We start from the raw sequence: 55,155 nt of genomic DNA on the forward strand, positions 1-55,155 counted from the left end.
CTGACGCCAGCAAGCATGAGAAGGAACAGATAAGCCGTACTGTTCAGGAAATGTTTGAAGAGTCTGATATGTGGCTGGTTTCAGATTAAACGCCTTGAACCGTCATATTGCTTAAGTACAATCCGCCGTGACTGGCAATCATTCAATACTCGCACTATCGAACGTTCGCCAGTTGGCCGCAATCATGCTCCTGCATACGGCGTGGTTGCGGCAACTACCCATTTTTATGGATGAGTATCCTGCTGATTTTGCTCGCGCTCGCGTTCAGCTTTTTCAATCGCCTCCCGAGTTTCTTTCTTCTTCTGGTTCCAGATGCTGTCTTCCGGCATTTCCACACGTACTGACACAAAAGAATCTGCAGGAATGTCGACTGGTTCACCATCCACAACGGTCTCAGTAAACACACCATTGGTATCGGTATTTCCTATTCTGTTCTGAGCAAACTCCGGTGCAGAGGGATGAACCCGGTGATATGTCCTGACCAGCACCGAACCATCAGCATTGACTTTATAGTCCAGCCAGATACGGGGTTGCTTGTTTCTGTCGACGGGAATTTCAAAACCGCCATCCGTCCCGCCCCACGAAGCATCAGCGTTTAGTCCCGTGCACCCGTCAATGAGATAGACACCCTGACCCTGTCTGGCCACAGTGCATCCCTCAGATTCCGCATTCACCTCAAATCTGCCGTCGCCATAGAGCTGGATTACAGGCGACGCTTTTTTGATAAAACCGTTCGAGTCGGTAGTGGTTGTTACATTATCCAGAATTCGTCGGCCAGTCAGCCAGCCTCGCCCGTCTGCACCACCAAACACTCGAATGGGTCCCGAGTTTTCAAACGGAGCACACCATAGTGTGTAGGTGTCTCCGGCACGCATAAATAACGCAGGAGAGTAATTGTGTATATACCAGGGGTCGGGTATTTGATTGTCATTTCGAAGTACGGACAGGCCATAACCCGCCATCCCACTGAGGATTGCATCAATGCTTGTAGCATTAAAACGAAACACGCCACCCGGTCTGCCGATGCCAAACATCCCCGGCTGCATCACATCCGATGTTGCTGTCCCTGTGTTTTTACCTGCGGCAGTGCCAAGACTGGTTTTGTCAGCTTTCTCATCCAGGCTTGTTTTGTCAGCCTTCAGGTTCAGTGTTTCAGTAATTCCACCCCATGCAGGGCCTGAATATGAGCTGTCATCCGGTAATTTGACCGTAACAGTTCCGGTTCCGCTGAAGATGCTTTGCCAGTTTTGTTTGTCGTAATTCAGTCCGCGCAGCGCTTCCGCGCTCTGAGCAACCAACGCAGCAGTAACCAGATTCATGGCCAGGCGGGGTACGGCATACCATGAAAGATTTGAGGTTGTTGGTCCGGTATACGGAGATACCAGCCAGGCTGTTGTGTTGTTTTCTACATTTGCCACTGGCAGGGTGTAAGTTACACCGCCGACAACCGCTACAATAAAATCTCCTGATTTCAGGTCTGATGTAAAAGAGGTCCCTGAGCCCACAACCCCTGTTTTATTATTCGTTAAACCAATAACACCTGCTGACATAGATATCTCCTGAATTCAGATAATAAAAAACCCGCCGGAGCGGGTTATTTTTGGTATTTCATTGAGGGCAATTCGAACTGGTGAAATTATTTTTATTCACCCATCGCCAGTTAAAGGGATAACCGGCCCTGTACTCAGTCTGATTAACCACTTTTCGCACACCGTAAATTTGCACTGACTGGGGCTGTCCACCAAGCACTAACTCAGCCTGACAAACCGGTTTCTGTTTCTCCAGAACAGGTCCTGAACAGGCTGAAAGCACCAGGCAGACAATAAATGGAATAATTATATTTTTCATTTCGACACCAGAGTTAATTATTTAAACAAAAAATAACCAATGGCATTGAATAATAAAAATAGTTTTAATAGATCAATATTCTAAAATTGATCGTTCAAATCGATCAGTTTAATCATATGCAGCTGTGTTTATCGCCGTTATCACAATTCCGCTATTCGTTGTTCCGACAGAGGAACCACTTGCAGTGGTTGAACTTTGCCCCCTGATTCTTGTACCACCAGTGTCGTCATGGCAACCCGTCCCCACATCAACAGACTGAAATATTGGCTGCCCACCTGGTGCAGAACCAGCGTGGAGGATGACAGATCCCAGCCCCATCGGATTTACAGCCCATTTCCCCGGCATTGTGACATCGATATTAATTCCACCCGTAGCCGCCCCGGGCGTCCCGATAGTTGTCAGATCTGTCAATACCCTTGATTCGTTTGTAAGAACCAGTGTTCCTTCGGCATCCCATATAGCCACACCCCAGGCCGGAAGGGTAAGCGGATATATGGCAAAAAAATAGGCCTCAAGGACAAAAGCCGATCCCCTGTAATTAGACGCATCAACACTGAACGTATTGCCACTTTTTGAAGCAGATATCTTCGCCGGGGCGCTGGTTCTTGCAAATGCAATCCCTCCCTTCTGACCGTCGATAGTAACAGACGCCGAAGCACTGTTAAAATTCCCCCCAAAAGTCGAGTTTACAGTGACTTTCCGGTAAAGCGTCATTGGTGTGGAATCAGGCGTGATAAAAGGGTTCCCGTTAGGTAATGAAATCAATGCGCCATATTTAGCCATCTACGCAGTCTCCGCAAAAACGATTAACTGCACTTTGACTGCCGGGTAATCATTAATCCCATCACTACCTGAAGGCTGTATTGTTATGGTGTTTCCAGATGCAATAATATTTCTTTTATCTATGTAACTTATTGTCCCTTTATCCTCCAGAGTACCAACCGCAAAACCGACCTTTAAACCGGGCTCGAGGTTGAACTGGTAGCTTCCCGTTTTCTGACCTAAAGCAAGATCGATGATACCCACCACAGTTACAGGTTTAATGCCATAGTTATTCGGGACACCGTTAGCGTCCCATGTCTGAATTCCCCATGTCATCAGAATACCCCTGTTAATTTGCCAATCTGCACGCGAAGAACGCCATTGCCATCTTTAACGCTGTAATTCAGATTGGTCATTTTCGTTGCACCCTCGCCGGCAACAGCCCCATTCATTTCAAACGTTCCGTCTGATTTCATGATGGTGCCGGTTTGTCCCTGTACATAATTAGCGGATCGCAGCTCGCCAATTTTTGCCAGTGTGATTTGACTATACTGAATAAACGCATCGCTGATAAAGACCTGACCATTGACCGCCGCAAACGGTGAATATTGCGTATCATCGCTGCCACTCATCAGGACGAACTGATTGGCGTTAAATCCGACACGAGTGACTACCGGCTTACCCGCTTCGGCCAGCACCGCAATCGACATACCGGCGCCATAAAAAATATCGTTGATGCGTACTCCGACTTTCAGGGTATGAATGGCCGTAGCACTTGTAGCGTCAACGGTGGCAGTGAGCTTATCCTCAAGCGAGGCGGTTACATCTTTAATCTGCGCCTGTACCTGGGTGGACATTTCAGCCATCGCTTTATCAACATCAGCAATGGTCGTTTTGACCACCAGAATATCCGCGCGCACTTCGCCGTACCGCGCCCACTGATGCTCTACCGTTCCATGATTGGCCAGCGCATTCTGCAACGCAGCTTCCAGATTAGTATCAATGTCGCCTGTCAGGCGGTCACCGTCTGCAGACGTCAGGAAGTCATCAGCAATATCGCCCAGGTAGTCGTCAGCATTCGCGTTGGATACACCACGAACCCAGTCGGTCCAGCCTGATTCATTACCCGTTCTGTCAACCAGCTGCGCGCGGTACCAGAACTCCTGTCCCGCCTTCAGTCCCAGTTGGGTGTATTCGGCTGACGGATAAGGCACATCCGACAGCAAAAGAGGATTAGAGAAATCACTGTTCGCGGTGTACTGAATTTCCGTTTTCAGCGTATCCCCGGTGTTAGCCGGGAATCCCCAGTTCAGGCGAATCCCCCAGTTGATCGGCGTTGTCGCAAAGCCGACAGGTTTCGGTGGATTTCCCACTTTGCCCGTCAGCGTTTTCTCTTCGGAGTAGCCCCAGCCAGAGGATATTTCAGCGGCATTAATGGCGCGCACACGCACGAGGTAGCGCCCGGCATAAATACCCGGAACATCGAATGACGAGGTGGAGCTGCGCGGCACGTTTACCCAGTTACCATCATTGCGGCGCCACTGTGCCTCGTAGGCGATGGCATTCTGCGCCTGGTCCCAGCTCACCCGCATGGTTTCGATGCTGATATTCTGTTGAACCACTGAAAACGAACTGATCACGATGTTGGCTGGCGGCGACTGGTTACCCGGCGGGATCACACTCACTGGCCGCTGGTCAATGATGGCTCCGGTATCAATACGGGCATATTTATCCGGATCGTGCCATGCCCCGGTAATAGAGAAAGTACCATCATTATTATCGGAGACACTGACAACACGATACTGCTGTGCGTAAAGCTCGTCCGACTCAACCACCCATACAGCTTCGGCCTGTGGCGTCTCACTGTATGCCGTGGTGACTGTGACTGATTCCCCATTCACGGCCTGAATGGTCCTGCTCTGTGACGCTCCTGAAGGAAGGTTGAGAATCAGTCGATCGCCTGCAGCTGCATCAGCAACACGGTCAAGTTTGATAACGCGCCCATTAACGGCGCTGATGCGCCCCCCCATAACTTTGCCGGACAGAAGCTCGTCTGATACGGCGATGATGTATCCCGGCTGCGGAATGTTTCCGTCCAGGCCAACATCAAACGAAACAACGCGATCCTTATTGTTGGTGAGAATACCCCAGCGCCCCTTTCGGTTCGCTTCTGATTGCCGGGTACAGCCGATGGCTGTCATTTCCAGCTGATTAAATCCGTACCGGGCCACCAGAGGCTGCTCAAATACCGGCTCCATCGCATCCGCATAGGCGTTACCCGGATCAGACCAGGAAACCAGCGCGGTGGTATACCGCGTTTTTGTCGTGCTGCTGGAATAGGTAAAGCGTCCGTCGATAACGTTAGCGCGGGTGTAAGCGTAATCCACATCTCTCGGCATATCGGCAAGCGCAACAATCTGATCACCGCCCCAGTACGTCATACCCCGGAATATAGCCGCAAAGTCACGCAGCACAGTGTAAGCGTCATTCCTGTCCTGAACATAGACGTTACAGGTATAGCGTGGCTCTGTCCCGCTTCCACCCTTTCCATCCGGTACCGGCTGATCGCAATACTGCGATACCTGGTACAACGTCCATTTATCGATGTTGGCTGCACTCAGGCGATTACCCAGACCAAAGCGATCGGTAATAACCAGATCGTAAAATATCCACGCCGGGTTATCGGTCCAGGCCCACTTAAACGCGCCCTGCCATGTACCACTATAAGTCCGCGTATCGGGGTCATAGTTATCAGGCACGCGGATCACTCGGCCACGTGGTTCACAGGATATCTGTGGAATCGAACCATTGAACTGACTTGAGTCGAATTCTATGTACAGCAGCGCGGTGTTCGGATAGCGCAGCTTGGCATCAATCACTTCCGTGAAGCTGTGCAGCGTCATCGTGTCGCCGATCTTGGCGCTGTTTGCGTCAGCGGTAATCTTACGCAGTCGGATTGTCCAGGTGCTGCCAGCCTGCGGTAAATCAATACGGTGGCTGCGCTCATAACCAGACGTCGTTTTGCCGGTTGCGCTGGTATTAAGCACGGTTTGCCAGGTCCCACCATCAGTTTGCAGGTCTATTGCATAATTGATGGAATACCCAACCAGATCGCCGTTGTCCTCCTGCTTAAACAGTGAAGGCCATTTCAGCCGCAGGCGAACGGCTGATAGTTGGGTGTTGGTAAATGTACGCGTCCAGGTTGTTGCGCTTGATACTTCAGTTCCAACGTTGATTTCGTTTTCGGTACCGGGAATGCCCTGAATGTAATTTTGTGCCTGAGTTCCCGCGCGAAACTCCCACGTCACGCCGCTAAAGTTTTGGGAGCCATCGGCGTTTTCCAGCGCCGTGCCGTCCAGGTAGATATTTTTTCCGGTTAATTGCCCTGCAAATTCCCCTTCCCCAAGCGCAACGAGGATTTTGGCCTTCGCTACAGATTGCAGATCATCAGGCTGTTCGGTAGGGGTTCGTGAACTGGAACTGCCGCCCTTGCGGCCTTTTATCGGGGTTGCTGTAGCCATATTGCGCCCATAAAAAAAGCCACCATAAGGTAGCCTGAAAGGAAGATTATTTTGTTATTGCTGGTCTTCGACGTATATACCAGCAGAGATGATCGCCCCACCAATACGCCTGCACCCGTATAGAAGTGGAACTGGATTACCCTGAGCAGCAGTGTTAGTTACACCACCGAATGCATACGATGCCCGATTTTCGGCATCCTGTTTGCTGGCAAGTCCTGCTGGCTGTGGCGAAAGCATTTGAACAACACCACCAAGCATCATTGCAGCGCCTATTTTCATAGCGGCAGGGCCCCAAGCTGCACCGCCCCATGCTTGGCCGATAGTAGCCCCCAAAGCACCAACAACAACAAGTACAGCCCCTAAAACTGTTTGAAGTAGGCCTGCCTTTTTACTGCCAATTACAACAGGGATAATTCTTATCACCTCTCCTGTAACTGGAAAACCTAAATCATCTTTTCCAATATTTCTTTTCCCTTTAAATACAGCATACGTTAGACCACGATTTTTACTCGTATTTAAATATTGTTCAAATCCACAAATTGTTTTTGATAATGCATTGATAGCCTCTGCTGTTGTTCGTATTAGTCTGTCATGGGTTCTACCAAATGTTTTACCTAACGCGCCACCTAGTTCAATCCGAGTCATTATTTCTTGCATATTTACTCCAATAAAAAAGCCACTAACGTGGCTTTGAAAAACAGAAATAAATTAAATGCATGATCGCGCTATTTTACCCCACGGGTCACCGATACCTTTATTTGCAGCATAGACTTTCACATCGGCCCCTCCCTCAGAGTCATCTTGAATAATAGCCATCGAAAGAACACCAAATAAATCATCAGCGGCTGATATTCTATATCCAGTTTCAGTTTCTATACTTGTAGCCTGTGGATGCAGTTCCTGCCACTTAGGTGACATGCATTTGTTGAGTTGTGCAGCACTCTTTGAGGTATGACCAGAATAAATAGGCTGTCCTTCCTGTAAGGAAGATGCACTACAACCAAATAAACCCAGTAGTGAAATCAATAATATGTTTTTTTTCATATCCCTATCCCCTTTTGATAATGCAAAAGATTAGCACAGAGACTTATGCCGTAGAACCTTCATCGTCCGTTCCTGCCAGTAGCCACCGTAAGGCACACGCTGACTCAAATGGCCATAAAGATGGTGGAGTAACATATTACCTTCGAGCAGGATCCCGGCATGGTTCCACTTATTAGCCTGGACCTGCATGATAACCATATCACCTGGCTGCGGTGCGCCGCTGAATTCACGGAATCCGCATTCATACCAGCAATCGTGGTAGAAGTTTTCGGGATAACTGTCTTCCCACCAGGGATAATCCACGCGGTAATCCGTCAGCTCAATGCCATGCGTTTGCCGGAAATAGCTCATCACCAGCCCCCAGCAATCGAAGTGACCGAGCACAAATGGGCGCTCCAGTAGCGGCAGCTCGCCCCGCGGCTGGATAGTACGTACATCCCCCTCCGGCCAGCTGACGATATGCCAGGGAAGTAACGTAGCGTCACACTGTGCCTTATCCAGTTCGCTCGCCTGCGTCGTGGCATCCGGGTGACTGTGGACAATGGCAATCACTGTTCCCCAGTCTTCGGCAGCGGCGTAATCTTCCGGCGACAGCTGGAAATGCTCTGTCGGATCGGTTGCCAGATTACGGCAGGGAATGTACCGCTGCACCCTGCTTTTTTGCACCACTACGCCGCAGCATTCACGCGGATATTCAGCAGCAGCATGCGCCATAATGGCGTCGATAATTTTCTGACGCATATCAGCTCCTGATCAGGGATGTGCCAGGGAAGCCACCGAACGGCAACTCGTTCCCCTCGCCATGCCTCAACTTGCACGCAGTGAGCGTACCGGGACATTCATCGAGTGACGGATCGTTAACCGGGTTGTTGTGCTTGTCGAAATAACGCGTTCCGGCATAGTCACATCCATCACCTGAGCGATATTTGTTACGGATACACCAGGTACAAAGCGAATGTAGCTGGCGCGTCGGGATCATCAACCCCTGCAGGTCCATTGGACTGGACAACGTAAACGCCACCACCTCGTTGGTTTCAGTGCTCTTGGCGTCAATGTAAAACACCTTCAGCTTTTCCTGCTGCGGATCCGCTGACGGGTTTCCCTCCGGATAGTTTTTCGCATCCAGATACTGCGCCAGCGTGTCATGAATCGTGACCTTTGCCTGCAGCAGGTCATCATAAGTAAGACACAGCGCCGTAATGGAACTATCCAGGTTAGCTACCGACAGCGTCGGCTGCGCGCTGGTCCCGTCGGTCGCCGTCTCAATACCCTCGATCTGGCAGGGCCAGGCTTTATATTCCTGCCCCTGCCACCAGATTGATTTCGCCGGTAGCTTATTTTCATCTCCACCAGCAGCGGCAATTTCATCGGGAGTGTGGGCAATGTTGTGGGCGTGGAAGCGGAGAACGTCGGAAACACCAAATGCGGTGCCATCGACATCAAAAAGCCGGACAACATTGCCCGGCTCAAGTTTCTGATAATCACTGTTTAAGCTCATGGTGCAAACGCCTGTTCAAAGGTGGCTGATACGGTTTCCACCGTTTTACTTTTGGTGACGCGCTGCAGGCTGTCTGCCTCAACACGCCACAGCGCAAGATCACCGCCTGGCGGGGTAAACGAAAAGGATTTCGTCTTATGGCGCCGCAGGAAAGCATAAATATCCCGGACGGTTTGCGGTTCGCCGGTAAATGAAAACTCATAACTGAGCGTTTCATCATTCATCCCGGCACCTGACACCTGCTTATAGCCATCACCAAACTGCGCCGTACGGACGGTATCCTTACTTTTCAGGGTCGGCTGGCTGGATGCTTTAATCCGCCATGCAAAATGCTCGATCGCCATTACTTACCTCTGTTTTGTTGCATTCCAGATGATGCCACCGGGCCGGACTTCTCTGGTGATACCTTCCCTGATTGAGCTGTTGATCACCTGCTGATAGGCTTTCCCCAGCGCATCGCCGCTTCCTTTCTGTTGACCGGAATCCCCCTGGCCTGTTGTCACCGAAACCGGCGCATACACGCTGACGCCAAAAGGAGAAGCAACGCCACCGCCACTCACGCCGACCAGACCACCAGTCGCATAACCGCGCATCATGCGATAAAGGTTGCCGACACCTATTCGGTTGGTGGCCTCCTGCGTAAAGACAAACTCGCCACGGTGCACCACACCTGCTGGCTCATACTTGCCGCCGGATCCGGTATAACCACCGCCAGCAAAACCCAGCGCTGACGTGGCAGAACTGACCAGGCCAGCCATGGCCTGCTTCATCAGGATCTGCGTCAGCATCGACAACGTGGAACGGGTGAAATCTGCCCAGTTTGCTTTCCCTGTCGTCAGCATATCGGCCATATTCTGGCTGATACCATCGAATGTGGCTGAAGCAGCGGACTTCATCGAACCATAGGCATCAGCTGCTGAATCGGCATAGTTAGCCCACGCTGATTTCGCCCCGGCCTGCCAGTTGCCGCGGAGCTCGTCCTGTGCGGCATAATATTTCTTCAGTGCATCCAGTTCGTTCTGATAACCCTGATCGGTGTCCGTACCACCGGCATTCATCCAGTCCTGCCGCAGCTGTGCCTCTTCGTTTTGCCGCTGCGCGCCGCGGCTACTCATGCTGCCACCGGCCACCAGCGCTCGGGTCTTCTCCCCAATCTGGGTAACGTACTTCTGCGAGCTGTCCTGCAGGCGGTTTAACCGTTCCTGGGCAACAATCTGATCGCCCAGCCGGGCATTCACTTCGGCCCGCGCCAGTACCTCGTCTTTGTTCGCCAGCACCGATTTTTCATCGGCGGTCAGCGCGCGCTTTTTGGCGGCCTCTTCCAGCACCGAAAAGCGGGATTGTTGTTTCCACAATTCCTGCCGCTGCTGGCTGATGGTATCCGTGATGCTCTTATGCTCCTGCAGAGTGCGTAACTGCGCCTCCAGCTCCAGCGTCTGCGCGCTGGCAGTATCGACACTTTTTACACCTGCAGGTGTTTTTACCGCTGAAGGGGCTTTGGGTTTCTTCAGCGAGTCGTCGTATTCTTTTTTCGCAGCTTCCAGATTGATGTTGTAGTCAGCCTGGAGGATCCGTCCGTCTTTAAGCGCCTTGTTCAGTTCATTCTGACGGGCCGTGTACTTCTCCAGCGCAGTCTGCGTCTTTGCATAATTCGACTGCGCCTGCGCGGCATACTTCTGGCGCTCAGATTCAATCACCGCCTCGCGGGCGGCGTTATCCTCAGTGGCCTTTGCCACGCTGGCCTGCTGCTGCGCCATTTCCAGTGCAAGGCGGGCAGACTCCCGATCGTTCCAGTAGCTGGCACGCGCATCATCATTGACATAACCATCACCTTTACGCAGATTCCAGATTTCATCCGCCCGCTTAAAGGCCGCTTCCGCTTTGGCAACCATCTCCTGCGTGGTGTCAGGCCGCCCGATATCGAGCGCCGCATCCCACATCGATTTAAAGGCGCGCTTCAGGCTGTCGGCAGCAGACTCAATCGACCCCATATTGTCGCGCAGACTCTTTGTCTGCTCACGAAAACCGTTCGTCGCCGCATCATTAGCTGCCTGCAGCGCCCCGGCTTCATCCCCGGCACGCTGCAGCTGCGCCACATAAGCAATCTGTTCCGCTGTGACGTTGTGAAACTGTTGCGCCATGGCAATCAGACCAGAGGTCGGATCGTTCGTCAGTTTGCCGAATGCCGCCGCCACCTTATCGACCGGCACACCCGACGCATCGGTAAATTTCGCTACCGCCTGACTCATCTCATCGAACCGGGCACCGGCACGCACTCCGGCTTTGACCAGCTCCGTTAGCGCGCTGCTGGTCTGGTTAAACGTGAGTCCCGCCTGCTCGCCGGATTTCGCCAGCACCAGCATGCGGTTTGAGGTCAGCCCGGCAGTGTTACCGGACAGGACCAGCGTTTTGTTGAAATCAGACAGCGTGGACGAGCCCTGATACCAGGCGTAAACCACCGCACCAGTGGCGACAGCCAGCGCGCCAACACCTACCATCACCGGCGATATGGTGCCCAGCAGCGCCCGAAAGGTCGGAATAATACCGCCGAAGGAGTCTTTCACCTGACCGCCCTGCTGCAGCAGGATGAGCCATGGACTCTGCCCACCGGCCAGCTGAGTGGCGATATCCGTAAACTGCGCCGGCAGCATACGCATCGCCGCGTTGTACTGGCCGACAGAAATACCGGCCTTCTTCGCGGCGCTCTCCTGGCGGGTAAATGACTGCTGCACCTTCAGCGCCGAGTCATTCGCTGCGTCACCCGTCTGCTTAAACTGCCTTTTTACGTACTCCATCTGCTCGTTGAACTTTGACGAATTAACGTCAAGGTTAACGACCAGGTCACCCACTGCCGTCTGGGCCATAGCGAACACCTCCTGAAATGCCCTCGGCCTTTGCCATCAGCACAGCGTCACCGGGTTCATCGTCGGCAATATCCTCCGCAGAAGGTGAAAGCAGGCTGAAGCTGGCAGGGGTTGATGTGGTTTTGGGATCAAGCGCGGTAATGACGATATGCATCAGCGAGGAAAAATGTGCATCCAGTTGCACATCATTAAAAAAATTGTCCTGGTAGAACGTTCGCCAGTCGGCGTATTCCGTTGACGACATACCAGCAAGCATGGCGCGCCAGTCCGGGCGGCGAAATTCACGCGCCAGTTTCAGGACGAATGTCAGCTCGCTGGCGAGGACTTTTCCAGACTGACCGGCTCAGTCACAGCGATATCCTCTGGATCATTCGCTTCCTGCAGCGGCACCATGCCGGATAACAGCTTCACGCTGTACTCTGCTGCGGAAACAATCTCCAGCGGCCAGGTCATCAGCACTTCATTCTGGATCTGCTCAACGTCTTCTTTCGGCGTTTTGTGCGTCCCTTTCAGGGGATGTCCATGCCATAAAGACATGGCCACCAGCAGTGCGCCGGATTTAATCGTCATATCCATCGCCGCCTGCATGTCGGCATCGGTGATACTTTCCAGCGTCTTCAGGTGTTCAAGATGCTCAATACGCTGCAGCGCCGACAGTTCGTAGAGCGTGACGGTCTTACCGTTGCGTTCGAACGGCTCACTTTTTAAAAACATGGGTTACTCCAGAAAGCGGGGCCACAAGCCCCGGAGGTCAGGAAATGGTGACTTTACAGGTCGCGACAAAAAGCCCATCGTTGGTCATCACGATAATGTCGGCGGTTCCGGTGGCAATGCCGGTTACCGTCAGCACTGTACCAGCAACAGTCACCGTGGCTTTACCTGCATCCGTGGTGGAGGCCCGGAAAGATGGATCGCTTGCGCTGGCTGGCGCCACGGTGACGTTCAGCGTGGTGGTGGCAGCAACCGCAACGGTGGTGGTCGATTTATCCAGGCTGACGCCGGTTACGTCAATCACTGTAGCAGCGCTGTCTTCAGCAAGACCTGGCTTGCCGTTGTTGCTGATTTTGACAGAACGGGTAATGGTGTCTTTTGCCGTCACCGTTTTACCCAGGCTGCTCACCCAGCCACGGAACACATCGATGGCGCCATTCGGGTATTTGATTTTGTACGCCAGCACGGTACCGTCATCAAACCAGCGAACCAGATCTTGCTGCCCGCTCTCGGCAGGTTTCCAGGCCAGCGTAAAACTGGCCTCCCCCGCCGATTTCTGGCCCTGTGAAGTGGACGTCCAGTCAGCATCCGCATCATCCAGATAGGTGTCGTCGTTTGATTCGGCAGTCAGTTCACCGGGCTGCAGGTCTTTAATCTTTGCCAGGCGCGTCCAGTCAACATCCGATAATGGGTTGGCGAAGGGGTTACCCGATCCGGAATAAATCCAGAGCGTGGTGGTGGCACCCTTTACCGGCGCCAGTGGGTTTGGTGTAGTCATTACGTCCTCACATTTCGTAAGTAATGGAATATTTCAGATCAGTCGAACTCCAGAGCCCAAGATCGTCATCGCGCTGGTAGTCATATCCCTGCTGCACCATGTTATTGATCAGGAGGGAAAGTCCTGGCACATTGCCAAGCACCGGATAAATACGTGACTCCATCCAGTCATCGAGCTCGGAATCGGGTACCTGCGCCGGTAAAAAGATCTCGATATGCAGCGTGGCCTGCCAGATATCAGCATCCAGTTCTTCGCCGGTATACCCGGCATCCGTCAGGAAGACAGCGACCGCCGGAAAATCCCCCTCCTCCAGTACCGCTGGACGTCCGTCAAAATAGAGTGCGTCTTTACCAATATGGCTCTCCAGCGCATCAATAATCGCCTTTCTAATATCAGTGTGTTTCATCGTTTCAGAATCAGCCTGAGTTGGTTTTTAAGGGATGCCCGAAGTTCTTTAGGCATATCCGATTCCATGAGCTTCGGCAGCTCATCTTTAAATGCGGTCGTCAGTGGCGCTGCCAGTGGAATGCTGACCACTTCGATCGGATAGCGGGGTCTGGATGTCCGTCGCATCACATGCCAGCGACCATTTTCCAGTTGTTGAATAAAGGCCCCGGGGAAACGAAAAGGGCCAATACGCAACACACTATTGGCCCCATTTTTGTCCCGTTTTCTGCGGGATAACCGTACGCTGGCAGTACCGAGCTTTATCGCGGGCAGGTTGCCCCGGTTCACGCGGATCATTGCCATCGGCTTTTTCGCCGTGGCGCGTTTTATCCTCGCGCGTTGTTTTACCAGCTTGCGCGGCACCCGCGTATCTTTCGAGACAACGGCAACGCTTCGGCTGACTGCCCGGGTGGCGACACGGTTAACAGCCTGCGCCGAGGCCCGCGGAACCGCCGTATTGCTGATGCTGTTCAGGTTTTCTATAGCCTGTTCAAGCCCTTTTAAAGACATAGTTTTCCCTTAACGGCGCCGGGTCGCTGCGGGAGGAGAACCCGTACCAAGCCAGATATGGCAGGAGCCACAGTCATCAGGACCAATACGATCAACCCAGAAAGGTTTTCCGTTAATATCCAGCGTGTCCAGCCGCGCCAGCTGCCCAATCGTTGCTGATTTCACAAACAACGACGGGCTGGTCCCCTCGACACGGATGCCGGGTGTGGCGTAACCGATATTTTCCGGATCATCGAAAACACCACTCAACGTGACGCCAGAAATCGCGCCGGACGTTACCGTTGCAGAAGTCCCCATAACCTGCCGAATAGTGTCATCGGCCTGTGTTATTGCAGCATCAAAAAGGTTATCGAAATCAGCCACACAGCCCCCTGCTAGTGCTCGCGGACCAGTCCGAGTGCAACCAGGCTGTCCGCATCCGCTTCTGTCACGCGGATCACGGTCCCCGCCTCCACAATAGATACCCGTTCATCGCTGGTCGCGTGCAGCGCCTCAATGTGCAGCGTGGCCAGCGTTACGACGGCCATCAGCGCGTCATCTGTTCTGCCGCTTAACACAGTATCCACTGGCGGCACGGGTCCTACGGTGCCGGTAGATGCACTACCATCACTTACGCCACCATTTTCAACACTATCGGTCTCCGTGCCGTCATTCAGTTCTTCCTCCAGCTCTGCAATGCGCATAGAGAGCTCCTGAATGGTGCCACTGGTATTCACTTCCCGACCAAGCTGCGCGCCAAGCTCATTAAGCCGCGCAATCAACTTTTCTTTTTCTGTCATAAGAACAACTCCGGAACAGGGCCCCGCAGGGCCACAGAATGGACATCAGGCGAGTTTGACAGACACGAACGCATCCGGGTCAGCCAGCAGCATCAGTGGTGCAGACTGGATCATGGTGAACTCACGCGCCGGATCGCCTGTCTGTACCCAGTTTTTCGGATAACGCGTGGAAGCGTTAATGCCTTCACGCTGGGCATCCACATCCTGAATGCAGCCGTAGGTGCGCAAGCCGCGGGCCTGGGTATTACCCAGCACCATGCTCAAATCCGGCAGGTAGTTCTTTTTGGTGTCGTCTTCAATGTATTGCCCGGAATAGACGACAATGGCCACATCACCATACATTCCCTTATAGGAGACCGCTTCACCCAGATCCTTCAGGGCCGTTTCCAGTTCAGAGTTAGAACCGCGACGGGTGTCGAGCTTCTCTTTTACCGCTTTGAATGAACGGAACAACGCCCAGCCCTTCGGATCAAAGACGATAATATTGACCACGCCGCTGGCGTTCAGCGCATAGGTTTCAATATCGTCAGTAGGGTCATAGGTTTCTTTGTCGCGATAGCTCCAGGCCGCAGCACCTGCCTGAATGATGTTATTTCCGGCACTGCGTCCCATATCCACCTCAACCGGTTCAAACGCTTCGCCGGTCATGGTGTATTTACCGTTGAGGACAGCAGCCACAGCCTGTTTCTCTTCCACCTGGGCAATCGCCAGCTCTTCATCCTTCATGTTCTGCAGGATAATGCGACGGCGGCGGTAGGCCGGGTCAGCCAGATTTTGCGGATCTTCATCCGGCAGACGACGCAGCGTCATCTGTGGGTTTACCTCGTGCTTCGGCTTGACGTAACCCGGCGTAAACTCTGATGTTGCGCCGCCGCGGGAGCGGATAACCTTGCCGGAAATAACAGGCGAGACGTACAGCGCCATGTTGACCATGCCCGGAATTTGCGACAGATACACCTTCTCGGTGCTGAAGGGGTAGCTTTCACGGAAGAAGATACGCAGGAAAAGCGGGTCGAACTTGAATTTCTTCTCATTGACCGCCAGCAGTTGGGCCGTTGTGTAAATTGACATAGATGTTTCCCGTAAAAAAAGCCGCGATGGCGGCTTCTGTGGATGATGGTTAGTATTAAGTCGGATGTCAGACGATACTAATGGCTGTACCTGCGAATGCGTTGCGTTTGATGTGTTCATCCGTCACCGCATCCGGCCAGAGCACATCTTCAATACGGAAAGAGCCGGACTTATAGAATGCCAGCTCAGTGCTGCTCTGGTCGGCAGACACCGCCAGAACGCCACAGGCAGCCCCAGCATGCTGGCCATCCCAGACGGTCAGCTTGCCAGAAGTGGCATCCAGCATCAGGGGCGTCATCGCCGGTACTGCTTTCGTCAGTTCACCAGGTGCAAAACCGGTATGCGCCGGATCACTGTTCCCGAGGGGCTGATTGTGCGTAAATTGTTCAGTGTTAGACATGTTGACCTCTTAAACAGGCGTATTTAACAAATCGTCACCCGCTTCGGCAGAAGCGCTACCTGCCGTTACGGTGCCGGGTGCGGTTTCCATCAGACGATCCAGCGCGGTATCCGTACGCGCCTGGGCACTCTGAGGAGCCGCGGCAAGGATGCGCTGGGCACTTTCCACCGTCATCCCTGGCGTTTCCGCCAGCGCGCGCGCCTGTGATTCACGCCCTTTCGCCTCTTCACAGTTCAGGATCCCCATAATGCGACCGTTTTCGGCTGCGACCGCCGCTGCCAGCTGGCTGCTGATATCAACAGTTGCACCCGCTGCAGGGTCAGTAACGACCGCAGCAGGCACGTCAACGGTGGTCACTGTCTGGTCAGCAGATGCTGCTGGTTGAGTGGTATCTGCGGATGCAGTAGTACCTTTCATGCTTCCTCCTCGGGAAATCATCGTTCGTTTGTTAATTGCATCGCGCATAACGTTCAGCGCATCCATGTTGTTGACCAGCTGCTCCGCCAGGCCGTTGTCTACTGATTCCTGGCCTGAAAACACAGCTGCTTCAGTATCAAGAACGGCCTGAACCGACATGCCGGTATAACCCGCCACCTTTTCAGCGAACATCTGCCGGGTAGCGTCGATACGCGCCTGAAAATCTGCGCGTACCTCTTTGGGTAATTTCTCGTAGGGGTTCCCGTCCACCTTGTGATCGCCGCTGTAAATCAACGTGACCTCAACGCCGCTGGTTTTAAGGGCGGCGCCGTAATTGCTGTGGGCCATCATGACCCCGATGGATCCCGTTCTGGCCGTCTGCGTCACAAGCCGACGTGATGCCGCACTGGCAATCAGCTGGCCAGCGCTGCAGTTCATATCGTTGGCTAACGCCCAGATGGGTTTGATATCCCGCATGCGGGCGATGATGTCCGCACAGTCAAAGGCACCCGCCACCATTCCACCTGGCGTATCCATATCAAGAAGAATACCGTCTACACCCGGATCGCTGATTGCCTGCTGGAGGCGGGCGATGATGCCGTTGTACCCCGTCATCCCCGAATACGGCTGGAGTGAGCGGGTTTTACTGACCAGCGTCCCGGAAACAGGCAGCACCGCGATACCATCAGTGATCTGGTAGCTACGCGCCGGCTTTGGCCCAATTTCCTCATCATCACCAAAGAGTGTCAGCGGTTCAGCCATCTGCTCTGCGCCAAGCGTAACGCCCGACACGGTGTCGGTCAGACGGGTGATACCTAACTGACCAGCGAGCGCGCAAAAGAAAACCCGCGCATAGGCGGGTTCAAGTAAAAGCGGCTCATTGAAAGCCATACTGGCAATGTGCGGGAGATTACGCAGCTCTGGCGTCATCGGTCCCCTCCTCATTCGATTTTTTCAGTCCAGACTCAAAGGCCGAAGCCGCCCACGCTGGCGGTTTAAGTCCCGCAGCGCGGCGCTCCATCGTTTCACGAACCTGCTGGGCAAAGATTTCCTGATAGTCTTCCCCGCGTTTGGCGCATTCCTTCTCATAGGTGCTCAGCCCCGCCTCAATGAGCATGACGGCCTCCTGCACCTCCTTCAGTCCGTCAATGGCCATTCGCCCGGAGCCGATCCAGTCAGCATTTCCCCAGGCGCTTCTCGCCTCCTGAAAACTGAACCGGGCTTTAGACGGTAATGTCACCACGCGGCGGACAATGGCCTCTTCCAGCCAGCATAAAAACATCTGACAGGCCTGGCGGGAGGCAACAAATTTGCGACGCCCCATAAAGTACGCCCAGGACTCGTTAGCACTGGCGCGGGCGGTGGAATAACTCATCTGCGAATAGTTGCGAGAGAGTTGCTCATACGACACCCCCAGCCCTGCAGCAATGTAGCGCAGCAGAGATTGTTCAAACGTCGAATAGCCGTTGTCAGTGTCCTGCGCTGACTGAAGATTCAGGGAGTCGCCCGGCATCAGATGCGGCACCTTCGCGCCCCCGAGACGAACCGGCGCCGCGGTATAGTACGAGGCCATCTCCCCCAGCCAGCCGGTCATCTTGCTTTGCTGCTCTTTACTGTCTGAGCCGAGAATAAAGTCCATCGCGGTTTGCGTATCCAGCTCACTTTCAATCGTGGCGGCATACATCGCCTTGACAATCGCGCTCTGGAGCTGCGTATTCTGCAGCGTATCGAGCATTTTCATTTGCTCCATGACGCTGTAAAACACGTTGGCACCGCGTGTCTGCCCATCTTCCAGAGGTTCAAACACGTGGATAAAGGAAGGCCGCCCGCCGGGCAGTTCACGCGGGATGTAGGTCCACTTCTGCGCCATCCACCCCGGATAGCCATCCTCGCTGACGTAATATCCCAGCGCGGCGCCACTGTCATTTGTTCTGACACCTGCCCGGCAGTTTCGCGTGTCTCCGGCGTTATTGGGGTTGCTGATGCGTTTTGGGCTAACCATTTTGAACTGTGTGCGGAAAAGACGCGTGGAATCACTGTCCCAGGTGGCCTGTGCACATAACTCACCGTTAAACGCATGCATGGAAACACCCTCGCGGATCATCATGGTGAATGTACGCTTACGTTCCGCATCAATGCAGCAGCAATCATCCTCCGCAAATTCTTTCCAGGCCGCCTCAACTTCACGGGAGAACGCCCGGGCCTCTTCCTCTCCAATACCCAGAAAACGCCAACTGGGGCGATAACTGAGCCGGAAAAACGATCCGACAATGTGGTCCTGATGGAGCTGTACCGCGTTTGCCGCATAACCGTTATTGCGGACCAGATCGTCAGCGCGCGCGTTACCACGGGAAAAATTAGGCAATAACGCAGCATCTGCGCTTTCACTCGGTGGATTCCAGGCGCGGAGCTGACCGCCAAAGCCACCAGCACCGCCATGATATCCGGCATAATCCCGCAGGGCGGTTTTACCGTCCGGTCCTAACAAAGCAGGTGTTTTCATGCGTAAAATCCTGCCGGTCCCCGGCGTCGTGGAGTGGTGCCAACCTGTGACTCAAGTTCGGCAATGTATTTCTTCAGGTCACTGACTGAAGTCGCAGTGAACTCAACCCGCCGGCCGTCTTTTTGCACCGTTGCCACCCGCTTTCCCATCATGAGGTCATGCAACGCAGCACGGGCGGCATCCAGATCAGTCTGTGTCACCATTATTCATCTCCAGATAATGCCCGGGCATAATCAGCCAGGGTTTTGTTATTGGTCCGCCCCCCCTCTTCCTCCAGCAGGCTCGCGAGCAGTGAATCAAGATTCAGTTGCCATCGCGAAATACTGATCCGCAGGGCCGCCAGCGCATACACGAAGCAGTCCAGCGCCTCATTTCGTCGCTTTTTGCTGTCCCAGACGATTTTCTTACGCCCGTCCACCCATTTTTCAACCTGCTCCTCAGCAGTAAGCTGCTGTGCCTCAGCCAGATCGTAAATTTCGGGGTTATTGGGGAAATGCACGGCACCGGCAAGAGGATCACTCCCTTCCGGCTGAAGTGTGAAGCGGTTATAAATCTGCTCCTTTGCGGTATCAGTACCCACTTCCGTAAGATAAACGCCGTTCTTGTTGCGTTTACGCGGCATATTCGCCACGGGCTTGCCGTAAACGGAAGCCCCTTTAATCGGGATCACGCGAAACAGGCCATGCTTTTTTGAGCGATTGTAGACAATGGTGGGGTCAATACCGCCGATATCCCAGCAGATACGGGATACCGACATTTCCACGCCATTCTTTCGGGGGTAGGTTTTGTTAATCGCCTCGTCCACCCTGACGAGGGTCGCTTCATCATCATGACGGCCCATAATGATTTGCCGGTCAATCAGCCAGCTTTCCTCTCCGGGTCCCCATCCCCAGACGCGCATTTCATATCGATCCAGCTGTGAGTCAATCCCGGCTGTCAGATAAGCAACACGATCCGGTACGGATGCCCCAAAAAACTCTTTGCGTTCGGCCATGAGCTCCGCGTCAGGCCGTTCACCAATTTTAGGCTCCCATGTTTCGCCCAGAGTGGTGTTCACGAAGGTTTTACGCTTTCCGGTATCCCCTTTCGTTTTTAGCCAGTCTTTAACGATCTGTACCCAGGTGGTAAACGGGCTGTATGCCGTCCAGATGTGAAACGTCACGCTGTCTGGCGGGTCGATTTCGGTGCCTGTTGATGAAAACCAGGATAAACCATCACGCGTCCAGATCCCGGTGGTGTCACAGATGTAACGAGCTTCACTGAAATCCAGCTCCTGCTGCTTAATGACGCAGGCATTATGTTCACACAGGTAAAAGACGCTGGAGGGATCGCCAGGTGTCCATTTGAACCCGAACGGGGTTTCTTTGTCGCCGAACTTCAGGTACTGCTCTTCACCACAGTGCGGACAGGGAACATGAAAACGCATGAAATGCCCGGATTCGCTGGCAGCACGCTCAATCTGGCAGGTCCCCTTTGTTTTTGGCGTTGAACCACGAATAGATTTAGGCCAGACAGAGCCCTCAATACGTTTATCACCCAGGAACGTCGGGGAACCCTCTTTCTCAATATCTTCATCGAATGCCGCCAGTTCATCGTAACCGGCGACATCGACCGATTTCTCACGATAGTTTTTCGCCGCTTTACCACCCAGACACCAGAACCCGCGACCGTTGGAGAAGCGTTTCATACTGAGCGTATTGTCCCGGTGCTTTTTTCCATACCAGGGGGCCAGCGCCAGAAGTGACGGAATATCGCGAATCGTCGGCTCAACATGCGACTTCATAAAGTTTTCGGCGTCACCATCAGTAGGCAGCCAGATAAGGGAATTTCGCTGCTTGTGCTGAATAAAATACGCATAAACACCCAGCAACATTTTTGAATAGCCAACACGGGCAGACTTAACAACGTTGACCTCACGTATGTAATCGTTACCCATCGCATTCATTATCGCGCGTTGAAACGGCAACGTTTCCCAGCGTCCTTCCTGGTAGGCCGACTCTTTGGGGAGATAGTAATTATCGTCTGCCCATTCAACCGCCGTTTGCGGCTCAGGTCGGTACAGCGAAAGTAGACCCGCGCGCGCAGAGTGCTGCAGCCCCTTAACCTGACTGTTCGATATATTCACTCAGCAACCCCGGTATTATTTCATCCAGCGCAGCTGCTTTGTTCATGGCTTTAATGATGTCCTTCTTGAGGAAATCAATATGTCGGTTTTCCAGCTCCGGGAAGCGCCGCTGAACCGACAGAGGAACTCCATCAAGAATGCTGGCTACTTCTCCGGCCATCCGCGACAGCACGAACGTGCAGAATGCGGTTTCCACCACCTCAGCGGAATCTTTTGCATTTTTTAGTTCCTGGGCATCTGCCTGCGCTCGGGTGAGGCGGTAACGCTCATAGTCAATCGTACCTGGCTGAAGGTCGGATTCCGATGCAAGACGAAGGTCTTCCACCTCCTTCCGTAATTTCTCATTCTCAATCGCCGCATCGCGTGCGGAATACCATTCGATAGCCGCGGAAGATTCATAGAGGACCTCATTACCTTTTCCACCGCCACGTGCTACAGGCATTCCCTGATCCTGCCAGTTCTGAATGGTTCGCACGCTGACCCCAAATATTTCAGAAAGACGCTTTTTGTTGACCTCCATAGCTCACTCCATACACAAAAACAGAGAAAGGAAACGCCCTCTGGCTATTTAGCCGTTTTTAAGGCTTATCATTTCCTTTCTTTTCAGGGGGTGTTTACAGTTAAAACAATGAATTAGCGAGAAGAAGAACGGAAACGGCAAATGCCTGAAAATTTTCATAAATAGCGAGAATCTGCGAGGTCGCCGCCCCGTAACATGTCAGATTGCCGGAAAGGACCCGCGGCCCCTGCCCTGCGGGACAGCATCAACGCGCTCTTTGTTGAACCCATATTGCGCCTATCGCAAGGCGAAACCGCCGAAAGTTAACGGTTTGCCCGGGCTCACTTCTGAAAGACTTTCCTTGATGTGCGCGTGCGATGCGAAAAAAACCACCAGTGAGTGCTGGTGGCCCTAGCATGGAGTTTGTTCAACTATGTAATCAGAATTTCAGCCCTTGTGTTCAACACGAACTATGTATGCCCGAACCTTTATTGAGCCGTAAGTCTTACAAGTTCAACCACACCATTAGTTAACACTGCTGCGCTTGAACTTGGCTACAACCAAAGAAAAATCATCTATAGGTCCATTACGAATAATTCGTTTATGCAAGCTAGCTGCAAAACTGTTTGGATTGCTCAAGGTTGTGATTGAGAACCTTGGTCTCTTATCCCAGAAGTGGTGTGCTCCATCTGAAAGAATGTAGAGAGTGGCCTCTTCGTTGTCTTCGAAAACTTCAGACGCAGGAATAAACGTTTGTTGAAATTCCAATGGGATAACTTTAGAAATCGCAGTTGTTAGGGTGTTTTTCCCCCCCATATCCTTAAGTTCTTTTTTATTGAAAATCTTCTGATCCAACAGTTTTTGATGTTGGGTATGATCTTTCGTTAGTTGTTTGAGTTTATTATCTTTTTTAATATACAAACGACAATCACCAACATGACCAATGTACAAACCTTGATTGTTTACATATGCAAACGTCAACGTCGTTGCAGCTTCTAAATAGGATTCATCAGCGTCAGATAACGCAGAAATCTTTTCTTTTATTGTAGCGAAGAGGCTATCAAGATCTTGGATAGAAGAAGCATTGATTAGGTTCGCTAAATATTTAATTGCTGTTTGTGAAGCGTGTTCTGCGCCCAAGTACGAGCCAACGCCATCAGCGACAGCAATCAAATAGCCATTATCGATGCACTGTGGAGCAAGAATAGAATCCTGATTAGTACGCGAAAAACTTTTAGCGTAAGAGAAAAGACCACTTGAAAGTAGGGTAATCATAGCCCATTCCTTATTTTTATATCAGCCAGTTCCTGCATCATATCATCAACCGATTTGTATCGGCTTGCAGCTCTCCAGGCGGTGCATTTATCGATTAACTGTCTAATACCATTAACGTTATCAAACCCCATATCATCAATAACTACTCCGAGAGCAAAAATGTCAGTTTGCTCTGAGTAATGCCCAGCTGTTGTTATTTCAGGAGCCATGTATTTGAGCGTTCCCATGGCTGTAGCGACTCTTGTTAAAAGCTCAGATTCAGGTCTTTCTTTTCCTGCATTTTTTACTAAACCAAAATCGGAAATTTTGTAAACTCCATCTTTAAAACGAAGAATATTAGATGGCTTTAAATCACGGTGTAAATATACTGGCTTACGTCCTGGATCATTAGTTTTCTCTGTATGCATGAAACGTACCCCTGAAAGGATCATTTCTGCAATATGCATTTTACTTGCATTATCGAGCGTGCCTGATGCTAAATCGGTACTTAAATCACTTTCAGCGAGATCCATAACAAACCAAGGGCTATCGACCTGAAGATTATGTAGATAAATAGGCGCTATATTGGAGTGCGTACACCTAGCTTGATAATCCACTTCCCGTTTGAATCTTCTTTTGAAGTCCTCTTTGCTAAGCCCATGATCCTGCGCCAAAATCTTTTTGGCGTAGTCACCGCATTTGTGACCGTTAACATTGAAAAGTTCAATTTTTTCAACGTAACCGAACCCACCCCTTCCTATTTCTTCAATAGTTTTAAGAACATAGCTGTGATGACGTTCTTCCATCTCGTCTACCTGAGCGCAACGTAAAGTAATAATTTACCTCTTTTAATGAGGTCGGTCTATTACCTGATGACGCAAGAAACCTATAGTGATAGGTAATTTACAGCCCAACATTATGGAAATGCTGCTGCAGATTTTCACGTTAGGATTTGCCCATACCTATTGTCGCTCCTGTTCTACTTGACGAATGCCAGCGAAGTTATTGTTGCCCTTCTCTATTACGGCCAGCAACGGCTTAATCCAGAGCACAGCCTGGCAGTACGTTATTGAGCGGGCGGCAGCGGTACTATCATCGGCTGCGTCAGTTCCGTCGGTATCGGCGTGCATTGCGCTGGAACGTAAACGGTACGCGTATTCGAGCAGCCCACCAGCAATGTCAGCAGGAACAAGCAGATCACAGGTTTTTTCACGGCGGAGAATCTCCCGATATTCGATTACGGTTTCTTCGATGGTGGTATCAATCAGGGAGTTAAGCCTGTTGGCATGTTCTGCAACCTGATTGAATCGATTGAAGTTGAATGCCTGGGTGGCGATCACCTGCCCCTGCATAGAGTTGTCACTTCGCAGAACGTCGTTATCGCTCTGAAGGCTGCTGGCGTCTGAGCAACTCTTAACGAGAGCGACCGAAAGGCCAGCAATAACGACAACGCCGATAAGACCTAGATTAATTTTCATTGGTCCAGCCCCCAGCACGCCAGCGCACTTTCCTGATCGCGCCGCTCGACCTGCCCATAACAGCCATTCTTTTGGCCTTTAGTCAGGCGGCAATCACGTCCGCCGTCCTTAATCCACCAGCGGATGGCTTCGCATGCCCCTTTATGATCACCTGCATTTATCCGCTTATAGAAGGTCGAAGGTAAACATTTACCGGGGCCAATGTTGTACGGGCAGAAAGATGCGATCCCGGATTTCTGCGGTTCGGTAAGCGGTACCGTAATATTGCGGTCAACCCACGCCAGAGCCTTATTTCGTTCAATGGCGTTCACCTTATTGCATCTGGCCTGAGTCAATTTCATGCCCTGCACAACCGGTTTACCATCAACCATCGTGGCACCGCGGCAAATAGTCCAGATGCCACTGCCATCTTTGTACGCCGTGAGGCTGTTACCCTCTTTCTCATTCAGAAACTGATCGAGAATGACCGATGCCGGCGCACCAGCCAGTACCAGCCCCAGAACTGTCACACTCAATTTTCCTCTGGTTCCCATCACTCACCTTCCTTTTGTAATGCCTCAACGACCACGCTTGCAGCTGCAGGACGCTCGTGAAGGGGTTTGTCACCAACGCCTTTCAGATAGTCATTGACCATTTTCGTTCGCTTCTCGTCTTCTCTACGCTTGCGGTGTGCATCCACCCGCCCGTTTATGTAGGAGGCAAGCGAAATGAGCAGACCGGCTGCGCCAAAGAACATGAACACCAGATCCTGAGTGGTAAATCCAACAGCAGAGGCCAGAGCAGCTACCCACGCGAAGAACTGCGTGAAGATGTTCCCTGAATCATTCATTTTCATAGTCTCTCACCTCGCAGTTAGCGGGTGCAGTCTTGAGGTAATAAAAAAGCCGCCGGAGGGCAGCCTTTGTAGGATTTTGTTCTCAAATTTGATAGTTTTAGCTTGTATTAATCAGGTCGTTCTGACGACACTATCACGTTACTAGATTTATTGCGGACCGCGAGAGTATTTTTTCATTTTTATATTCAGGATATCTAACAATATGGAAACAACATTCGACACACGCGATGAGTATCAACGAAGAGCAATTGCTGAAAAACTTGAAACTCTTCTAGATTCAAACTTAGACATATCACCTTTAGTAATTGATGGCTATTGGGGGACAGGAAAGACAGAATTTAGTTTGAAACTATGCAACCTTCTTTCTAAGAACACCGAAGAGCGAATTGTAATTTATATTGATGCCTTCAAAGAAGATCACTGTGAAGATCCGTTACTCAGTATCACGGCCGCTATAGCTAATGTCTTACCCGAAAAGGAAAAAAGAGAGCTCATTAAAAAAGCAGTCCCTGCAATTAAATTCGGTGTCAAAACTGCTCTTAAGGCTGGTGCAGGATGGATATTACGCCAGAATGCAGATGGGCTAACTGAAGAATTTCAGAAAGCAATCAAAGACACAAGTAATGCAGCTATTGATGGCACTATAGAAAATTTAATATCTGAACATATGGAATCCGAAAGTAATATCAAAGCACTAAACAACAAACTACGAGAATTATCTACTAATAAAAAAATTATACTAATTATTGATGAGTTGGATCGATGCCGTCCAACTTTTGCTGTAGAATTGCTTGAAAAAATAAAGCATATCTTCGATGCACCAAATGTTAATTTCATTCTTGTTGCAAATCTATCTCAGTTAAAAGCAGCAATCAATCATGTCTATGGTTCCTCAGTTGATTCTCAAAATTATTTAGATAAATTTATAAAATATATAGTTAGACTACCTGATACATTTAAACCCGACGGATTTCAAACATTTCATACATCACACACTCACTGGGATATCTTAGTTGAAAAAAGCACATTAACTCAACCAATAAGAATGGCTTTAAGCGAGCGTATTGAAGAAGTTATAAATGCAAGACAACTATCACTAAGGGAGATTGAATGCCTTCATAGATATCTTGAAGTTTATCAATTGCTTAGCAAAAACTCGATAAGTAATGAAAATATTTACGTATATAACCTTACTAGATTTTTAGCTGTTTATACATATTGCTTTGGTGATAAATCTAAACTCAGAAATGCAAATTCAACCGAAACATTAAATGAAATCGCTCGCGTTTTAAACATTGACAATATTGCTTTGAAAGATGAAACCAGTTACTCGATACCACATTATTTGGTTATTTTTTACGGATTAATAAGAACAAACAAACAACTTACCACGAAATATATTAATCCTGATGATGGCTCGTTGGAAATACTGAGTGATTTATGCGATAGAATATCAAGGAGTGATTTTAGTGATTTCAGTTATAACAAAACATTTCAAGTCGCATACGACAAGCTGTCATTAGCCTTTTGACATAAGAAGCCCCTTGCAGGGCTTCATAAGTCAACAATCCATATCTAATTTCACATCAAGCATAGCCAAACATCCGTCTATAAATCCTTCAGCCATCTGTATCTCGATGCGTATCAATTTCTCATCTTTTTTACGCACTTTTGCGATCTTCCTCTTGGATATTCCATACAGATAGTGAGCTACAAGCAGTGAATGCTCATATGGTTTCCGGCTTTTCAATCGCGCCAGGCAACCTTCGATGATCAGCGCATCATCGTCAGTACATGACGGTCGGGATCTACCTGTTTGCGGCAACAGCCCCTTAAATCCTGCAGCTATAGGAGAATAGTCCACGCCAGAACTATCACTGGCAGCCCACCCGCCCCATCTTTCAAGTAACATTTGAATATCACGCATCACTTTTCTCCATACACTTAAGCTTTCGCAATTACACCGATCGCCAGCGCCCGATCCATAAAACGCAGTAGCAGCTCAAGCTGCGTACCATGCTTCTGCTCGAATGCCGGTACATCGGCGTGTAACTCGTCGTGGCACTCTCTGCACAGAGGGATCACGAAGAGATCATGGGCTTTTGTTGCTGTCCCCCCCATACCGTGCCCTACGATATGGTGCGGATCATCTGCTGGCCGTCGGCAACACTCACAGGGTTGTGTTTTAACCCAGCGGGTGTACGTCTCATTTATCCAGCGGCGTCGCTTTGGCCTGAGCATGAAAGATTCCGGAGACTCCGGATCAACAGAGAGCGTGAGGATCTTCTTCGCCTTCTCCTGAACGAGGCTGGTTGCAGAAGCGGAAGGCACAATGTCGCTTTCCCTCATGACCGAGCGGATCTTCTCATCCGGAAGGCATAGCCCCTTGTGCGCAACGCTTTCCGGAATAACATCAGCCAGGTCGTTTCTGACCATCCACCAGCACAGTTCCGGAAGCGTCAGGATATGCGACTCAGGAAAACCAGAATCACGCCGAATGACTTCCAGAATCCAGGATACTAGGTTTCCGGCCGCTATACCTGCAAGCTGTTCGGTATGCTGCCCCGACAAAGTGTGATCGCAATGCCAGCACAGGCGAATGCTTCCTGGTAGGTGCCGCATTGTTGTGAAGTTCTTGTCGTGCCACGTTGAATGTGGCCACTGGCATTCAAACCGATTACTCAACCATTGCTCAAGGGAAGGAAGCCCACCGGCACGCTGAATAACCCTCTCATTCCCGAAGACCTGACGCATTACCGGATCATCAGCCAGCGGCTGAATGGCTGCCGGAACAGCCCCGGTACTGAATGACGCCATTTCTTCTGGTTCAGGCTCGAGCAGAACGCGACCACGCATGAAGAGATGCATCAGTTCCGCACCGGGACGGAACAGCACAATCCCCATACGATGGGCGATCTCGGGGGTTAGCAGAGCTCTCACGCGACCTGCCCCCTGGCAATGTGTTCTGCCCACAGTCCACCAATCCAGCGCACGCCTTTCGGCGTGAAACGTGCCTGGCTGAATGCATGGTTTGAGGTTACGGATGTGCCGGTTTTCACTTCAAAACGGCCCGCATCAATATGCTGATGCCGTGGGGTCATCGTTCCGCCAAGGCGATACATGATGTCGTTCTCAAGGAGGAATAACCGCAGATCAGGCTCTTTGGCCTTAAGCAGTTTTGCCACCTGGCGGAATGACATTGACCCACTGGCTGTACAGTACCGATCAACAAACGCTACCTTCGGCGCCGCGGCAGCCAGTTCGTTAGTCAACTGCTGTTTTTGTTCTGCAAGGTCAGCTGCAAGACGTAGGGCTTCAGAGAATGATTGAGGAATCGTCTGCTGCTGTGCCTGCTCAAGCTCCTGCCAGCGATCAACCAGACGCGCGGTAAACTCCGGCGACAGCTGCGCGACAACGATATAACTGTCCCGCTTCCCTATCAGATAAACCGATACCGACTGATTGAGATGATTTCTAACTTCCCCCATTGGGGGGAGTTCAATGACACCGCGCTCTGCCAGGCGCTCAATGGACCGTTTAACATGGTCATGTCTTGATTCCACCAGCTCAGCAATATCGCTGCTGGACATGGTTAACGCTGTTGTTGCTAACTGGCTCATACTTTTCTCCATATCAGGCGGCTGCACCCGCCGGTTCATATCTGCTGATTGTTATCTCTACCCGACCTTTCGGCACTACGGGTCCCCATTCCACCAGCATGCGCTTAATCTGGCTGTCGTCTTCCCAGACACCCGCATGCGTCAGCGCGTCAAACAGGGCTTTGTTGTAATTATCGATATCCCGGCGGCGCGCATCCGGCGGGTACAGAGTGATTTCTACCGCTGCCAGTTCAGTCGATGGCTTCGGGAGACGTCGTAATTGCTCAATGATCGCCACGCAGGCAGCGCTCTGGTATTTACGGCCATCAGCGCTAATGAGGTGACGACCGGCCAGCGGCCCCTTGTTAGGGGCGCGCCAGTAAGTGTTCACGCTCGGAGGAAAAGGCAGGATCAGTTTCACGCGGCCTCTCCCCGCATATTGCGAACAAGTTCAGAAGCTGCAGTAATGATTTCGCTGGTGGCCGTTCGTTCCAGCCAGAGTTGATTGATGGTGGCTTTCAGCTTGTTCTGCTGTGATTCATCCAGCATGTCAGCGCCATCCACCTGATCGAATACAATTCCAACCTCCAGCGGCCAGATACGGGACTCGGGATGCGGATCGGCTACTGGTTTAGCTTTCTCACGGATGTGCATGCGGATCTGGCGAATATTGGACCATATGGAAGCATCTAGGCTTCCCATGGCTGCAATGAAATCAGTGCTGTTCATGCCATATTCACCGGATGCTTCAAGGGCAACAGTGCGAATACGTTCCGACATATCCAGGCGTGTAGCGGCGTCATCGAAGTGAATCGACAAAAGCCACCCATCCACACCGAACAAAATGCTTTCGCGGATGTGCAGCTTCGCCTTGTCGATCGTTAATGGTGATACCTGTGCAAACTCAGGCGCATCGACCGAATCAGCCGCCCAGGTATGCCCAAACTTCGATTCACTGAATGTGTATTCTTCTTTATCGCCGAACGCAGCTCTAACGCATGCCCACGCCTCGACACCGCTGATATCAAAAATATCTTTCTGGGTAAGTGGCAACTCTGCTTCTGGCTTGTCAGCTACAGGTGGTGTGGCAGTTGCAGGTTGAGACTTGCTGGCAGCAAATTGCGCCAAAGTCATAAACGCCCGCCCTTTTGCCTCCAGTTCTGTACGGTTGATATAGCTGAACCGCTCACCACGCCATGACTTATCGAATACAGCTATGGCACCGGCAAAAAACGCGCTGGTGGGTTTCTGTTTTTCGTCAGCAGGTACAAACCACACTGGCAGATCGAACCCAATGCGCCCGCGAATGAATACAATATGATCGGCATCTTCTGGCCACCACGCTTCGCTAGGCGCAGCTTTTATCAGGAATACATAGCGACCACCCTTCTCACGTTGTGCTGCTGCGTAGTTCATGATGTGCGTCATACCAGTGATCGCCTGTTTCTCGTGGTACTGCGAACGGCTATACGGTGGGTTGCCATAGCCAGCGCCACCCAGTTCATCCAGACGTTCAGACCAGTTCTGTGTCAGCGCGTTATCTTCGGCGGTGTACCAGACCGGGCACTTCGCGTTATCGTCGTCAGCAAACAAGTCCAGAACTAATGGACCAAATAGCGCGTTGATCCCCCAAAAAAGCAGATCCGGCGTCCGCCACTGATCGCCAACTTCTTTCAATTCGTGGGCTGGTTGGCTACGTAGTGCCGCCAGCGCCTGGCAATATTTGTTTAACGTCATCCTCTGAACCCCACAGGAATCGTTGTATCAACCGGACCAAAAGCCATCACATCGCGCTTTTTCGCACCCCAGTCAGCGCGTTTAGGCCGTCCCTTCTGATCCCAGCGGGTAGCGCTTTGTAGATAGCTCTCGAACTTCTTCGGGCCAAACAGCGTTTCCGGCCGCATGTACTGGTACTGCTCGTCGTTCTCGTGCCAGTGCTCATGCTTCAGGTCGATAACGAGTTGCAGGTCTGCAACGCTGTATCCCTCACGCAGTCGGGCGCGGATGTTCTCCAGCGATGTTTTTGATTTCTGATACCGGGATCCGCTGATCTGGTTCAAATGGGTCAGAACCAAAATTGCCTGATCAGTAATCACGACTTCAGGGTCTGGTTGCGCCGCAACCGGACAAGAGGGTTTTGAAGTTACTTGTGGATCTTGTTTTGATTTTACTGACGGATCCCCGCCAGATTCTGACGGGTCAAAACCGCCGTTTTTGCCAGATTTCGACGGGTCAGTTTTTGAGGCGTCAAATTTTGATGCGTCAGATTTTGACGTGTCAGAATCTGACAGTTGAGAAAATGCGGCAGCCTGAAGTTTCGCCACATTCAGGCGGTACACGTTCGAAGCATTACGATTACCATTACGGCGCTGTGTACGCGTGAGCCAGCCATCTTTTTCAAGCTTTGCGATTGCCGTCCTGATAGTGCTCGGCCCTGCGCCAAGCTGGCGAGCAATAGTTTCATTGGACGGCCAGCACACACCTTCATCGCTGCTGAAATCAGCAAGGCGAGCCATGATCGCAACACTAGACAACTTCATGCCCGACGCCGCGCAACCATCCCATACGTAGCCGGTTAATTTAGTGCTCATGATCGTCCGTTATCTCCCTGAATTTTGCCTGAAATGCTCAAGTGGGCTGAAGCATTCGTGCGGGTAGCCATCACGCAGATAGATAACGCGCTGTGTTTCTGGCTCCCAGCGGATAACACGGACTGGCACTCCGCGGTGGTCTTTGAACCTTCGGTTAAGTTCACGCACAGGCGTTTTGCCCTCCGGTTGTAGACCCCCACAATTGAAACCGCCCTACTGTGGTTACACGGAACCCAGCGGTTTGATAATCTGCGTTCATACCGAAACAACGGAGTACCCGAAACCGGGATCATCCTGAGTTGCGGTAGACGGTCAAAAGCCGTTAAACTGCTCATGCGGATTATTTCTCCATACTCGAAGAGTTGTTCGCCAAGGCGCCCGGAGCTGCACACTCGCGGGCGTCACTCTTTTCAGCGACACAAAAAACTCGATAAAGAAGCGCTACGTGCTCCTGGAACTTCGCGATAACCTGATAGCTGTTTTCCTCAATCTGAGCGCGCTCATCTGCGTCAATTACCCCATCAGCCGTGGCTTTACGTACAAAATTAGAATGACGGCCTATCCATTCAATGGACTCCATCAGGCGCTGGTTGATATCGGCGTTATCCAGATCATCAACATCTGCCAGTGGTACAAATACGCCCTGAGAATGGCGCGCAACGGCATCAGCTATATGAGTTGAACCACCAGCACGTTGTAAAACCATTGCCCAGCCAAGCGGGAAGATCTGATCGCCGTCAACACGAAGGCGGTTAAACAATGCGTTCTCTGTCACGCCCAACCATTCCGCCGCCTCGGCATAACCACCATGTAGATCGGTGATCGTTTTTTTTATCGCCGCCACCAGCCAGGCTGGCTGACGTTCGACTTTCCAAATAGGTTCGTTACCCACGGTTAACCCCTTAATTCTGTGGTTACTTTCATGCCGCTGATTTTTTATGCTCCAGTTCAGGCCAAATCTTTTCCCAATCATCCGGGTGAAGATTTTTTCTACTAACTGAGCCGCCAGATTGTGTTTCGATAGAAACAGATAGAGCAGCTCCCAACTTTTGCTTTTTGCTAATGGCTTTACGCAGGTACTCAAGAGAGGTTTCGCATCGTGCTGCAAATTCTCTCTGTTTTTCGAGCGACAAAGCGTTTAGGTAATTTCTTAACGTTTCCATCACGCCTCCTATGTTTGGAAATTAAATATACCTTTAAGTAAATACATGTCAATACTCGCAGGTCATTTACCTTGAAGTAAATTTAAGTAAGATGGAATTATGAAAAATGAATCGCCTGACATCTTCGAGTTGCGACGCCTCAAACTGCAGGAGTTGGTAACTCGCTATAAAACACAGAAAGAGTTTGCTGAAAATGCAGGGCTTGATCCGACTGTTGTCTCTCGGATGCTTTACCCTGTTGGTAAACCTAATAAGCGGAATATTGGTGAACAGGCGGCTCGTCAGATCGAGGATGCGCTGAAAATCAGCAGAGGATGGTTGGATGGTCTAGGCCCAACCTCAAATATGGATATTGATGTACCCACCCGCAATATCGACACCTATCGTGTAGAAGTTCTCGATCTTACTGTGAGTGCTGGTCCAGGGTCTTTCATGATTTCTGAGTTTGTTGAGGTTCTACACGCTATTGAGTTCACCACTGAGCACGCTCGTTCACTCTTCGGGAATCGTTCTCAGGATGAAGTTAAAGTAATGACTGTAGATGGCGACAGCATGTGCCCAACCATCCAATCTGGTGACAGGTTGTTTTTCGATATTTCGATAAGAAATTTCAAGGTGGACGGTGTTTATGCGTTCGTTTTCGGACAACACTTCCATGTGAAGCGATTACAAATGCAGGGCTTGCAGCTTGCAGTCCTGTCCGATAATCCAGTGTACAAAGACTGGTATATAACTGAAGAAAATCAGGATCAACTGTATATCATGGGTAAAGCTCTGCTCCATGAATCAATAGCTTACAATAAACTGTAGTTGCTATCTTTGGATAGTTGATACAGACCTAACACTTTATGAAATAACATATAACCCGGCCACTGAGCCGGGTTTTTATTGCCCTTTTCTCACCATCGCAGCGGCGTCTCGCAGAACACCTTTGTGGATCACATTCCCCACAGCACGTCGTTTTCTTTCCAAACAATCGACAATCGCATCACGGTTAATAACTACTCCGCCGATTATCAATTCGACAACTGCGCCGCCAATCTCGCCAGCTATGAATGCCGCACGGTCTTCTTCCAGTTCGTCACGTTCCATACCAAGCCCTCTCTGGTGTTTTTTTGAGCATAACACGCATCACCTCCTTAAATAAAATTCAATTAAAAGCAATTAGTTGTCATTAAGGTAAATAAAAATATACCAAAAGGTATTTACACAAAAATTACTCATGGGTATATTCAATTCATCAACAGCGAATAGGCAGGACGCCCACGATGTTGCCGCCGGTGACGTATGAATAACCGGATGATTCGCTGACAGGTGTCTTCGGGAGGGGTAACAGAGGCGCGGTCTGATTAACCGCAACTCGTAGTCAAATTCCTATAGCTGGTGGCGATACCCATGCCAGGAATACCAAAACCAGCAGGAGTGTTAAGGGCAAGGGCTAATCCCCCCCTTAGCACCCCGCCCGAAGATACCTACCACCGCGCCTGATGTGGTTAAAAGCAGGCCAAAGCAATAACAAGTAACTCCCTGTTCTGGCGGCCCGGTGTTTTCCCACTTGTACGGTAACCGCCAGCCTTTTTCAGGGAATATCAGCCGGTCATGGTAAGCATCTCGCAGGATACTTACCGGGACTGGAAGAGTTACCACTTGGAGACGGTCCTTATAAATGTCCTGGACAGTGGCGGTACCAGCACCGACAACAGCGGCAGACGTTCAACTGTGAAAACGGAGAGATGCCAGCTCCCTCGTCGGCAGTGACAGCGGGAAGTAGACCGCTGACAGCTGGGAAAGACCAGCACACAACGATGAGAGCATTGACGAGCAAGGCATAACGGCAGGTTCAATCCCTGCCACCGCTATACAGATGGCGGTGATGGGCAACGAAAAGGTCCGTTCAACTCGGACACCGGCAGTGCTCTCTTCGTTGTGGTGAATGCGCAGGCTGATGCGCTAAACCGTGAGGGAGTGTCCCGAAAGGGTGCGTCACTGGTAATCAACCCATGCCGGAATATCGCAGCACCGGCCACCACAACCAAATCACGCTTAGGACCGTGATAACCGTAGTTCTAGTATTGCTGTGTGTAGTCTTGGCGGTACCAGGGTCTTCAACCTTATGCAAAGGGGACGAAGATAATGTTCTACCTCGGTACCGCCATTTTTACGCAACAGAAAAGGGCATCACCGAGCGACGGGCTCATAACCCAATCCACCCGGGCAAGAGGATGGTGGTTGCAGTCGCCTACAAATGCAGGTGCCCTTCTCTGTTGTGTATGGAGAAAGTTCGGCGGTTGCAGCCGCCTTAACGAGGGTAAAACCATGAGTAATGACCGCATGACCGTAGTGCCAGATTTTCTTGGCGAACTGGATGCCGGCGTGTTCATGAACAAAATCGCGGCAGCACTTAATACCACCGCGCTTGGCGTTCTGAACAACGGCAACAAAGGCAAAGTAGTCCTCACATTTGATTTTGAGCGCATGGGTAATTCCGTTGAAGAGAAACGCGTCAAGATCAAGCACAAGCTGAACTACAGCACCCCAACACCGCGTGGTAAAGCCTCTGAAGAGGACACAACCGAAACCCCGATGTGGGTCAACAAAGGCGGGAAGCTCACCATCCTGCAGGAAGATCAGGGTCAGCTGTTCGGGATCACTGGCGCGGTGGATGGAAAGCTTAAAGCGGCTCAGTGATCCGCAACAACAAACTCACTGATACCACTTTGATCATCAGTTAATAAGGAATTTTTATGTCTCAGTTAGACAGCGGTACCTTCAAGCAGGTCAAAGACCTGGTTCTTTCCGGTTATCACCTGAATGATATTCATGGCCTGGCTTGCCCGACCGCATTACTGCCAGAGGGCACTGGCGTTGAAAGCCTCGAGCGCTTTTCTCTGGAGCGTTTCCGCTTTCGTGGCGCAATGACCACAACCAGTATCGACGACTTCGCACGTTATTCTAAAGGTTACGCCAGCGAAAGTGAGCCAGCTCGTTGCTTCATTGACGCTGACAACATGGCCGCCCGTTCAGTGTTCAACATCGGCACCCTGGATAATCCAGGTCACGCCGATAACGTTGCTTCAATCACCCTGAAGAAAACCGCCCCGTTCCGCGCGTTACTGCAGATCGATGGTCAACGTCTGAAGCAAAAGCAAATCGCTGAATGGCTGGAAGACTGGAGCGATTACCTGCTGGCGTTTGATGCTGATGGCAAAACGATGCAGATTTCCCAGGCGGCTCAGGCTGTGCGTCGTATCACTATTCAGCAAGCAACACAGCAGGATCATGAAACTGGTGATTTCGCTGGTAAAAAATCGCTGATGCAAAGCGTTGAAGCAAGCAGCAAAGACGTAATGCCTGTGGCGTTCGAGTTCAAATGTGTGCCGTATGAAGGTCTGGGTGAACGCCGCTTTAGCTTGCGTAACAGCCTGCTGACCAGCGATGAACCCTGCTTTGTTCTGCGCATTGTCCAACTTGAAGCTCAGGAAGAAGAGATCGCCAACGAATTCCGCGATTTGCTGATCAGCAAGTTCGAAGGTGAATCAGTGGAAACTTTCATCGGTAACTTTAAAGCCTAATTGCTCTGCATTAAATCCCCGACGCCGCGGGGATTTATTGAAGCGTAATTCCATTAAATATCGCCACCCGGCGAGGGATTCGTGCAACCAAAATCTGCGCGGTGCAGCGCGCCAATATGGAGAAAACCATGAGTTACATTCAGACATTATCCGGTCAAAAATTTAACTACCTGACCGCCACAATCGACGATATCGATGTTGAGGATATCGCAACGGCGCTTTCCAACATCTGTCGATTCGCTGGGCATCTCCCAGAGTTCTACAGTGTGGCCCAGCACTCTGTGCTTGTAAGCCAGATTGTGCCTCCAGAGTTCGCCTTTGAAGCGCTGATGCACGACGCTGCGGAGGCATATTGCCAGGATGTTCCTGCCCCGCTCAAAGCCTTGCTGCCTGACTACCAGCGCATGGAAACTTATATTGATGGCCTTATCCGTTTTAAATTCGGTATCCAGCTTGAGCACGCTGCCGTCGTGAAATATGCCGATCTCACCATGTTAGCCACCGAGCGCCGTGATCTGGAAATCGATGACGGTTCGAAGTGGGAAATTCTCGAAGGTATTCCCTGCTCTGATCTCGTTCAGGTTATCCCTCTCCGCCCCGGTCAAGCCTATGGCCTGTTCATGAATCGCTTTAACGAACTGGTGGAGCTGCGCCAATGCGCCGCATGAAGGTAAAAGAACTCGTAGCGGAGGCTTTTGCCTCCGTTGCTGAATTGCCACCAAAGCATGCACCGCTTATGCGCGAAGTCGCCACCAGACTGGAAGCTACGTTCGCAGCATTAAAAGAATCTCTGGTGCAACTGGAACAGGAACGTAAAGGTAAAACGCCATGACCGTATTTGAATATCTCCAGGCTCATCCGAATACCACCAGCAGTGAAATCGCCAAAGGTATGAACAAAAAGACATCCGCGGTCGCTGGCGCATTATCGCAACTCTATACCACTGGCCGGATCGATAAATCGAGGGCACAGAATGGATGCTCATCGTGTGCTTACCGAATGAAGTAACCGGGTGCAGCCGGTTTAAGTGGAGAACTATCTATGAGCGGACAAATCCAACGTTTTCTTACTCCAGATGACCTCTATCAATTAACTGGTTATCGTCGCCCTTCCCTACAGTGCAAAGCTCTCAGGGATAGTGGAGTATTTTTTATTCCACGTAAGGACGGCAGACCAGGAACAACATGGGATCATGTATCAAACCCTGTTGGCTTAAAGTTGATAGTGAGCAATCCAGAGGAAGAAGAACCAAACTTTAAGGATATGTAATGTCTAGACCTCGTAAAAACCCTGAGGATAATTGGATGCCTCCCCGCGTTCGCCGGGGAAAATCTGCTTATGAGTTTCGTACAACAGATGGTCGTACCATCAGGTTGTGCAATCCTGATATAACAAAATCGCAGGTATGGGCAGCTTACGAAAACTTCATAAACGATTTAAAGGTTGGTACGAACTTCAACGCACTTTGTGAAGAGTTCTTTAATTCCGGCGATTTCCACGAGTTAGCAACTGAAACACGTAAAGACTACAGAAAATACGGTTCAAAGGTAAATGTTGTCTTCGGGAAAATGAAGCCGGATAACATCAAGCCAGAGCACATCAGAAAATACATGGATAAACGAGGTGTTAAGAGCAGGGTTCAGGCGAACCGAGAGAAAGCGTTTATGTCGAGGGTGTTTAGGTGGGCATATGAGCGTGGCAAAGTGAAGATGAATCCATGCCAGGGTGTGAAGCAATTTAAGGAGCAGGCACGCACCCGTTACGTCACGGACAAAGAATATGAAGCACTATTTAGCGTTTCGTCAGTACCGGTGAAGATTGCCATGGAGTTAGCCTATTTATGCTGCGCACGTCAGGGTGACATTCTGGATCTTAAAAAGAGTCAGATACTTGATGAAGGTATTCTAATTCAGCAAAGCAAGACGGCCGTGAGCCAGATTAAGGCTTGGACTGTGCGCCTATCGAATGCGATCAACCTTGCAGATTCCCTTCCATTAAACAGCGGCATGGTGAGCCTGTACGTGATCCACCAGCAGTCAGGTTCTCGTTACACCCGAGATGCATTTAATGCTCAGTGGATGAAAGCGAAAAAGTTAGCCGCAGAAAAATTTCCTGAGCTCGAATTTAACTTCACGTTCCACGACCTGAAAGCTAAGGGGATATCTGATCTGGAAGGAACGCTGCATGAAAAACAGGAAATATCAGGCCACAAAAATGCTTCGCAGACTGCAAGATATAACCGCAAAATATCTGTTGTTCCGGTCGTTGGGGGGCAGTAATGCCCTCTTTTTATGGCGAAGCTGAATGGCGAAACAATGGTGAACATGGAGTACAAAAACAAAAAAACCACCCGTAGGTGGTTTCACGACACTGCTTATTGCTTTGATTATTCTGTTCTTTCCCATGGTACCCGGAGTGGGACTTGAACCCACACAGCGCGAACGCCGAGGGATTTTAAATCCCTTGTGTCTACCGATTCCACCATCCGGGCTCGGGAAGAAATTGGAGGCGCGTTCCGGAGTCGAACCGGACTAGACGGATTTGCAATCCGCTACATAACCGCTTTGCTAACGCGCCGAAATCTTCTGGCTTTACAGCCAGACATCCGCTATTGCCGATGTCTTAAATTTGGAGCGGGAAACGAGACTCGAACTCGCGACCCCGACCTTGGCAAGGTCGTGCTCTACCAACTGAGCTATTCCCGCGTCACCAAGTAACTTTGTTAATCACTTGATTTTGTTATCGTCTGGCAATCAGTGCTGCCGTTCGATGCGTTGCATTCTACTTACCTGACGCAATGAGTCAACGATATTTTTCACCACTGACGATCGTTTGCTGAAATTTGCGTCGAAACGATCACTGATCAAGCAAATCTCCACGTGCAGCGCTCAAATACTGGAACATTGACCACAAAGTCAGTATCGCGGCGACGAAGAAAAGTGCGATCCCAGCATACTCTACCCAGATATTTGGACGCCACAGCAGCCAGGCCAGTGCAGCCATTTGCGAAGTGGTTTTCACTTTACCGATCCAGGATACGGCTACGCTGCTGCGTTTACCCAGTTCGGCCATCCATTCACGCAGTGCAGAGATGATAATTTCACGCGCAATCATTGTTGCGGCAGGGAGCGTTACCCACCAGCTGTGGTAATGCTCCGCCACCAGGACCATCGCAATAGCCACCAGCACCTTATCAGCGACCGGATCGAGGAAGGCACCAAAACGCGTGCTTTGGTTCCAGCGGCGCGCCAGAAAACCGTCAAACCAGTCGGTGACCGCAGCGATACAGAAGATCAGCGCACAAACAAAGGGAGCCCAGGTGAATGGCAGGTAAAAAGCCAATACAAAGAATGGGATCAGGATGACGCGAAACAGCGTGAGCAACGTAGGGATATTAAATTGCATATGACGGATAACTATCTGTTGTCAGTGAAATTACCCCTATGTTGCTACAGAGGGCCTAATGTTTCAACGAGTAGAAGATCTTTTCTGCCAGAGCTTGCGAAATACCCGGCACTTTTGCAATTTCTTCGATACTTGCGTTACGAAGACCTTGCAAACCTCCCATATATTTCAACAAAATCTGGCGACGCTTTGGCCCGACACCTTCGATGGTCTCAAGCGTGCTGGTGCTTTTCACTTTCGCCCGCTTTTTACGATGCCCGCTAATCGCATGATCGTGAGATTCATCGCGGATATGCTGGATAACGTGCAATGCAGGCGAATCCGGCGGCAAGCTAAAGCCCTCACCTTCCGGCTCAAAGAACAGCGTTTCCAGGCCTGCTTTACGATCGGCCCCTTTTGCCACCCCCAGCAAGAGTGGGTGCTGTTTGTCCCAGGGAACATCCAGCTCAGCAAAAACGGCTTTCGCCTGCCCTAACTGACCCTTACCGCCGTCGATCAATATGACGTCCGGAATCTTACTTTCTTCAATCGCCTTACCATAACGCCGACGCAAGACCTGATTCATCGCCGCATAATCATCTCCAGGCGTAATACCGGTAATGTTGTAGCGGCGATACTCTGCGCGCAGCGGGCCATTGGCATCAAAGACCACGCAGGAGGCTACCGTCTGCTCACCCATCGTATGGCTGATGTCGAAGCATTCCATACGCTTCACCACAGGTAACTTCAACACCGATGCCAGCGCCGTCAGACGTTGCGTAATCGTCGACTGCTGAGAAAGTTTCGTGGTGAGCGCCACTGCCGCGTTGGTCCGCGCCAGCTTGAGATAACGTGCGCGATCTCCTCGCGGTTTCGTCTGCACGTTAATCTTTCTGCCGGCCAGTTCAGACAGTGAGTCTGCCAGCAGGGTTTTATCGCTAAGATTAAAATCGAGCAAGATCTCCCCGGGTAAGGTACGCATCTGGCTCCCCTGCAGATAAAACTGCCCGACAAAGGTTTCGACGACCTCGCCGAGTTCCGTGCCACCGGGTACTTTCGGGAAATAGCTGCGGCTGCCCAGCACTTTACCCTGGCGAATAAACAGAACGTGCACACAGGCCATACCGGCGTCAAACGCCACGCCAATGACGTCCAAATCGTCTCCGGTATTAGAGACAAACTGTTTTTCTGTCACGCGGCGTACGGCCTGGATTTGGTCACGAATGCGCGCAGCCTCTTCAAACTCGAGATTTTGGCTGGCCTTTTCCATGCGGGCGATCAGCTGCGTTAATACCTGATCGTCTTTTCCGGACAAGAACAGACGAACATACTCGACCTGCTGAGCATACTCTTCCTCACTCACCAGACCCGCGACACACGGACCGAGACAGCGGCCAATCTGATATTGCAGACAAGGCCGAGAACGGTTGCGATAAACGCTGTTTTCGCACTGGCGGATAGGGAATATTTTCTGCAACAGCGCCAGCGTTTCACGCACCGCATAACCGTTCGGGAACGGTCCAAAGTACTCGCCTTTGGCATGCTTTGCCCCGCGATGCATCGCCAGACGCGGGTGCGTATCACCGCTAAGGAATATAAAAGGGTAGGATTTATCATCGCGCAGCAATACGTTATAGCGCGGCTGATACAGCTTGATGTAGTTGTGCTCAAGCAATAACGCTTCGGTTTCGGTGTGCGTTACCGTGACATCAATTTGCTGGATTTGCGCGACCAGCGCTTCGGTCTTGCGTGACGCAAGATTACTACGGAAGTAGCTGGAAAGCCTTTTTTTCAGGTCTTTCGCTTTCCCGACATAGATAACCGTCCCGGCGGTATCATACATACGATAGACGCCGGGCTGACTGGTCACGGTTTTCAGGAACGCTTTGGCATCAAACTGATCGGTCACTGGCTTGTTAATGTCTCCGCATTACACAGGCCATGGCGAATTGCCAGGTGAGTCAGCTCTACATCGCCATGAATGTTTAATTTACTGAACATTCGATAGCGATAGCTGTTCACCGTTTTAGGACTAAGATTCAGTTGCTCTGAGATCTCATTGACCTTCTGACCTTTGGTGATCATCAGCATAATCTGCAACTCGCGTTCAGACAAACTGGCAAACGGGGTTTCCGTTTTCTCAGGCTCAATCTGGCTGAGCGCCATTTGCTGAGCGATATCGGAGGCAATATAACGCTGCCCGGAAAAAACCGAACGAATCGCACTCACTACTTCCTGGGGGGCGGCGCCTTTGCTGAGATACCCTGCGGCCCCTGCCTGCATAACTTTTGCAGGTAATGGGTTTTCGGTGTGTACCGTCAGCATGATCACTTTAATGTCTGCCGTGGAACGCGCAATTTTGCGGGTTGCTTCCAGACCGCCAATACCGGGCATATTCATATCCATCAGCACAACGTCAACGGAATTTGAGCGGCACCATTTTACCGCATCTTCACCGCAGCACGCTTCGCCGACAACTTTTATGCCTTTTATATCTTCCAGAATGCGTCGTATCCCTGCGCGCACCAGTTCGTGGTCATCAACAAGAAAAACGTTGATCAAAGGAATATCTCCAGAATAGGGATAACGCTACCGATAGTTAATCGGCCCTATGTTAACGGGTTTTATCTCAACTTTGAAATGTAAAAAACGCCCGACTTTCGATTTTGCTCTCGTTTTTGGAAATTAGATTGTACGACGAGTGGAAACTTTCAGTCCTGACAGCCTTCTGCCACGGTTATATCTGCATAGCTGTTTCAGAATAGTGACAAAAAATTCATATTCCCCCGCTGAATGCAAAATAGGCAGTCAAAGTTGTAACAATAATTAACGAGGAAAATACTCGAAATAAACAACATGTGGAGAAAATATATGCACTGCAACATGTTGTTTATTTTAATGTCCACAACATTGGTCCGCGCAAAAAACAACCACAGATATTTTTAGCCTCGCTTATGGTATACTCCGCCGCCTTAAGATTTGACATCGCACTTTTTCATTGAAACATAACGAGGAAAATAAATGAGTACGCCTGACTTTTCCACTGCTGAGAATAACCAGGAACTGGCCAATGAAGTCACCTGCCTGAAAGCCATGTTAACGCTGATGCTGCAGGCAATGGGCCAAGCCGATGCAGGCCGCGTGATTCTTAAAATGGAAAAACAGCTCGCGCTGATTGAAGATCAATCACAGGCGGCGGTATTTTCCAACACGGTTAAGCAAATTAAACAAGCTTACCGCCAGTAAAAAGAAACCGGCTGATAGCAATGCTCTCAGCCGGTTTTGCGTCTGACACTCAGAACGATAATTTACTCAGATAAGCCCGGTTGCCGCGGCATAACAGGCTATCTGCGTTTTGTTTGGTGCATTGAATTTCTTTTGCATATTCTTCTGATGGAAGTTCACGGTATTTTCAGAAATAGACAGAATGATGGCTATCTCTGAAGAGGTCTTCCCCTCCGCCGTCCATTTCAATATTTCCTTTTCCCGCTTGCTAAAGCGCATTTCTGGCGCCATAACCATGTCATCTTCCAGCCGCGTCAGTACAGACAGGCTTTCCCGTACCAGAAGCTGCATCCTGAGCTCCACTTCATCGCTCGCAAGGCGACTGTTACGGATACTTGCACGCGATACCGATAAAAAACCCAACGCCCGATTAGGCAACATTAAGCATTGCGTCATCCCTTTGCGTAAACCGTGATTGCGTGCGGCGTCCCACAAAGGTTGCGCATCGCGAAACAGAGTATCGTTCCAGGGTAAATGCCCCTGACTGAAGTTTTCAGGTTTCAGCACCGGATCAATGGCGAAATAATTTTCGGACTGATAATGCGCCACCCATGCTTTGGGATAGGTCGTATGAAGAGACGTTTTAGGTCGGGTAAAAGGTACCGGATGACGAACACAGAGCGCGTAAAAATCGAACTCTAAGTGCTGCGTCTGTTGTTGTAATTCCGTATAGACATCCTCTGCCGTCGCCATTTCCTGAAAGCGTAACAGCATGCTCCGTCGCCAGGTGAAGAAATCATGATCCTGCATACTAAGTGGTAATGCCCCTGAGATTGATAATCATCCAAACATATGAAACAAGCTAACACATAAATGTATTTTATATATGCAAATTATCGGACAAATGAAGAATTACTTGAGTATTACTCAACAGTGGAAGGAAGTAACAGATTCAAGCATTAATAATAAAGCAATAATTATAAATAGTTATGCGAACAGCACTCGCCAGAAACAATTCCGACGAGTGCTATATGCACTATTTATTGCATCAAAAACTTCTCAAGAAACTGACGGGTACGCGGCTGCTGCGGATGCGTGAATAAGGATTTTGCTGGTCCCTGCTCCACTATCCGTCCTTGATCCATAAATATCGCTCTATCGGCAACATCGCGAGCGAAGCTCATTTCATGCGTCACAATTACCATGGTGCGTTTTTCCTGCGCCAGTTGGCGAATGGTATTCAGCACCTCGCCAACCAGTTCAGGGTCAAGCGCGGAGGTAGGTTCATCAAATAAAATAACCTCAGGTCGCATCGCCAGTGCCCGGGCAATCGCTACGCGCTGCTGCTGTCCGCCCGATAAACGCCGCGGATAGCTGGTTTCTTTACCTGCTAGCCCGACTTTCGCCAGCAATTCACGCGCACGAGCTGTCGCTTCAGCTTTTGGTTCACCTTTGACTATCACCGGCCCTTCAATAATGTTTTCCAGCACCGTCCGATGCGGGAACAAATTAAAGTTCTGAAACACAAAACCGACGTGCTGACGTAACTGACGAATCAGCCCTTTCTGCTGAGTCAACGAACACGCGGTATCAATGGTAATCTCACCCACTTTAATAGTGCCCGCCTCCGGTTGCTCCAACAAATTAATGCTACGCAGCAGCGTGGTTTTGCCCGATCCGCTCGGCCCAATAATCGCTACTACTTCACCAGGTTTGACGTCAAGATCGATCCCATGCAGCACCGTTTGCCCATGAAATTTTTTGACCAGGTTTCTGACTTCGATAGCACTCATTTCGGCTCTCTCTCCTGGCGGTTCAGTTGTTCTTCAAAATAGTTTTGCAGTGCAGAAAGTACCGTCGCCATCACCCAGTAAAGCAACGAGGCCGCCAGATACATCGTAAAGACTTCCAGCGTACGCGAGGTAATCAGCTGCGCCTGACGGAACAGTTCCGGTACCTGAATAGTGGCGGCCAAAGAGGTATCTTTCACCAGACTGATAAAGCTGTTGCTCAGCGGCGGCAACGCAACGCGCGCAGCCTGCGGCAGGATTGCCCGGCGCATGGTCTGCCAGCGCGTCATACCAATACTGGCACCTGCCTCCCACTGCCCTTTATCGATGGAAGAGATTGCCGCACGCAGAGTTTCCGCAGCGTAGGCCGCCGTATTCAGCGACAAGCCAATCATCGCCGCCGGGATGGGATCAAGCTCAATACCAAACTGCGGCAGACCGTAATAGATCATGAACAGTTGGGCAATTAGCGGTGTTCCGCGAAAAATAGAGATATAAAAACGCGCCAGCCAGCGCACAGGCAACAGCGGCGACAAACGCATCAGCGCCAGGATAAACCCCAGCACGAGGCCAAAAAACATCCCGCCGATACTCAGTTGCAGCGTAAAAACCGCGCCTTTGAGCAGATACGGCAGAGAATCAATTACCAGTTGGATACTTTCATGCATTAGCGTTTTTCGACCTGGTTGTTACACGTGAGGATGGTAGGCAAACAGTGCAGGTGCCCCACCGGTATGAATAAAGAGGATTGGTCCTTCGTCTTTAAAGCGCTTCTGGCTGATGCCGTCAATCAAACCCGCCATCGCCTTACCGGTATACACCGGATCCAACAAAATCCCTTCCAGGCGCGCCAGCAGTTTTACCGCCTCCATGCCCTCTTCGTTTGGCGTACCGTAGCCCGGCGCATAATAATCATCCCATAACAGGATATCCGCTGAGGCCGTCAGTTCCAGTTCACGGGCAATATCCTGCTGCAACGTTACAACTTTGGGCTTTTGATCGGCGACGCTGCGCGAGACGGTCACGCCGATCAGCTCGACGTCTGGCATCAGTTGTTCCAGGCCCACGGCCAGCCCGGCGTGCGTTCCCGCACTGCCCGATGCCACTACTACAGAAGAGAGCGCAACGGCCCCTTCACACTGCTGGGCAATTTCCAGCGCGCTTTCCACATAACCCAATGCGCCCAGGGCGTTAGAACCGCCAACGGGGATCACATACGGGCGGAAGCCCTGTGCTTCAATGCGCGTCGCCAGTTCCTGAAGTTGCGCATTCGGGTCGGTCAGCGCATCGCACATTTCGATTTGCGTATTAAACAGGTCCAGCAGCAGACGGTTGCCGTTGGTGAGATAGTTTTCCGCAGTAGTGCCAATCGGATTTTCCAACAGCGCCACGCAGTGCAGGCCAAGCTTCGCCGCTACCGCCGCCGTCTGTCGAACATGGTTAGACTGGATGGCACCCGCGGTTATCAGCGTATCAGCGCCTTCACGCAGTGCGTCTGCGGCCAGGAATTCCAGCTTACGCAGCTTATTGCCACCCATGGCCATCGGCGTGACGTCATCGCGTTTGATGAAAATATCGCGCCCGAGATAGTCGGAGAAACGTGGAAGATATTCGAGCGGCGTTGGCGCGCCAATAAATTCCAGACGTGGAAAGCGCGTTAAGTTATGCAGCGGCATACAGCCTCCGGTATTCGTTGTTGTGATGTTCTTTTTATTATGCACGCTCAGGCGCAATGAAATAAAAAAAGGCGCTGTTAAAGGCGCCTTTTTTCATCGAATGCCGATTATTTCGTCACATCCGCTCCAAACCATTTTTCAGACAGGGCTTTCAGCGTACCGTCTTTCTGCATTTCAGCAATGGCCGCATCAACCGCTTTCAGCAGATCTTCATTGCCTTTGCGCAGCGCCACGCCGGACTCCTGGCGGGAGAATGCTTCACCGGTCACAGCCAGCGTATCCTTGGTTTTCTTGACCAGATCCAGCGCCGCCAGACGGTCAACCAGAATGGCGTCGATACGGCCTACACGCAGATCCTGGTATTTGGTCGGGTCATCATCATAGGTACGAATATCCACGCCCTGCACGTTCTGGCGCAGCCACTCTTCATAGTTGGTGCCCAGACCAACGCCGACTTTTTTACCTTTCAGATCGGCAGCAGTCTTAATAACGCCTTCATTACCTTTCTTCACCAGCGCCTGAATACCAGAAACCGTATACGGGGTAGAGAAATCGTATTTTTTCTTACGTTCGTCAGAGATAGTCACCTGGTTGATGACCACGTCAATGCGCTTAGAATCAAGAGAGGCCAGCATACCGTCCCACTTGGTCGGCTTCAGGTTAGCTTTCACCCCAAGGTGCTTGGCCAGTTCCTCAGCGAACTCCACTTCGAAACCGGTCAGCTTGCCGTCATCGCCCTGAAAACTAAACGGGGGATAGGTCCCTTCCAGGCCCACCAGCAGCGTGCCGCGCTCTTTAACTTTATTTAACAGACCTTCATCTGCATAAGTCTTTACGCTCATTCCGGCGACAAGTGCAACAGCCATTACACCCATCAGAGCCTGACGTCCCAGAAGTGCTAATTTCATAGTTACCCCGAATATTGTCATTAGTGACTATCATTTATGACTACAGTGTAAAGCGTTTGCTGTGTTCCACAAACACGACTCTGTTACACCTTATTCGTTTTTAATATATATCAGAACTGGCTGTCCAGGAGGATTTCTGCATATGTCCCATATGGGTATGGGCTTTGAACTGCTCATACTTACGTAAGGCGATGCGGTAATTGTTCGTGCTGGTTTCCGGCAGCCACGGGGCAAGGTTTTCGTCGAGGAACCCTTCCTGCAGCAGGTCATGAGAGATATTTTGTTCGGTCAGGTGATTCCCGAGGCGACGCAGGCGGACAACGTATTCACGTACCGTGCCGTGACTCATTTCGGTCTGCTCAAATAAAAATTGTTTAAAACCAATGATGTCGAAAAAGTCGCTCTGCTCTTTGCAATGCAAATCACCGCAAAAACGACACAGTGCCACCCACTCTTTTTTCTCCTGCTCCCACTCGGCTTCATCCAACAAAGTGTCCAGTCGGGCAATGGCGATTTTATTCACAATTTGCCCACGACGAACCAGCGTGATCCGGTCGAGCAACTTAAAGCAATGGGCGCAATGCGTCTGGCTGTGTTTGAAATCTTTGAGGTAGCGGCTTAGAGGCCGTCTTTTTGATTGCTGCACCGTCATGAGAACTCCTGGTAGTCAATTCGTAATGCGGCATTGTTCAGGGGTAATGATTACCCCTATAGCTTACCCAGCTTGGTGCGTAGACGTTTGATGGCCTGACTGTGCAACTGGCTGACCCGTGATTCCCCGACTTCCAGTACCGCGCCAATCTCTTTCAGATTCAGCTCTTCCTGGTAGTACAGCGTTAACACTAGCTTTTCACGCTCCGGCAACGCCTCGATCGCGTCCATCACGCGCTGGCGGAGGTTACCCTCAAGTAGCTGTTGTAACGGGTTTTCCTGCTGATGTTCTTCCGTCACCAGCTCAATACTATCGCCATGCTCTTCCCGCCACTCGTCATAAGAGAAAAGTTGGCTGTTATTGGTATCGAGCAACATCTGACGATACTCTTGCACAGGAATAGCCAGACGCTCCGCCACTTCGGTTTCCGTCGCGTTGCGCCCTAATTCCTGCTCCAGTTGTCCCATCGCCTGTGCCACTTCGCGAGCATTGCGCCGAACGCTACGCGGCACCCAGTCCCGGCTACGTAGTTCGTCCAGCATTGCTCCACGAATACGCTGCACTGCGTAAGTGGTAAATGCCGTTCCTTGCAAAGCGTCATATCGGTCAACGGCATTCAATAACCCGATGCCGCCCGCTTGTAGCAGGTCATCCAGTTCTACGCTCGCCGGCAAACGCACCTGAAGGCGCAATGCTTCGTGACGCACCAACGGTACATAACGCTGCCACAGCGAGTGTTTATCCATTACACCTTCAGCGGTATACAGTGAATTCACGATAAACAGCCCTGCGTTAAATGAGTTATCGGCATGATTATCCGTTTCTGCAGGGGTTTTAATCGGGTGAATAGTGGGTGAAATGGGGGGTTATTTGGGGGTTACGGGTAAAGCTAAATGTAAAAAACCCCGCCGGAGCGGGGTTTGCGCGATAAGCGTAAATTAACGCAGCAGAGACAGAACGTTCTGCGTGGTCTGGTTTGCCTGTGCCAGAACAGAAGTACCCGCCTGTTGCAGGATCTGCGCACGAGACATGTTAGACACTTCGGTCGCGTAATCAGCATCTTCGATACGGCTACGAGCAGAAGACAGGTTGTTTACGGTGTTGCCCAGGTTGGTGATGGTAGAATCGAAACGGTTCTGCACCGCACCCAGGTCAGAACGCAACGCATCAACCTGTGCCAGCGCTTTATCCAGAGCTTTCAGAGGGTCTTTGGTTTTGTCGGTAGCTGTTTGAGCTTCAGCAGTGATTTTACCATTAGCATCTTTGTATGCAGCCTTGCCGGAACCATTAGTGATTGCGCCATCAGTTTGCACATAATATGTTGCAGTATTGTCAATTGTGAAGCTATTACCATTGACATAAACATCAGCACCGTTTTGCTGAGCATTTGCCCCGCCACCTGCAGCAGCAGCAACACTAAACCCAGTGCTCGTAGTGAAACCGGCCACATCTGCTTTAGCTAAAAGATCAGCGCTGCTAATTTTCACATTACTAGCGGAAATCTGACCTTTTGCTGTGCCATCAGCACTACCAACGAAGTTAATAACTGTACCAGAATCAGTTGTGATTTTAGAACCAATTGCACCAGTACCATCATAGTTTTTTTCTAATTGGTCTAAGGTTGCAGCTTTACCACCAGTAGCATTATTTTTGGTCAGATTACCTGAATCATCGATATAAAGCGCTGCATTATCGTCCGCAGCAGTCATTTTCCCATTGCTATCAATAATGACTGCTTGAGATGACCCCTTAATTTCAACTGTTGCTTTAGTGGTATCCCCAGCGTTCGGGTTTAAATAACCTGCGATTTGTGCAGGTGTTGCATTAGCGGCGGCACCTACATCAAATGAGTAAGAATTACTTGATTTGTCATATTTATAAACTGTACTTGCTGGAGCTGCCCCAAAACCATTATCAATGGTTGAGGTTACAGTACCTGTATCAACCATTTTACCAAATACATCTGCAGCTTTTGCATTAGCAAAACCAGCTGTACCAGTATAAGTCTTCCCGCCATCCGCAGTGGTGAAACCTGCAGCAGTTAAGTCTGTTGTTTTAGCTAAAGTATTAGCAACGCCTCCCTTACCATTGACGTTAAAACCGTCCAGACCCAGAGTAGAAGAAGTAATTTCTTTCAGGTCGATGGTGATGGTTTCGCCGTCGTTCGCGCCAACCTGAATTTTCATGGAGCTGTCGGACGCCAGTACTTTCACGCCGTTAAACTGAGTCTGACCGGAAACACGGTCAATTTCGCTCAGACGCTGGGTGATTTCGTTCTGGATGGAGTCCAGGTCAGACTGGGAGTTGGTGCCGTTGGTTGCCTGAACGGACAGTTCACGCACACGCTGCAGGTTGTTGTTGATTTCGGACAGTGCACCTTCAGTGGTCTGCGCGATGGAGATACCGTCGTTGGCGTTACGGGAAGCCTGAGTCAGGCCTTTAACGTTGGCAGTGAAACGGTTAGCGATCGCCTGACCAGCAGCATCGTCTTTGGCGCTGTTGATACGCAGACCGGAAGACAGACGCTCGATAGCGGAGCTCAAGGAAGACTGAGATTTGTTCAGGTTGTTCTGGGTCAACAGCGACAGGCTGTTTGTATTGATGACTTGTGCCATGATCTTTTCCTTATCAATTACAACTTGATGTTATTGGGCTGTTGCCCACGGTTTCTCACCGTAACCCATGTATCGGCACCTTAAATTCGAACTTTAGAAAATTTTCACTTTCCGCCCTCTTTTTTCTTAGCCCCAGAAATACCCGCAATATGCCCCACTATTCTGCGCATTATTTTTACAAAACTATCATTAAACTTTGCGCACAGATTGCCGATAACCCGCTTAACTACTGTTTGCAATCAAAAGGAATTAGGCATGGCTTCATTTACTTCTCTTGGCGTCGGTTCAAATCTGCCGCTGGATACGTTGCTGAACAACCTGACTATCGCGGAAAAAAAACGCTTAAACCCAATAACTCAACAACAAAGCGATAATACCGCGCGTCTGACCGCCTACGGCACATTAAAAAGTGCATTGGAAAAATTTCAGACTGCGAACACAGCTTTAAATAAAGCCGATCTATTCAAAAGCACAACCGTTACCAGCAGCAGTGAAGATCTGAAAGTGACCACCGAAGCGGGGGCGGCACCGGGTATCTATACCATTAGCGTCACCCAACTGGCACAAGCGCAATCTTTAAGAACCAATTCAGCGACTAAGATTGCGTCAACAAAAGACGCGCTGGGTGACAGTTCAGCAGAAACACGCACCATAAAAATTGCGCAGGAAGGCCGTAAAGAGCCACTGGAAATTAAGCTGAATAAAGACCAGACCTCACTGGATGAGATCAGCAAAGCGATAAACGATGCCGATAGCGGAATTTCGGCCAGCATCGTTAAAGTTAAAGATGGCGACTACCAATTGGTACTGACTGCCAGTGAAGGCGAAGCCAATAAAATGACTATCTCCGTTGAGGGAGACAGCAAGCTAAATGACCTGCTGGCGTATGACAGCAAAACCGGCACCGGGAATATGAAGGAACAGGTTAACGCTCAAAATGCGAAGTTAACCGTAAACGGTATCGATATTGAACGTTCCAGTAATAAAATTACCGATGCCCCTCAGGGCGTAGTGCTCGATCTGACCAAAAAAGTCACTGATGTTCGGGTCACGGTAACAAAGAATAACGACAAAGCAACCGAAGCCATTAAAGGCTGGGTCGATTCATATAATTCCCTTATCGACACCTTTAATACGCTGACCAAATATAAAGAAGTTGATCCGGGTGCTGAAGCGCAAGACAAAAATAACGGAGCGCTGCTTGGTGACAGTGTTGTTCGTACGATTCAAAGTGGAATTCGTGCACAATTTGCCAACGGTGCCAGTGATGGTGCTTTTAAAACATTAAATGAAATTGGTATTAAGCAGGACGGCGCAACCGGCAAGCTGAAAATTGACGATGATAAGCTGAAAAAAGTCCTGAACGAAAACACAGCTTCCGTGCGTGAGTTGCTGGTCGGCGACGGCAAAGAAACCGGTATTACCACCAAAATTGCCACCGAAGTAAAAAGCTACCTGGCTGATGACGGTATTATCGACAGCGCACAAGACAGTATTAACTCAACGCTGAAAAAACTGACTAAACAGTATCTGTCAGTCAGCGCCAGTATTGATGACACCGTGGCGCGTTACACGGCACAGTTTACGCAGTTAGACACCATGATGAGCAAGCTCAACAGCACCAGTACCTATCTGGGCCAACAATTTTCAGCGATGAATAATTCCTGATAACACGAGGTAAACATGTATACCGCGAGCGGTACCAAAGCCTATGCACAGGTCAGCGTGGAAAGCGCCGTGATGAGCGCCAATCCGCATCAGCTGATTGAAATGTTGTTTGATGGCGCGAACAGCGCCCTGGTGCGCGCTCGCCTGTTTATGCAACAGGGTGATATCGTCGCCAAAGGCGAGGCCTTAAGCAAAGCCATTAACATTATCGACAATGGTCTGAAAGCAGGCCTGGACCACGAAAAAGGTGGGGAACTCGCCACCCATCTATCTTCATTGTATGACTATATGGTTCGTCGTTTACTTCACGCTAATCTGAATAATGATTGTCAAGCCATTGAAGAAGTCGAAGGGTTGCTCGGCAACATTGCGGAAGCCTGGAAACAGATCTCACCGAAAGCGTCGTCCCAGGAGTCTCGTTAATGACCTCAGCCGTGGAGTTTATCAACCGTTGGCAGCGCATCGCGCTACTCAGTCACTCGCTGCTGGAACTGGCGCAGCGGGGTGAATGGGACCTTTTACTGGAACAGGAAGTTACCTATCTGCAAAGTATTGAAGTGGTCATGGAAGAGCAAACTCCACCTGGCATTACACGAAGTATTCAGGACTTAGTGGCCGGGTATATTAAGCAAACGCTGGATAACGAACAACTGCTCAAAACGTTGTTGCAGCAGCGCCTGGATGAGCTCAGCAACCTCATCGGCCAGTCGACACGCCAAAAGACGCTGAATAACGCCTATGGTCGTCTTTCCGGTATGCTGCTGGTACCCGACGCCCCCACCTCGCCACAATAATTTCCCGTCTCGTCTGAATTATCTTCCATACTCCAGAGGTCGGCCAAACGACTTCTGGAGCACGGAAGATGAAAAATCCCACGTTATTGCAGTACTTCCACTGGTATTACCCTGATGGCGGTCAACTCTGGCCCGAGCTTGCCGAACGCGCAGGCGGACTCAATGATATCGGCATCAATATGGTATGGCTGCCCCCAGCCTATAAAGGCGCGTCTGGCGGCTATTCCGTTGGCTATGATTCCTACGATCTGTTTGACTTGGGCGAATTCGACCAAAAGGGAACCGTCGCCACCAAATACGGCGATAAAAACCAGCTGCTGGCGGCGATAGACGCGCTAAAACACAATGATATTGCCGTGCTGCTCGACGTGGTGGTTAACCACAAAATGGGCGCTGATGAGAAAGAAAAGATCCGCGTCCAGCGCGTTAACGCCGAAGATCGCACGCAAATAGATGATGAGATTATCGAATGTGAGGGCTGGACGCGCTATACCTTCCCTGCCCGCGCAGGCCAGTACTCGCAATTCATTTGGGATTTTAAATGCTTCAGCGGCATTGACCATATCGAGAATCCAACCGAAGACGGGATTTTTAAAATCGTTAACGATTACACCGGAGAAGGCTGGAACGATCAGGTCGATGATGAGTTGGGTAATTTTGATTATCTGATGGGCGAAAACATTGATTTTCGCAATCACGCGGTGACTGAGGAGCTCAAATACTGGGCGCGTTGGGTAATGGAGCAAACCCAGTGTGACGGTTTTCGTTTAGATGCGGTGAAACATATTCCGGCATGGTTTTACAAAGAGTGGATTGAGCACGTGCAGGAGGTTGCACCCAAGCCGCTGTTTATTGTGGCGGAATACTGGTCCCACGAAGTCGACAAGCTGCAAACCTACATTAATCAGGTGGAGGGGAAAACTATGCTGTTCGACGCCCCTTTGCAGATGAAATTCCACGAGGCCTCCCGTCAGGGCCGCGATTACGACATGAGCCAGATTTTCACCGACACTCTGGTGGAGGCCGATCCTTTTCATGCCGTCACGCTGGTCGCCAATCACGACACCCAACCCTTGCAGGCACTCGAAGCCCCCGTCGAGCCGTGGTTTAAGCCGCTGGCCTATGCGCTGATCCTGTTACGCGAAAACGGCGTGCCGTCGGTATTTTACCCTGACCTCTACGGAGCGCATTACGAAGACACCGGCGGCGATGGCGAAACCTATCCTATCGACATGCCGATCATTGAACAACTTGATGAACTGATCCTCGCACGCCAGCGCTTCGCGCATGGGGTACAGACGCTCTTTTTCGATCATCCTAACTGTATCGCTTTTAGCCGCAGCGGCACGGACGAGGATCCCGGCTGTGTGGTGGTGTTGTCAAACGGCGATGACGGGGAAAAGACCATCAATCTCGGCGCCAATTATGGCAATAAAACCTGGCGTGACTATCTGGGAAATCGTGAAGAAAGCGTGGTCACCGATGAAAACGGCGAAGCGACGTTTTTCTGTAACGGCGGGAGCGTCAGCGTGTGGGTGATTGAAGACGTGTTGTAAAGCTCAACCCCGGTGACCGATGGTTACCGGGGCGTACGGCTTATGGCAGCGGTGTTGCCAGCGGCGTTTTCTTTAACGCGTCAGCACATTCCTGCGTCGGGCGATCCACCCGCTGCAGCGTCATACCGTCATATTCCAGCGTATTGCCTTCGCGCTCGATCTCGTACAGCTCGCGTTTCACCGTCACGTTGGTGAGATCGCCAGAGAGCATCGTCAGTTTCCCCGGCAGCGCGATCACCCGCTGCCACTGGCGACAATCCAGCGTATCGCCCTCTTTCGTTATCACCAGGCTGGCAATGGCTTCCGGGCTCACCAGACTGCGTTGCGGACCTTTTGACTGCCAGTATCCTTCCAGACCGGCTGGCGCTGGCGTTTTCACCACGTCGTTATAATTTTCTACTTCGGCGCATCCGGTAAGCGCCAGAAATACACCAACGATTGCAAATTTTTTCATCATTCATCCTGCATGCGAAGAAAATGGGATTGTGGCATTAAAGGCCTGATGTCGCCAGCCTTTCGGCAGCGTTGAGAAAGATTGATCCAGACGGTGTTACCTCTTATTACTCATAGTCAAAAATTCTGAACGGTGTAGTATCCACACTTCTTGTTACATACCTT

At 50.7% G+C, this 55,155-nt stretch carries 67 protein-coding genes, 3 tRNA genes and 1 pseudogene; 16 read left to right on the forward strand and 55 right to left on the reverse strand.

Translation table 11 applies throughout. The features are described from left to right. On the forward strand, positions 1-89 hold an 89-nt coding region (locus OGY68_RS15245; protein ID WP_286579387.1), incomplete at its 5' end, for a DinI-like family protein. Between the two features lie 135 nt (positions 90-224). On the opposite strand, the gene OGY68_RS15250 is transcribed toward OGY68_RS15245, so the two are convergent. The 30 genes from OGY68_RS15250 to OGY68_RS15395 all read right to left on the reverse strand — a co-directional run bounded on the left by OGY68_RS15250 (position 225) and on the right by OGY68_RS15395 (position 25,344). Beyond that, a complete protein-coding gene (locus OGY68_RS15250; protein ID WP_286617168.1) occupies positions 225-1,550 on the reverse strand; it encodes a phage tail fiber protein in 1,326 nt (441 codons plus the stop codon). Positions 1,551-1,608: 58 nt separating this feature from the next. Continuing rightward, positions 1,609-1,848 carry a phage exclusion lipoprotein Cor gene (cor, locus tag OGY68_RS15255; protein ID WP_125363618.1) on the reverse strand — a complete coding sequence of 80 codons (240 nt, stop codon included), beginning with the start codon at positions 1,846-1,848 and terminating at the stop codon, positions 1,609-1,611. Between the two features lie 108 nt (positions 1,849-1,956). Next, a complete protein-coding gene (locus tag OGY68_RS15260) occupies positions 1,957-2,631 on the reverse strand; it encodes a hypothetical protein (RefSeq protein WP_286617170.1) in 675 nt (224 codons plus the stop codon). Continuing rightward, a complete protein-coding gene (locus OGY68_RS15265; RefSeq protein ID WP_286617172.1) occupies positions 2,632-2,946 on the reverse strand; it encodes a hypothetical protein in 315 nt (104 codons plus the stop codon). After that, the gene (locus tag OGY68_RS15270; RefSeq protein WP_286617174.1) at positions 2,946-6,131 is read right to left on the reverse strand and encodes a TipJ family phage tail tip protein; all 3,186 of its coding nucleotides are present in this window, start codon (positions 6,129-6,131) and stop codon (positions 2,946-2,948) included. Before OGY68_RS15270 ends, OGY68_RS15265 begins: the two co-directional genes overlap by 1 nt. A 54-nt stretch (positions 6,132-6,185) precedes the next feature. Then, on the reverse strand, positions 6,186-6,788 hold the full coding sequence (locus OGY68_RS15275; protein ID WP_286617176.1) for a tail assembly protein: 603 nt from the start codon (positions 6,786-6,788) through the stop codon (positions 6,186-6,188). Between the two features lie 51 nt (positions 6,789-6,839). Continuing rightward, on the reverse strand, positions 6,840-7,175 hold the full coding sequence (locus tag OGY68_RS15280; protein WP_088902112.1) for a hypothetical protein: 336 nt from the start codon (positions 7,173-7,175) through the stop codon (positions 6,840-6,842). 30 nt (positions 7,176-7,205) lie between these two features. Beyond that, a complete protein-coding gene (locus tag OGY68_RS15285) occupies positions 7,206-7,916 on the reverse strand; it encodes a C40 family peptidase (protein WP_286617178.1) in 711 nt (236 codons plus the stop codon). A gap of 1 nt (position 7,917) precedes the next feature. After that, positions 7,918-8,673, reverse strand: coding sequence for a phage minor tail protein L (locus OGY68_RS15290; protein WP_008322438.1), 756 nt, complete (start codon positions 8,671-8,673; stop codon positions 7,918-7,920). Beyond that, the gene (locus tag OGY68_RS15295; RefSeq protein WP_008322439.1) at positions 8,670-9,017 is read right to left on the reverse strand and encodes a phage tail protein; all 348 of its coding nucleotides are present in this window, start codon (positions 9,015-9,017) and stop codon (positions 8,670-8,672) included. The genes OGY68_RS15290 and OGY68_RS15295 overlap by 4 nt, the downstream gene beginning before the upstream one ends. 3 nt (positions 9,018-9,020) lie before the next feature. Next, the gene (locus OGY68_RS15300; RefSeq protein ID WP_286617180.1) at positions 9,021-11,537 is read right to left on the reverse strand and encodes a phage tail tape measure protein; all 2,517 of its coding nucleotides are present in this window, start codon (positions 11,535-11,537) and stop codon (positions 9,021-9,023) included. After that, entirely contained in the window at positions 11,515-11,793 is a 279-nt protein-coding gene (locus OGY68_RS15305) for a phage tail assembly protein T (RefSeq protein ID WP_008322441.1), read from the reverse strand. Before OGY68_RS15305 ends, OGY68_RS15300 begins: the two co-directional genes overlap by 23 nt. Before the next feature lie 50 nt (positions 11,794-11,843). After that, positions 11,844-12,251: a phage tail assembly chaperone G gene (gene gpG / locus OGY68_RS15310; protein WP_003826205.1), complete on the reverse strand. Its 408-nt coding sequence runs from the start codon at positions 12,249-12,251 to the stop codon at positions 11,844-11,846. A gap of 37 nt (positions 12,252-12,288) precedes the next feature. Beyond that, positions 12,289-13,026 carry a phage tail tube protein gene (locus OGY68_RS15315; RefSeq protein ID WP_286617183.1) on the reverse strand — a complete coding sequence of 246 codons (738 nt, stop codon included), beginning with the start codon at positions 13,024-13,026 and terminating at the stop codon, positions 12,289-12,291. Positions 13,027-13,033: 7 nt separating this feature from the next. Continuing rightward, positions 13,034-13,432 carry a phage minor tail U family protein gene (locus tag OGY68_RS15320; protein ID WP_286617185.1) on the reverse strand — a complete coding sequence of 133 codons (399 nt, stop codon included), beginning with the start codon at positions 13,430-13,432 and terminating at the stop codon, positions 13,034-13,036. After that, positions 13,429-13,983 (reverse strand): phage tail protein, encoded by a 555-nt coding sequence (locus tag OGY68_RS15325; RefSeq protein WP_286617187.1) that lies wholly within the window; start codon positions 13,981-13,983, stop codon positions 13,429-13,431. Before OGY68_RS15325 ends, OGY68_RS15320 begins: the two co-directional genes overlap by 4 nt. Positions 13,984-13,992: 9 nt before the next feature. Next, positions 13,993-14,346, reverse strand: coding sequence for a head-tail joining protein (locus OGY68_RS15330; RefSeq protein ID WP_048231663.1), 354 nt, complete (start codon positions 14,344-14,346; stop codon positions 13,993-13,995). Positions 14,347-14,357: 11 nt separating this feature from the next. Then, on the reverse strand, positions 14,358-14,762 hold the full coding sequence (gene gpFI / locus OGY68_RS15335; protein WP_286617189.1) for a DNA-packaging protein FI: 405 nt from the start codon (positions 14,760-14,762) through the stop codon (positions 14,358-14,360). A gap of 45 nt (positions 14,763-14,807) precedes the next feature. Continuing rightward, a complete protein-coding gene (locus OGY68_RS15340; protein WP_286617191.1) occupies positions 14,808-15,833 on the reverse strand; it encodes a major capsid protein in 1,026 nt (341 codons plus the stop codon). A 67-nt stretch (positions 15,834-15,900) separates the two neighbouring features. Continuing rightward, the gene (locus OGY68_RS15345; RefSeq protein WP_003826193.1) at positions 15,901-16,233 is read right to left on the reverse strand and encodes a head decoration protein; all 333 of its coding nucleotides are present in this window, start codon (positions 16,231-16,233) and stop codon (positions 15,901-15,903) included. Positions 16,234-16,242: 9 nt separating this feature from the next. Beyond that, the gene (locus tag OGY68_RS15350; protein WP_286617193.1) at positions 16,243-17,580 is read right to left on the reverse strand and encodes a S49 family peptidase; all 1,338 of its coding nucleotides are present in this window, start codon (positions 17,578-17,580) and stop codon (positions 16,243-16,245) included. After that, the gene (locus OGY68_RS15355; RefSeq protein ID WP_003826190.1) at positions 17,561-19,153 is read right to left on the reverse strand and encodes a phage portal protein; all 1,593 of its coding nucleotides are present in this window, start codon (positions 19,151-19,153) and stop codon (positions 17,561-17,563) included. Before OGY68_RS15355 ends, OGY68_RS15350 begins: the two co-directional genes overlap by 20 nt. Beyond that, complete coding sequence (locus tag OGY68_RS15360) at positions 19,150-19,356, reverse strand: phage head-tail joining protein (RefSeq protein ID WP_286617195.1); 207 nt, start codon at positions 19,354-19,356, stop codon at positions 19,150-19,152. Before OGY68_RS15360 ends, OGY68_RS15355 begins: the two co-directional genes overlap by 4 nt. Next, positions 19,356-21,278: a phage terminase large subunit family protein gene (locus OGY68_RS15365; RefSeq protein WP_279867596.1), complete on the reverse strand. Its 1,923-nt coding sequence runs from the start codon at positions 21,276-21,278 to the stop codon at positions 19,356-19,358. The genes OGY68_RS15360 and OGY68_RS15365 overlap by 1 nt, the downstream gene beginning before the upstream one ends. After that, the gene (locus OGY68_RS15370) at positions 21,253-21,798 is read right to left on the reverse strand and encodes a terminase small subunit (RefSeq protein WP_286617200.1); all 546 of its coding nucleotides are present in this window, start codon (positions 21,796-21,798) and stop codon (positions 21,253-21,255) included. Before OGY68_RS15370 ends, OGY68_RS15365 begins: the two co-directional genes overlap by 26 nt. Before the next feature lie 504 nt (positions 21,799-22,302). Beyond that, positions 22,303-23,052: a PP2C family protein-serine/threonine phosphatase gene (locus OGY68_RS15375; protein WP_286617203.1), complete on the reverse strand. Its 750-nt coding sequence runs from the start codon at positions 23,050-23,052 to the stop codon at positions 22,303-22,305. Further along, positions 23,049-23,837, reverse strand: a complete 789-nt coding sequence (locus tag OGY68_RS15380; RefSeq protein ID WP_286617205.1) for a serine/threonine-protein kinase — start codon at positions 23,835-23,837, stop codon at positions 23,049-23,051. The genes OGY68_RS15375 and OGY68_RS15380 overlap by 4 nt, the downstream gene beginning before the upstream one ends. A gap of 156 nt (positions 23,838-23,993) precedes the next feature. Continuing rightward, positions 23,994-24,509 (reverse strand): hypothetical protein, encoded by a 516-nt coding sequence (locus OGY68_RS15385; RefSeq protein WP_286617206.1) that lies wholly within the window; start codon positions 24,507-24,509, stop codon positions 23,994-23,996. Next, positions 24,506-25,042, reverse strand: coding sequence for a lysozyme (locus OGY68_RS15390; protein WP_286617252.1), 537 nt, complete (start codon positions 25,040-25,042; stop codon positions 24,506-24,508). The genes OGY68_RS15385 and OGY68_RS15390 overlap by 4 nt, the downstream gene beginning before the upstream one ends. After that, positions 25,042-25,344 (reverse strand): hypothetical protein, encoded by a 303-nt coding sequence (locus OGY68_RS15395; RefSeq protein WP_286617208.1) that lies wholly within the window; start codon positions 25,342-25,344, stop codon positions 25,042-25,044. The genes OGY68_RS15390 and OGY68_RS15395 overlap by 1 nt, the downstream gene beginning before the upstream one ends. Before the next feature lie 202 nt (positions 25,345-25,546). On the opposite strand from OGY68_RS15395, the gene OGY68_RS15400 reads away from it, so the two are divergent. Continuing rightward, positions 25,547-26,875: a KAP family NTPase gene (locus OGY68_RS15400; RefSeq protein ID WP_286617211.1), complete on the forward strand. Its 1,329-nt coding sequence runs from the start codon at positions 25,547-25,549 to the stop codon at positions 26,873-26,875. A 30-nt stretch (positions 26,876-26,905) separates the two neighbouring features. Here the strand turns inward: OGY68_RS15400 and OGY68_RS15405 are convergent, their stop codons facing one another. The 9 genes and pseudogenes from OGY68_RS15405 to OGY68_RS15445 form a co-directional block, all read right to left on the reverse strand. Continuing rightward, positions 26,906-27,274: an antiterminator Q family protein gene (locus tag OGY68_RS15405; protein ID WP_286617212.1), complete on the reverse strand. Its 369-nt coding sequence runs from the start codon at positions 27,272-27,274 to the stop codon at positions 26,906-26,908. Positions 27,275-27,288: 14 nt separating this feature from the next. Continuing rightward, positions 27,289-28,284 carry a DUF968 domain-containing protein gene (locus OGY68_RS15410; RefSeq protein WP_286617214.1) on the reverse strand — a complete coding sequence of 332 codons (996 nt, stop codon included), beginning with the start codon at positions 28,282-28,284 and terminating at the stop codon, positions 27,289-27,291. Beyond that, complete coding sequence (locus OGY68_RS15415; RefSeq protein ID WP_286617216.1) at positions 28,281-28,964, reverse strand: phage antirepressor KilAC domain-containing protein; 684 nt, start codon at positions 28,962-28,964, stop codon at positions 28,281-28,283. The genes OGY68_RS15410 and OGY68_RS15415 overlap by 4 nt, the downstream gene beginning before the upstream one ends. A 13-nt stretch (positions 28,965-28,977) precedes the next feature. Beyond that, on the reverse strand, positions 28,978-29,364 hold the full coding sequence (locus OGY68_RS15420; RefSeq protein WP_000767088.1) for a RusA family crossover junction endodeoxyribonuclease: 387 nt from the start codon (positions 29,362-29,364) through the stop codon (positions 28,978-28,980). Continuing rightward, positions 29,361-30,680, reverse strand: a complete 1,320-nt coding sequence (locus tag OGY68_RS15425) for a phage N-6-adenine-methyltransferase (RefSeq protein WP_286617219.1) — start codon at positions 30,678-30,680, stop codon at positions 29,361-29,363. Before OGY68_RS15425 ends, OGY68_RS15420 begins: the two co-directional genes overlap by 4 nt. After that, positions 30,677-31,534 (reverse strand): conserved phage C-terminal domain-containing protein, encoded by an 858-nt coding sequence (locus OGY68_RS15430; RefSeq protein ID WP_286617221.1) that lies wholly within the window; start codon positions 31,532-31,534, stop codon positions 30,677-30,679. Before OGY68_RS15430 ends, OGY68_RS15425 begins: the two co-directional genes overlap by 4 nt. Then, positions 31,524-31,702 (reverse strand): annotated as a pseudogene (locus tag OGY68_RS15435) (DUF4222 domain-containing protein). The gene OGY68_RS15430 and the pseudogene OGY68_RS15435 overlap by 11 nt, the downstream one beginning before the upstream one ends. Before the next feature lie 172 nt (positions 31,703-31,874). Further along, positions 31,875-32,426 carry a YmfL family putative regulatory protein gene (locus OGY68_RS15440; protein ID WP_286617223.1) on the reverse strand — a complete coding sequence of 184 codons (552 nt, stop codon included), beginning with the start codon at positions 32,424-32,426 and terminating at the stop codon, positions 31,875-31,877. Positions 32,427-32,454: 28 nt separating this feature from the next. Next, positions 32,455-32,697, reverse strand: a complete 243-nt coding sequence (locus tag OGY68_RS15445; RefSeq protein ID WP_003839211.1) for a helix-turn-helix domain-containing protein — start codon at positions 32,695-32,697, stop codon at positions 32,455-32,457. 99 nt (positions 32,698-32,796) lie between these two features. Between OGY68_RS15445 and OGY68_RS15450 the strand changes: the two genes are divergently transcribed. Beyond that, on the forward strand, positions 32,797-33,507 hold the full coding sequence (locus OGY68_RS15450; protein ID WP_048216135.1) for a LexA family transcriptional regulator: 711 nt from the start codon (positions 32,797-32,799) through the stop codon (positions 33,505-33,507). Positions 33,508-33,582: 75 nt separating this feature from the next. Here the strand turns inward: OGY68_RS15450 and OGY68_RS15455 are convergent, their stop codons facing one another. Then, positions 33,583-33,789 (reverse strand): hypothetical protein, encoded by a 207-nt coding sequence (locus OGY68_RS15455; protein WP_003839207.1) that lies wholly within the window; start codon positions 33,787-33,789, stop codon positions 33,583-33,585. A 1,224-nt stretch (positions 33,790-35,013) separates the two neighbouring features. On the opposite strand from OGY68_RS15455, the gene OGY68_RS15460 reads away from it, so the two are divergent. The 7 genes from OGY68_RS15460 to OGY68_RS15490 all read left to right on the forward strand — a co-directional run bounded on the left by OGY68_RS15460 (position 35,014) and on the right by OGY68_RS15490 (position 38,548). Next, the gene (locus OGY68_RS15460) at positions 35,014-35,385 is read left to right on the forward strand and encodes a YfdP family phage-associated protein (protein WP_001515608.1); all 372 of its coding nucleotides are present in this window, start codon (positions 35,014-35,016) and stop codon (positions 35,383-35,385) included. Between the two features lie 56 nt (positions 35,386-35,441). Next, a complete protein-coding gene (locus tag OGY68_RS15465) occupies positions 35,442-36,269 on the forward strand; it encodes a YfdQ family protein (protein WP_286617228.1) in 828 nt (275 codons plus the stop codon). Positions 36,270-36,397: 128 nt separating this feature from the next. Next, a complete protein-coding gene (locus tag OGY68_RS15470; protein ID WP_286617230.1) occupies positions 36,398-36,937 on the forward strand; it encodes an HD family hydrolase in 540 nt (179 codons plus the stop codon). Next, positions 36,925-37,101 (forward strand): hypothetical protein, encoded by a 177-nt coding sequence (locus OGY68_RS15475; protein WP_001253787.1) that lies wholly within the window; start codon positions 36,925-36,927, stop codon positions 37,099-37,101. The genes OGY68_RS15470 and OGY68_RS15475 overlap by 13 nt, the downstream gene beginning before the upstream one ends. Continuing rightward, complete coding sequence (locus OGY68_RS15480; protein WP_286617232.1) at positions 37,098-37,277, forward strand: FeoC-like transcriptional regulator; 180 nt, start codon at positions 37,098-37,100, stop codon at positions 37,275-37,277. The genes OGY68_RS15475 and OGY68_RS15480 overlap by 4 nt, the downstream gene beginning before the upstream one ends. Positions 37,278-37,310: 33 nt before the next feature. Then, positions 37,311-37,538, forward strand: coding sequence for a DUF4224 domain-containing protein (locus OGY68_RS15485; RefSeq protein WP_065944714.1), 228 nt, complete (start codon positions 37,311-37,313; stop codon positions 37,536-37,538). After that, positions 37,538-38,548 carry a tyrosine-type recombinase/integrase gene (locus tag OGY68_RS15490; RefSeq protein WP_286617234.1) on the forward strand — a complete coding sequence of 337 codons (1,011 nt, stop codon included), beginning with the start codon at positions 37,538-37,540 and terminating at the stop codon, positions 38,546-38,548. The genes OGY68_RS15485 and OGY68_RS15490 overlap by 1 nt, the downstream gene beginning before the upstream one ends. 125 nt (positions 38,549-38,673) lie before the next feature. Here the strand turns inward: OGY68_RS15490 and OGY68_RS15495 are convergent. The 6 genes from OGY68_RS15495 to uvrY form a co-directional block, all read right to left on the reverse strand. Beyond that, positions 38,674-38,760, reverse strand: a tRNA-Leu gene (locus OGY68_RS15495). A gap of 12 nt (positions 38,761-38,772) precedes the next feature. Next, positions 38,773-38,846, reverse strand: a tRNA-Cys gene (locus OGY68_RS15500). Between the two features lie 52 nt (positions 38,847-38,898). Further along, positions 38,899-38,974, reverse strand: a tRNA-Gly gene (locus OGY68_RS15505). A gap of 151 nt (positions 38,975-39,125) precedes the next feature. Beyond that, positions 39,126-39,674 (reverse strand): CDP-diacylglycerol--glycerol-3-phosphate 3-phosphatidyltransferase, encoded by a 549-nt coding sequence (gene pgsA / locus OGY68_RS15510; protein ID WP_125362631.1) that lies wholly within the window; start codon positions 39,672-39,674, stop codon positions 39,126-39,128. A gap of 55 nt (positions 39,675-39,729) precedes the next feature. Beyond that, positions 39,730-41,562 carry an excinuclease ABC subunit UvrC gene (gene uvrC, locus OGY68_RS15515; protein ID WP_057067679.1) on the reverse strand — a complete coding sequence of 611 codons (1,833 nt, stop codon included), beginning with the start codon at positions 41,560-41,562 and terminating at the stop codon, positions 39,730-39,732. Further along, complete coding sequence (gene uvrY / locus OGY68_RS15520) at positions 41,559-42,215, reverse strand: UvrY/SirA/GacA family response regulator transcription factor (RefSeq protein WP_003834023.1); 657 nt, start codon at positions 42,213-42,215, stop codon at positions 41,559-41,561. The genes uvrC and uvrY overlap by 4 nt, the downstream gene beginning before the upstream one ends. Positions 42,216-42,511: 296 nt before the next feature. On the opposite strand from uvrY, the gene OGY68_RS22960 reads away from it, so the two are divergent. Together OGY68_RS22960 and OGY68_RS15525 are read left to right on the forward strand one after the other, a co-directional pair. After that, positions 42,512-42,655, forward strand: coding sequence for a hypothetical protein (locus tag OGY68_RS22960; RefSeq protein ID WP_418219448.1), 144 nt, complete (start codon positions 42,512-42,514; stop codon positions 42,653-42,655). 19 nt (positions 42,656-42,674) lie between these two features. Beyond that, positions 42,675-42,899, forward strand: a complete 225-nt coding sequence (locus tag OGY68_RS15525; protein ID WP_003030482.1) for a DUF2594 family protein — start codon at positions 42,675-42,677, stop codon at positions 42,897-42,899. 66 nt (positions 42,900-42,965) lie between these two features. On the opposite strand, the gene sdiA is transcribed toward OGY68_RS15525, so the two are convergent. From sdiA to OGY68_RS15565, 8 genes are all read right to left on the reverse strand, one after another. Next, positions 42,966-43,688, reverse strand: a complete 723-nt coding sequence (gene sdiA, locus OGY68_RS15530) for a quorum-sensing transcriptional regulator SdiA (RefSeq protein ID WP_008785095.1) — start codon at positions 43,686-43,688, stop codon at positions 42,966-42,968. Positions 43,689-43,918: 230 nt separating this feature from the next. Next, on the reverse strand, positions 43,919-44,671 hold the full coding sequence (gene tcyN, locus OGY68_RS15535) for an L-cystine ABC transporter ATP-binding protein TcyN (RefSeq protein ID WP_057067680.1): 753 nt from the start codon (positions 44,669-44,671) through the stop codon (positions 43,919-43,921). After that, positions 44,668-45,336: a cystine ABC transporter permease gene (gene tcyL, locus OGY68_RS15540; RefSeq protein WP_286617236.1), complete on the reverse strand. Its 669-nt coding sequence runs from the start codon at positions 45,334-45,336 to the stop codon at positions 44,668-44,670. Before tcyL ends, tcyN begins: the two co-directional genes overlap by 4 nt. 21 nt (positions 45,337-45,357) lie before the next feature. Then, positions 45,358-46,344 (reverse strand): D-cysteine desulfhydrase, encoded by a 987-nt coding sequence (gene dcyD, locus OGY68_RS15545; protein WP_048235184.1) that lies wholly within the window; start codon positions 46,342-46,344, stop codon positions 45,358-45,360. Between the two features lie 107 nt (positions 46,345-46,451). Further along, entirely contained in the window at positions 46,452-47,252 is an 801-nt protein-coding gene (tcyJ, locus tag OGY68_RS15550; RefSeq protein WP_003030469.1) for a cystine ABC transporter substrate-binding protein, read from the reverse strand. A 100-nt stretch (positions 47,253-47,352) separates the two neighbouring features. Then, positions 47,353-47,904: a flagella biosynthesis regulatory protein FliZ gene (fliZ, locus tag OGY68_RS15555; RefSeq protein ID WP_003030467.1), complete on the reverse strand. Its 552-nt coding sequence runs from the start codon at positions 47,902-47,904 to the stop codon at positions 47,353-47,355. 56 nt (positions 47,905-47,960) lie between these two features. Continuing rightward, positions 47,961-48,680 (reverse strand): RNA polymerase sigma factor FliA, encoded by a 720-nt coding sequence (gene fliA, locus OGY68_RS15560; RefSeq protein WP_016153479.1) that lies wholly within the window; start codon positions 48,678-48,680, stop codon positions 47,961-47,963. A gap of 162 nt (positions 48,681-48,842) precedes the next feature. Then, complete coding sequence (locus OGY68_RS15565) at positions 48,843-50,519, reverse strand: FliC/FljB family flagellin (RefSeq protein WP_057067681.1); 1,677 nt, start codon at positions 50,517-50,519, stop codon at positions 48,843-48,845. Positions 50,520-50,774: 255 nt separating this feature from the next. Here OGY68_RS15565 and fliD point away from each other — a divergent pair, with 255 nt between their 5' ends. From fliD to amyA, 4 genes are all read left to right on the forward strand, one after another. Further along, positions 50,775-52,187: a flagellar filament capping protein FliD gene (fliD, locus tag OGY68_RS15570; RefSeq protein ID WP_057067682.1), complete on the forward strand. Its 1,413-nt coding sequence runs from the start codon at positions 50,775-50,777 to the stop codon at positions 52,185-52,187. Between the two features lie 15 nt (positions 52,188-52,202). Then, a complete protein-coding gene (fliS, locus tag OGY68_RS15575) occupies positions 52,203-52,610 on the forward strand; it encodes a flagellar export chaperone FliS (RefSeq protein WP_057067683.1) in 408 nt (135 codons plus the stop codon). Beyond that, entirely contained in the window at positions 52,610-52,981 is a 372-nt protein-coding gene (fliT, locus tag OGY68_RS15580; RefSeq protein ID WP_008785101.1) for a flagella biosynthesis regulatory protein FliT, read from the forward strand. Before fliS ends, fliT begins: the two co-directional genes overlap by 1 nt. Before the next feature lie 68 nt (positions 52,982-53,049). Further along, positions 53,050-54,537, forward strand: a complete 1,488-nt coding sequence (gene amyA, locus OGY68_RS15585; RefSeq protein ID WP_057067684.1) for an alpha-amylase — start codon at positions 53,050-53,052, stop codon at positions 54,535-54,537. Between the two features lie 40 nt (positions 54,538-54,577). On the opposite strand, the gene yedD is transcribed toward amyA, so the two are convergent. Beyond that, entirely contained in the window at positions 54,578-54,991 is a 414-nt protein-coding gene (yedD, locus tag OGY68_RS15590) for a lipoprotein YedD (RefSeq protein ID WP_286617240.1), read from the reverse strand. Between the last annotated feature and the right edge of the window lie 164 nt (positions 54,992-55,155).

The organism is Citrobacter sp. Cpo065, from assembly GCF_030332805.1.
Taxonomy (GTDB): Bacteria; Pseudomonadota; Gammaproteobacteria; order Enterobacterales; family Enterobacteriaceae; genus Citrobacter; species Citrobacter portucalensis.

Excerpts from the sequence above, each read along its gene's own strand:
- OGY68_RS15370 (WP_286617200.1), bottom strand. The coding sequence starts at position 21,798 with ATGGAGGTCAACAAAAAGCGTCTTTCTGAAATATTTGGGGTCAGCGTG.
- OGY68_RS15395 (WP_286617208.1), bottom strand. The coding sequence starts at position 25,344 with ATGAAAATGAATGATTCAGGGAACATCTTCACGCAGTTCTTCGCGTGG.
- amyA (WP_057067684.1), top strand. The coding sequence starts at position 53,050 with ATGAAAAATCCCACGTTATTGCAGTACTTCCACTGGTATTACCCTGAT.
- OGY68_RS15300 (WP_286617180.1), bottom strand. The coding sequence starts at position 11,537 with ATGGCCCAGACGGCAGTGGGTGACCTGGTCGTTAACCTTGACGTTAAT.
- OGY68_RS15490 (WP_286617234.1), top strand. The coding sequence starts at position 37,538 with ATGTCTAGACCTCGTAAAAACCCTGAGGATAATTGGATGCCTCCCCGC.
- OGY68_RS15460 (WP_001515608.1), top strand. The coding sequence starts at position 35,014 with ATGAGTAATGACCGCATGACCGTAGTGCCAGATTTTCTTGGCGAACTG.
- OGY68_RS15280 (WP_088902112.1), bottom strand. The coding sequence starts at position 7,175 with ATGAAAAAAAACATATTATTGATTTCACTACTGGGTTTATTTGGTTGT.
- OGY68_RS15345 (WP_003826193.1), bottom strand. The coding sequence starts at position 16,233 with ATGTCTAACACTGAACAATTTACGCACAATCAGCCCCTCGGGAACAGT.
- OGY68_RS15305 (WP_008322441.1), bottom strand. The coding sequence starts at position 11,793 with ATGCTTGCTGGTATGTCGTCAACGGAATACGCCGACTGGCGAACGTTC.
- OGY68_RS15295 (WP_008322439.1), bottom strand. The coding sequence starts at position 9,017 with ATGGCGATCGAGCATTTTGCATGGCGGATTAAAGCATCCAGCCAGCCG.
- OGY68_RS15360 (WP_286617195.1), bottom strand. The coding sequence starts at position 19,356 with ATGGTGACACAGACTGATCTGGATGCCGCCCGTGCTGCGTTGCATGAC.
- OGY68_RS15290 (WP_008322438.1), bottom strand. The coding sequence starts at position 8,673 with ATGAGCTTAAACAGTGATTATCAGAAACTTGAGCCGGGCAATGTTGTC.
- OGY68_RS15475 (WP_001253787.1), top strand. The coding sequence starts at position 36,925 with ATGCGCCGCATGAAGGTAAAAGAACTCGTAGCGGAGGCTTTTGCCTCC.
- OGY68_RS15260 (WP_286617170.1), bottom strand. The coding sequence starts at position 2,631 with ATGGCTAAATATGGCGCATTGATTTCATTACCTAACGGGAACCCTTTT.
- OGY68_RS15390 (WP_286617252.1), bottom strand. The coding sequence starts at position 25,042 with ATGGGAACCAGAGGAAAATTGAGTGTGACAGTTCTGGGGCTGGTACTG.
- OGY68_RS15485 (WP_065944714.1), top strand. The coding sequence starts at position 37,311 with ATGAGCGGACAAATCCAACGTTTTCTTACTCCAGATGACCTCTATCAA.
- OGY68_RS15265 (WP_286617172.1), bottom strand. The coding sequence starts at position 2,946 with ATGACATGGGGAATTCAGACATGGGACGCTAACGGTGTCCCGAATAAC.
- cor (WP_125363618.1), bottom strand. The coding sequence starts at position 1,848 with ATGAAAAATATAATTATTCCATTTATTGTCTGCCTGGTGCTTTCAGCC.
- OGY68_RS15385 (WP_286617206.1), bottom strand. The coding sequence starts at position 24,509 with ATGAAAATTAATCTAGGTCTTATCGGCGTTGTCGTTATTGCTGGCCTT.
- OGY68_RS15455 (WP_003839207.1), bottom strand. The coding sequence starts at position 33,789 with ATGGAACGTGACGAACTGGAAGAAGACCGTGCGGCATTCATAGCTGGC.
- OGY68_RS15285 (WP_286617178.1), bottom strand. The coding sequence starts at position 7,916 with ATGCGTCAGAAAATTATCGACGCCATTATGGCGCATGCTGCTGCTGAA.
- tcyJ (WP_003030469.1), bottom strand. The coding sequence starts at position 47,252 with ATGAAATTAGCACTTCTGGGACGTCAGGCTCTGATGGGTGTAATGGCT.
- tcyN (WP_057067680.1), bottom strand. The coding sequence starts at position 44,671 with ATGAGTGCTATCGAAGTCAGAAACCTGGTCAAAAAATTTCATGGGCAA.
- OGY68_RS15465 (WP_286617228.1), top strand. The coding sequence starts at position 35,442 with ATGTCTCAGTTAGACAGCGGTACCTTCAAGCAGGTCAAAGACCTGGTT.
- OGY68_RS15375 (WP_286617203.1), bottom strand. The coding sequence starts at position 23,052 with ATGATTACCCTACTTTCAAGTGGTCTTTTCTCTTACGCTAAAAGTTTT.
- OGY68_RS15250 (WP_286617168.1), bottom strand. The coding sequence starts at position 1,550 with ATGTCAGCAGGTGTTATTGGTTTAACGAATAATAAAACAGGGGTTGTG.
- yedD (WP_286617240.1), bottom strand. The coding sequence starts at position 54,991 with ATGAAAAAATTTGCAATCGTTGGTGTATTTCTGGCGCTTACCGGATGC.
- tcyL (WP_286617236.1), bottom strand. The coding sequence starts at position 45,336 with ATGCATGAAAGTATCCAACTGGTAATTGATTCTCTGCCGTATCTGCTC.
- OGY68_RS15415 (WP_286617216.1), bottom strand. The coding sequence starts at position 28,964 with ATGAGCCAGTTAGCAACAACAGCGTTAACCATGTCCAGCAGCGATATT.
- OGY68_RS15565 (WP_057067681.1), bottom strand. The coding sequence starts at position 50,519 with ATGGCACAAGTCATCAATACAAACAGCCTGTCGCTGTTGACCCAGAAC.
- OGY68_RS15380 (WP_286617205.1), bottom strand. The coding sequence starts at position 23,837 with ATGGAAGAACGTCATCACAGCTATGTTCTTAAAACTATTGAAGAAATA.
- OGY68_RS15325 (WP_286617187.1), bottom strand. The coding sequence starts at position 13,983 with ATGTCTTTAAAAGGGCTTGAACAGGCTATAGAAAACCTGAACAGCATC.
- sdiA (WP_008785095.1), bottom strand. The coding sequence starts at position 43,688 with ATGCAGGATCATGATTTCTTCACCTGGCGACGGAGCATGCTGTTACGC.
- gpG (WP_003826205.1), bottom strand. The coding sequence starts at position 12,251 with ATGTTTTTAAAAAGTGAGCCGTTCGAACGCAACGGTAAGACCGTCACG.
- fliD (WP_057067682.1), top strand. The coding sequence starts at position 50,775 with ATGGCTTCATTTACTTCTCTTGGCGTCGGTTCAAATCTGCCGCTGGAT.
- dcyD (WP_048235184.1), bottom strand. The coding sequence starts at position 46,344 with ATGCCGCTGCATAACTTAACGCGCTTTCCACGTCTGGAATTTATTGGC.
- OGY68_RS15470 (WP_286617230.1), top strand. The coding sequence starts at position 36,398 with ATGAGTTACATTCAGACATTATCCGGTCAAAAATTTAACTACCTGACC.
- OGY68_RS15355 (WP_003826190.1), bottom strand. The coding sequence starts at position 19,153 with ATGAAAACACCTGCTTTGTTAGGACCGGACGGTAAAACCGCCCTGCGG.
- OGY68_RS15480 (WP_286617232.1), top strand. The coding sequence starts at position 37,098 with ATGACCGTATTTGAATATCTCCAGGCTCATCCGAATACCACCAGCAGT.
- OGY68_RS15340 (WP_286617191.1), bottom strand. The coding sequence starts at position 15,833 with ATGTCAATTTACACAACGGCCCAACTGCTGGCGGTCAATGAGAAGAAA.
- OGY68_RS15315 (WP_286617183.1), bottom strand. The coding sequence starts at position 13,026 with ATGACTACACCAAACCCACTGGCGCCGGTAAAGGGTGCCACCACCACG.
- OGY68_RS15400 (WP_286617211.1), top strand. The coding sequence starts at position 25,547 with ATGGAAACAACATTCGACACACGCGATGAGTATCAACGAAGAGCAATT.
- OGY68_RS15320 (WP_286617185.1), bottom strand. The coding sequence starts at position 13,432 with ATGAAACACACTGATATTAGAAAGGCGATTATTGATGCGCTGGAGAGC.
- gpFI (WP_286617189.1), bottom strand. The coding sequence starts at position 14,762 with ATGACAGAAAAAGAAAAGTTGATTGCGCGGCTTAATGAGCTTGGCGCG.
- fliZ (WP_003030467.1), bottom strand. The coding sequence starts at position 47,904 with ATGACGGTGCAGCAATCAAAAAGACGGCCTCTAAGCCGCTACCTCAAA.
- OGY68_RS15450 (WP_048216135.1), top strand. The coding sequence starts at position 32,797 with ATGAAAAATGAATCGCCTGACATCTTCGAGTTGCGACGCCTCAAACTG.
- fliT (WP_008785101.1), top strand. The coding sequence starts at position 52,610 with ATGACCTCAGCCGTGGAGTTTATCAACCGTTGGCAGCGCATCGCGCTA.
- OGY68_RS15430 (WP_286617221.1), bottom strand. The coding sequence starts at position 31,534 with ATGAGCACTAAATTAACCGGCTACGTATGGGATGGTTGCGCGGCGTCG.
- OGY68_RS15350 (WP_286617193.1), bottom strand. The coding sequence starts at position 17,580 with ATGACGCCAGAGCTGCGTAATCTCCCGCACATTGCCAGTATGGCTTTC.
- pgsA (WP_125362631.1), bottom strand. The coding sequence starts at position 39,674 with ATGCAATTTAATATCCCTACGTTGCTCACGCTGTTTCGCGTCATCCTG.
- OGY68_RS15525 (WP_003030482.1), top strand. The coding sequence starts at position 42,675 with ATGAGTACGCCTGACTTTTCCACTGCTGAGAATAACCAGGAACTGGCC.
- OGY68_RS15275 (WP_286617176.1), bottom strand. The coding sequence starts at position 6,788 with ATGCAAGAAATAATGACTCGGATTGAACTAGGTGGCGCGTTAGGTAAA.
- fliS (WP_057067683.1), top strand. The coding sequence starts at position 52,203 with ATGTATACCGCGAGCGGTACCAAAGCCTATGCACAGGTCAGCGTGGAA.
- OGY68_RS15425 (WP_286617219.1), bottom strand. The coding sequence starts at position 30,680 with ATGACGTTAAACAAATATTGCCAGGCGCTGGCGGCACTACGTAGCCAA.
- OGY68_RS15445 (WP_003839211.1), bottom strand. The coding sequence starts at position 32,697 with ATGGAAACGTTAAGAAATTACCTAAACGCTTTGTCGCTCGAAAAACAG.
- OGY68_RS15270 (WP_286617174.1), bottom strand. The coding sequence starts at position 6,131 with ATGGCTACAGCAACCCCGATAAAAGGCCGCAAGGGCGGCAGTTCCAGT.